General features: G+C 65.0%; 50 protein-coding genes and 2 tRNA genes (1 of these 52 running past the window's edge). 19 read left to right on the top strand and 33 right to left on the bottom strand.

All coding sequences use genetic code 11. The features are described 5' to 3' along the window. A protein-coding gene (locus HMPREF3088_RS07430) for a restriction endonuclease subunit S (protein ID WP_070759135.1) crosses the window boundary here: on the top strand, positions 1-430 show its end. The gene continues 740 nt to the left of window position 1, outside the view; only the last 430 of its 1,170 coding nucleotides appear in the window; its start codon lies off the left edge, out of view; its stop codon occupies positions 428-430. Further along, positions 423-3,512: a type I restriction endonuclease subunit R gene (locus HMPREF3088_RS07425; protein WP_070759134.1), complete on the top strand. Its 3,090-nt coding sequence runs from the start codon at positions 423-425 to the stop codon at positions 3,510-3,512. The genes HMPREF3088_RS07430 and HMPREF3088_RS07425 overlap by 8 nt, the downstream gene beginning before the upstream one ends. Before the next feature lie 173 nt (positions 3,513-3,685). On the opposite strand, the gene HMPREF3088_RS07420 is transcribed toward HMPREF3088_RS07425, so the two are convergent. Continuing rightward, positions 3,686-3,762, bottom strand: a tRNA-Pro gene (locus HMPREF3088_RS07420). 62 nt (positions 3,763-3,824) lie between these two features. Beyond that, complete coding sequence (gene rraA / locus HMPREF3088_RS07415) at positions 3,825-4,322, bottom strand: ribonuclease E activity regulator RraA (protein ID WP_141759452.1); 498 nt, start codon at positions 4,320-4,322, stop codon at positions 3,825-3,827. Positions 4,323-4,456: 134 nt separating this feature from the next. On the opposite strand from rraA, the gene secA2 reads away from it, so the two are divergent. From secA2 to HMPREF3088_RS07395, 4 genes are all read left to right on the top strand, one after another. Then, complete coding sequence (gene secA2, locus HMPREF3088_RS07410) at positions 4,457-6,778, top strand: accessory Sec system translocase SecA2 (protein WP_070759132.1); 2,322 nt, start codon at positions 4,457-4,459, stop codon at positions 6,776-6,778. A 96-nt stretch (positions 6,779-6,874) separates the two neighbouring features. Beyond that, complete coding sequence (gene odhI / locus HMPREF3088_RS07405; protein WP_070759131.1) at positions 6,875-7,309, top strand: oxoglutarate dehydrogenase inhibitor Odhl; 435 nt, start codon at positions 6,875-6,877, stop codon at positions 7,307-7,309. A 5-nt stretch (positions 7,310-7,314) separates the two neighbouring features. Further along, entirely contained in the window at positions 7,315-8,058 is a 744-nt protein-coding gene (locus HMPREF3088_RS07400; protein WP_070759130.1) for a transcriptional regulator FtsR, read from the top strand. A 261-nt stretch (positions 8,059-8,319) separates the two neighbouring features. Beyond that, entirely contained in the window at positions 8,320-8,853 is a 534-nt protein-coding gene (locus HMPREF3088_RS07395) for a MerR family transcriptional regulator (protein WP_070759129.1), read from the top strand. Positions 8,854-8,910: 57 nt separating this feature from the next. Here HMPREF3088_RS07395 and HMPREF3088_RS07390 read toward each other — a convergent pair whose 3' ends face one another. The 6 genes from HMPREF3088_RS07390 to gndA all read right to left on the bottom strand — a co-directional run bounded on the left by HMPREF3088_RS07390 (position 8,911) and on the right by gndA (position 16,516). Continuing rightward, positions 8,911-10,170 (bottom strand): vWA domain-containing protein, encoded by a 1,260-nt coding sequence (locus HMPREF3088_RS07390; protein ID WP_246818111.1) that lies wholly within the window; start codon positions 10,168-10,170, stop codon positions 8,911-8,913. A gap of 40 nt (positions 10,171-10,210) precedes the next feature. After that, a complete protein-coding gene (locus HMPREF3088_RS07385) occupies positions 10,211-11,158 on the bottom strand; it encodes a 3-methyladenine DNA glycosylase (protein WP_070759127.1) in 948 nt (315 codons plus the stop codon). Positions 11,159-11,204: 46 nt separating this feature from the next. After that, a complete protein-coding gene (locus HMPREF3088_RS07380) occupies positions 11,205-12,239 on the bottom strand; it encodes a hemolysin family protein (RefSeq protein ID WP_070759126.1) in 1,035 nt (344 codons plus the stop codon). Beyond that, positions 12,239-13,636, bottom strand: a complete 1,398-nt coding sequence (locus HMPREF3088_RS07375) for a hemolysin family protein (RefSeq protein ID WP_070759125.1) — start codon at positions 13,634-13,636, stop codon at positions 12,239-12,241. Before HMPREF3088_RS07375 ends, HMPREF3088_RS07380 begins: the two co-directional genes overlap by 1 nt. Before the next feature lie 78 nt (positions 13,637-13,714). Continuing rightward, positions 13,715-15,016: a DEAD/DEAH box helicase gene (locus tag HMPREF3088_RS07370; protein ID WP_070759124.1), complete on the bottom strand. Its 1,302-nt coding sequence runs from the start codon at positions 15,014-15,016 to the stop codon at positions 13,715-13,717. Next, positions 15,017-16,516 carry an NADP-dependent phosphogluconate dehydrogenase gene (gene gndA / locus HMPREF3088_RS07365; protein ID WP_070759123.1) on the bottom strand — a complete coding sequence of 500 codons (1,500 nt, stop codon included), beginning with the start codon at positions 16,514-16,516 and terminating at the stop codon, positions 15,017-15,019. It lies immediately after the preceding gene. A gap of 43 nt (positions 16,517-16,559) precedes the next feature. On the opposite strand from gndA, the gene HMPREF3088_RS07360 reads away from it, so the two are divergent. Next, positions 16,560-17,036: a PaaI family thioesterase gene (locus HMPREF3088_RS07360; protein ID WP_070759122.1), complete on the top strand. Its 477-nt coding sequence runs from the start codon at positions 16,560-16,562 to the stop codon at positions 17,034-17,036. 91 nt (positions 17,037-17,127) lie between these two features. Here HMPREF3088_RS07360 and HMPREF3088_RS07355 read toward each other — a convergent pair whose 3' ends face one another. Further along, positions 17,128-18,558: an NAD(P)/FAD-dependent oxidoreductase gene (locus tag HMPREF3088_RS07355; RefSeq protein WP_012360311.1), complete on the bottom strand. Its 1,431-nt coding sequence runs from the start codon at positions 18,556-18,558 to the stop codon at positions 17,128-17,130. Between the two features lie 146 nt (positions 18,559-18,704). Here HMPREF3088_RS07355 and HMPREF3088_RS07350 point away from each other — a divergent pair, with 146 nt between their 5' ends. The 6 genes from HMPREF3088_RS07350 (at position 18,705) to HMPREF3088_RS07330 (ending at position 27,367) form a co-directional block, all read left to right on the top strand. Further along, on the top strand, positions 18,705-20,207 hold the full coding sequence (locus tag HMPREF3088_RS07350; protein WP_070759121.1) for a class I SAM-dependent methyltransferase: 1,503 nt from the start codon (positions 18,705-18,707) through the stop codon (positions 20,205-20,207). Positions 20,208-20,356: 149 nt separating this feature from the next. Next, positions 20,357-22,063 carry an FAD-binding dehydrogenase gene (locus tag HMPREF3088_RS07345; RefSeq protein WP_070759120.1) on the top strand — a complete coding sequence of 569 codons (1,707 nt, stop codon included), beginning with the start codon at positions 20,357-20,359 and terminating at the stop codon, positions 22,061-22,063. A gap of 110 nt (positions 22,064-22,173) precedes the next feature. Further along, positions 22,174-23,556 carry an amidase family protein gene (locus tag HMPREF3088_RS07340; RefSeq protein WP_246818110.1) on the top strand — a complete coding sequence of 461 codons (1,383 nt, stop codon included), beginning with the start codon at positions 22,174-22,176 and terminating at the stop codon, positions 23,554-23,556. 122 nt (positions 23,557-23,678) lie between these two features. Continuing rightward, a complete protein-coding gene (locus HMPREF3088_RS07335) occupies positions 23,679-25,097 on the top strand; it encodes a YkvI family membrane protein (RefSeq protein WP_070759119.1) in 1,419 nt (472 codons plus the stop codon). Positions 25,098-25,323: 226 nt separating this feature from the next. Beyond that, positions 25,324-26,685 carry a TrkH family potassium uptake protein gene (locus HMPREF3088_RS10725; RefSeq protein ID WP_083317358.1) on the top strand — a complete coding sequence of 454 codons (1,362 nt, stop codon included), beginning with the start codon at positions 25,324-25,326 and terminating at the stop codon, positions 26,683-26,685. Further along, positions 26,678-27,367, top strand: coding sequence for a potassium channel family protein (locus tag HMPREF3088_RS07330; protein ID WP_246818109.1), 690 nt, complete (start codon positions 26,678-26,680; stop codon positions 27,365-27,367). Before HMPREF3088_RS10725 ends, HMPREF3088_RS07330 begins: the two co-directional genes overlap by 8 nt. Positions 27,368-27,400: 33 nt before the next feature. Here HMPREF3088_RS07330 and mgtE read toward each other — a convergent pair whose 3' ends face one another. The 4 genes from mgtE to HMPREF3088_RS07310 are packed head-to-tail and all read right to left on the bottom strand — an operon-like array spanning position 27,401 to position 30,145. Then, a complete protein-coding gene (gene mgtE, locus HMPREF3088_RS07325) occupies positions 27,401-28,783 on the bottom strand; it encodes a magnesium transporter (RefSeq protein ID WP_070759117.1) in 1,383 nt (460 codons plus the stop codon). Position 28,784: 1 nt separating this feature from the next. Beyond that, positions 28,785-28,964 (bottom strand): hypothetical protein, encoded by a 180-nt coding sequence (locus HMPREF3088_RS07320; protein ID WP_070759116.1) that lies wholly within the window; start codon positions 28,962-28,964, stop codon positions 28,785-28,787. Between the two features lie 54 nt (positions 28,965-29,018). Then, entirely contained in the window at positions 29,019-29,714 is a 696-nt protein-coding gene (locus tag HMPREF3088_RS07315) for a YceI family protein (protein ID WP_070759115.1), read from the bottom strand. 47 nt (positions 29,715-29,761) lie between these two features. Beyond that, positions 29,762-30,145: a hypothetical protein gene (locus tag HMPREF3088_RS07310; RefSeq protein WP_070759114.1), complete on the bottom strand. Its 384-nt coding sequence runs from the start codon at positions 30,143-30,145 to the stop codon at positions 29,762-29,764. A 115-nt stretch (positions 30,146-30,260) separates the two neighbouring features. Between HMPREF3088_RS07310 and HMPREF3088_RS07305 the strand changes: the two genes are divergently transcribed. Next, on the top strand, positions 30,261-30,629 hold the full coding sequence (locus tag HMPREF3088_RS07305) for an RNA polymerase-binding protein RbpA (protein ID WP_168167047.1): 369 nt from the start codon (positions 30,261-30,263) through the stop codon (positions 30,627-30,629). A 79-nt stretch (positions 30,630-30,708) separates the two neighbouring features. On the opposite strand, the gene HMPREF3088_RS07300 is transcribed toward HMPREF3088_RS07305, so the two are convergent. The 13 genes from HMPREF3088_RS07300 to HMPREF3088_RS07240 all read right to left on the bottom strand — a co-directional run bounded on the left by HMPREF3088_RS07300 (position 30,709) and on the right by HMPREF3088_RS07240 (position 46,919). Further along, complete coding sequence (locus HMPREF3088_RS07300; RefSeq protein WP_070759112.1) at positions 30,709-31,506, bottom strand: polyprenol monophosphomannose synthase; 798 nt, start codon at positions 31,504-31,506, stop codon at positions 30,709-30,711. Between the two features lie 12 nt (positions 31,507-31,518). Then, positions 31,519-33,081 carry an apolipoprotein N-acyltransferase gene (gene lnt, locus HMPREF3088_RS07295; RefSeq protein ID WP_371441315.1) on the bottom strand — a complete coding sequence of 521 codons (1,563 nt, stop codon included), beginning with the start codon at positions 33,079-33,081 and terminating at the stop codon, positions 31,519-31,521. Then, complete coding sequence (locus HMPREF3088_RS07290) at positions 33,078-33,563, bottom strand: FxsA family protein (protein ID WP_070759111.1); 486 nt, start codon at positions 33,561-33,563, stop codon at positions 33,078-33,080. Before HMPREF3088_RS07290 ends, lnt begins: the two co-directional genes overlap by 4 nt. A gap of 118 nt (positions 33,564-33,681) precedes the next feature. Beyond that, the gene (locus tag HMPREF3088_RS07285) at positions 33,682-34,416 is read right to left on the bottom strand and encodes an SDR family NAD(P)-dependent oxidoreductase (protein WP_070759110.1); all 735 of its coding nucleotides are present in this window, start codon (positions 34,414-34,416) and stop codon (positions 33,682-33,684) included. Next, complete coding sequence (locus HMPREF3088_RS07280) at positions 34,409-37,144, bottom strand: DEAD/DEAH box helicase (RefSeq protein WP_070759109.1); 2,736 nt, start codon at positions 37,142-37,144, stop codon at positions 34,409-34,411. Before HMPREF3088_RS07280 ends, HMPREF3088_RS07285 begins: the two co-directional genes overlap by 8 nt. Before the next feature lie 104 nt (positions 37,145-37,248). Further along, positions 37,249-38,280, bottom strand: coding sequence for a twin-arginine translocase subunit TatC (gene tatC, locus HMPREF3088_RS07275; RefSeq protein ID WP_070759108.1), 1,032 nt, complete (start codon positions 38,278-38,280; stop codon positions 37,249-37,251). A 43-nt stretch (positions 38,281-38,323) separates the two neighbouring features. Further along, on the bottom strand, positions 38,324-38,572 hold the full coding sequence (tatA, locus tag HMPREF3088_RS07270) for a Sec-independent protein translocase subunit TatA (RefSeq protein WP_070759107.1): 249 nt from the start codon (positions 38,570-38,572) through the stop codon (positions 38,324-38,326). A 43-nt stretch (positions 38,573-38,615) separates the two neighbouring features. Next, positions 38,616-40,922, bottom strand: coding sequence for a WYL domain-containing transcriptional regulator (locus HMPREF3088_RS07265; RefSeq protein ID WP_070759106.1), 2,307 nt, complete (start codon positions 40,920-40,922; stop codon positions 38,616-38,618). Between the two features lie 6 nt (positions 40,923-40,928). Continuing rightward, positions 40,929-42,440 (bottom strand): Pup--protein ligase, encoded by a 1,512-nt coding sequence (gene pafA / locus HMPREF3088_RS07260; protein WP_070759105.1) that lies wholly within the window; start codon positions 42,438-42,440, stop codon positions 40,929-40,931. Further along, positions 42,437-42,634, bottom strand: a complete 198-nt coding sequence (locus tag HMPREF3088_RS07255; RefSeq protein ID WP_012360290.1) for a ubiquitin-like protein Pup — start codon at positions 42,632-42,634, stop codon at positions 42,437-42,439. The genes pafA and HMPREF3088_RS07255 overlap by 4 nt, the downstream gene beginning before the upstream one ends. A gap of 65 nt (positions 42,635-42,699) precedes the next feature. Beyond that, a complete protein-coding gene (gene dop, locus HMPREF3088_RS07250; protein WP_070759104.1) occupies positions 42,700-44,289 on the bottom strand; it encodes a depupylase/deamidase Dop in 1,590 nt (529 codons plus the stop codon). 79 nt (positions 44,290-44,368) lie between these two features. Further along, complete coding sequence (gene arc / locus HMPREF3088_RS07245; protein WP_070759103.1) at positions 44,369-45,985, bottom strand: proteasome ATPase; 1,617 nt, start codon at positions 45,983-45,985, stop codon at positions 44,369-44,371. Between the two features lie 100 nt (positions 45,986-46,085). Beyond that, on the bottom strand, positions 46,086-46,919 hold the full coding sequence (locus tag HMPREF3088_RS07240) for a tRNA (adenine-N1)-methyltransferase (protein ID WP_070759102.1): 834 nt from the start codon (positions 46,917-46,919) through the stop codon (positions 46,086-46,088). A gap of 35 nt (positions 46,920-46,954) precedes the next feature. Here HMPREF3088_RS07240 and HMPREF3088_RS07235 point away from each other — a divergent pair, with 35 nt between their 5' ends. Next, complete coding sequence (locus tag HMPREF3088_RS07235) at positions 46,955-47,632, top strand: YoaK family protein (protein WP_070759101.1); 678 nt, start codon at positions 46,955-46,957, stop codon at positions 47,630-47,632. A 70-nt stretch (positions 47,633-47,702) separates the two neighbouring features. Further along, on the top strand, positions 47,703-48,530 hold the full coding sequence (locus tag HMPREF3088_RS07230) for a RecB family exonuclease (RefSeq protein ID WP_070759100.1): 828 nt from the start codon (positions 47,703-47,705) through the stop codon (positions 48,528-48,530). Between the two features lie 3 nt (positions 48,531-48,533). On the opposite strand, the gene aspA is transcribed toward HMPREF3088_RS07230, so the two are convergent. The 6 genes from aspA to HMPREF3088_RS07200 form a co-directional block, all read right to left on the bottom strand. After that, positions 48,534-50,066: an aspartate ammonia-lyase gene (aspA, locus tag HMPREF3088_RS07225; RefSeq protein WP_083317356.1), complete on the bottom strand. Its 1,533-nt coding sequence runs from the start codon at positions 50,064-50,066 to the stop codon at positions 48,534-48,536. A gap of 246 nt (positions 50,067-50,312) precedes the next feature. Then, positions 50,313-51,227, bottom strand: a complete 915-nt coding sequence (gene hisG / locus HMPREF3088_RS07220) for an ATP phosphoribosyltransferase (protein WP_246818107.1) — start codon at positions 51,225-51,227, stop codon at positions 50,313-50,315. A gap of 96 nt (positions 51,228-51,323) precedes the next feature. Then, positions 51,324-51,596 (bottom strand): phosphoribosyl-ATP diphosphatase, encoded by a 273-nt coding sequence (locus HMPREF3088_RS07215; RefSeq protein WP_012360282.1) that lies wholly within the window; start codon positions 51,594-51,596, stop codon positions 51,324-51,326. A 109-nt stretch (positions 51,597-51,705) separates the two neighbouring features. Next, complete coding sequence (locus HMPREF3088_RS07210; RefSeq protein WP_070759099.1) at positions 51,706-52,116, bottom strand: hypothetical protein; 411 nt, start codon at positions 52,114-52,116, stop codon at positions 51,706-51,708. 17 nt (positions 52,117-52,133) lie between these two features. Further along, positions 52,134-53,453, bottom strand: coding sequence for a cysteine--1-D-myo-inosityl 2-amino-2-deoxy-alpha-D-glucopyranoside ligase (gene mshC, locus HMPREF3088_RS07205; protein WP_070759098.1), 1,320 nt, complete (start codon positions 53,451-53,453; stop codon positions 52,134-52,136). 9 nt (positions 53,454-53,462) lie between these two features. Beyond that, positions 53,463-54,302 carry an undecaprenyl-diphosphate phosphatase gene (locus HMPREF3088_RS07200; protein WP_070759097.1) on the bottom strand — a complete coding sequence of 280 codons (840 nt, stop codon included), beginning with the start codon at positions 54,300-54,302 and terminating at the stop codon, positions 53,463-53,465. A gap of 97 nt (positions 54,303-54,399) precedes the next feature. Here HMPREF3088_RS07200 and HMPREF3088_RS07195 point away from each other — a divergent pair, with 97 nt between their 5' ends. Further along, the gene (locus HMPREF3088_RS07195; RefSeq protein WP_070759096.1) at positions 54,400-55,551 is read left to right on the top strand and encodes a YncE family protein; all 1,152 of its coding nucleotides are present in this window, start codon (positions 54,400-54,402) and stop codon (positions 55,549-55,551) included. 55 nt (positions 55,552-55,606) lie between these two features. Next, complete coding sequence (locus HMPREF3088_RS07190; RefSeq protein WP_070759095.1) at positions 55,607-56,734, top strand: quinone-dependent dihydroorotate dehydrogenase; 1,128 nt, start codon at positions 55,607-55,609, stop codon at positions 56,732-56,734. Between the two features lie 32 nt (positions 56,735-56,766). Here the strand turns inward: HMPREF3088_RS07190 and HMPREF3088_RS07185 are convergent, their stop codons facing one another. Then, a complete protein-coding gene (locus tag HMPREF3088_RS07185; RefSeq protein WP_070759094.1) occupies positions 56,767-57,330 on the bottom strand; it encodes a YbhB/YbcL family Raf kinase inhibitor-like protein in 564 nt (187 codons plus the stop codon). A 161-nt stretch (positions 57,331-57,491) separates the two neighbouring features. Here HMPREF3088_RS07185 and HMPREF3088_RS07180 point away from each other — a divergent pair. Beyond that, a tRNA-Leu gene (locus HMPREF3088_RS07180) sits at positions 57,492-57,580 on the top strand. Positions 57,581-57,671 lie beyond the last annotated feature (91 nt).

Genomic DNA, 57,671 nt, shown 5'->3' with positions numbered 1-57,671 from the left:
GCTCCCAAAGGTCACCCCGACAGTCACCCACGGCCGCGCGATGGTGGCAAACGTTACTACTGAGCTGGGTGTGGCAACCTCTGAGATATACACCCTGCGACCTAGTGAAAGAACGAACCCCGATTGGTTAGCGTTCTTCCTGACGTCGCAAACGTTCCTAGATGAGGCGGGCGTTTCCGTTTTAGGAACAGGGGGCTTAAAGCGAATAAGTACCCAGTTTGTCCAGTCCTTCCCTGTACCTGACATGAGTCGTTCGGAGCAAGACGGTCTGGTCAAGGACATTGACCGCGAAACCACCGAAATCGATGCCATGCTCGCCGACATCACTGAGCTGCGCGACCTACTCGCCGAGCGTCGCGCTGCCGTCATCGCCGCGGCCGTGACCGGACAAATCGATATCCCCACCGCCGAGGAGCCCACCCATGCCTAGCTCAGACATCACCCGCGAATACGCGCACGAGTCCGCCATCTGCAAGGCCCTCGCCGAGCGCGGCTGGACTTACGAGGAAGGCAAGAACGACCAGGGGTGGGATCGGCGCCTCGCGCTCTACCCCGCCGACGTGCTGGCGTGGCTCTCCACCCAGTACCCAGATGAGTACGCCAAGGCGGTGCCCGCGGACGCCCCGGAAGCCACCCGCGAGGTCGCACAGCGCAAACTGCTTGAATATGTCGCCGACCGGCTGGAAACCAAAACCCGGAAGGACCCACAATCCGGGCGTACCCTCGGCGGGCTGCTCGGCACACTGCGGGAGGGCTTCAAATACGCCCAGGTCGGGGCTCGTTCCGCCGCCTTCGGCCCGATGGTCGCCTTCCCGCCCGCGAACCCGTTGCTGGAGAAGGTCGCCGAACGCGCAGAAGAAAACATCCTGCGCGTCATCCGCCAAGTCCACTTCGACCCCAAAACTAACGAGACCATCGACCTCGTGCTCACTGTCAACGGCATCCCCGTCGTGACGATGGAGCTGAAGACCGACAACACCCAGTCGGTGGCGCACGCCCGCAAGCAATACCGCAAAGACCGCGTGCCCAGCTCCAGCCGGCGCCTCCTGCAGCCGGGGCGCGCGCTGGTCCACTTCGCCGTCTCCAATGCCGAGGTCTACATGACCACCGCACTGAAGGGCTCCGACACCTTCTTCCTGCCCTTCAACCGAGGTTTCAACGGCGGGGCTGGCAACCCGCCTATCCCCGGCAAGTCCGAGACCTCCTACCTGTGGGAGGACGTGCTGGAGCGTGACATGTTCCTCCGCATCCTCAGGGACTTCGCTGTTTGGGAACCGGACGCCACACCGAAGCGCGGCACTCCGGGAGGAAAACTGATCTTCCCGCGTTACCACCAGCTGCGCGCGGTGGAGCGGGTCACCCGGGATGTCACCCGGCGCGGGGCCGGTGGCCGTTACCTGATCGAGCACTCCGCAGGTTCCGGCAAGACCAAGACCATCGCGTGGCTAGCCCACCGTCTGATCCGGCATGTGGCGGAGGATGGGCAGAAGACCTTCGATTCGGTCATCGTCGTCACCGACCGCACTGCGCTGGACACCAACGTGCGCCAGGACATGCAGATGATGGAAGCATCCTTGGGTCTGGTGGTTTCCGTCGGCGAGAATGCTGGGGCGAAGTCCCCGCAGTTGCGCCAGGCGATCGAAGAGGGCGACCACATCATCACCTGTACCCTCCAGACCTTCCCGCACGTGCTCAAACTCCTCGAGGACGAGCAGAATCTCGCGGGCAGGCGCTGGTGCGTGATCGCGGACGAGGCGCACTCCTCCCAGACTGGCTCCAGCGCTTCAGCGCTGCGCGAGCTGCTCACGGACGTCGAGCTCGATGAGGGGGAGGAGTACACCGCCGACGATCTGCTGGAACTGCGGCAGGAAGCCATCGCCGTCGCCGAGAACATGACCTTCGTGGCGCTCACCGCCACACCCAAGGGCAAGACCCTGCGCCTGTTCGGAACCAAAACCCCGGACGGGCACTTCGTCGCCTTCGATACCTACCCGATGGGGCAGGCAATCGAGGAGGGCTTCATCCTTGATGTGCTCGGCAACTACTCGACCTACCAAATGTGGGCCGAGGTCCGGGACGAACTGGGCCGGACCGAGGAAGTCGATGAATCCGCGGCCGTGACCGACATGGTGCGTTTCGTCCGCCTCCACCCAACCTCCATCGCGCAGAAGGTGGAGGTCGTTATCGAACACTTCCGCCGCAACGTCGCCCACCACCTGGGCGGGGAGGCTCGCGCGATGGTTGTGACCTCCTCCCGCAAGGCCGCGGTCCGCTGGTCGGAGGAGATGAACCGCTACATCCAGTCCAAGGGCTACGACTTCCGCTCCCTGGTCGCCTTCTCCGACGCGGTGCGTGTGGATGAGGACTCCGAACCGGTGACGGAGGTGCAGCTCAACGGCGTGCCGGATGTCGAGCGTGCTTTCAAGGATGACGAGCAGGACTACCGCGTCATTATCGTCGCGAATAAGTTCCAGACCGGCTTCAACGAGCCCCGGTTGTGCGCGATGTACGTCGATAAGCAGCTATCCGGTGTCACCACCGTTCAGACACTCTCGCGGCTTAACCGCATCCACGCGAACAAGCCCACCCCGATGGTGGTGGACTTCGTCAACGACCCGGAGATGATCGTCAAGGACTTCCAGCGCTACTACGCCGGAGCCTCCATCAACACAGACATTGACCCGAACGCGCTGCACACCCTCGGCGAGGAGCTCGACACCTCTGGGTTCTACACTCCCGAGGAGATGGAGCAGGTCGCGCAGGCCTATATGGCTGGCTCCGACTCGGAGGCGCTCCGTGGCGCGGCCGCACCGATCATCCGGCGCTGGCAGGTGCGACGCGATTCCGGCAAGGACGGGCGCGACGCGGCACGCGACTTCAAATCCAACGCAGAGAAATACCGCCACGCATATGAGTTCCTCTCCCAGATCGTCGCCTACGCCGACGCGGAGGTCTCCAAGCGGGCGATGCTCGCCGCTGTGCTGGAGCGCAACCTCCACCTCTCCGAATACGACGACGAGGACGAGGACTTCATCACCGGGCTCTCACTGGCCGGAGTGGCGATCACCCAGAGCGACATCGAGGTCGACCGCTCGCTGAGCGATGGCGGGACCGAAGCGCTGAAAGTGCCTACCTTCGACGTCACCGTGGGTGGGGAAGGCACCCCTATGCGCGCCGCATTCTACGACGCGGTGGACAAGGTTAACGACATCTTCTCGATGGCCGGTGTAGACGTGAACTCCGATGAAACCTCGCAGATGATCGTCGCCGCCTGGGGCACACTCTCCGAGCAGCCCGAGGCGGTGAAACTGGGTCGGACGAACTCCAAGGAACAGCTCAAACGCTCCAAGAAGTTCCAGGGCGCGGCGACGCAGGCGATCTTCGACGGCATCGCGGAGCGTAAGAAGCGCGACACCTTGCTCTCCAGTGACCGGGACGTGCTCAACGGTGTGATCAACGCCCTGGCCGACATCATGGCCGCGGCTAAGGAGATGGGTGAGCTGGACAAGTAGGGAAGTGGCCCCTGAGCTCAATGTCCGTGCCAGATTTGTGCCAAATCAGTGGCTGCATCCGTGACCATGTGAGCTTTGCCATGGGGCTTAGGGGGGCGCTGGTTGATCTACCCGTTGCTTCGACCTGCGGAAACGACTGAAGCCCTGGCCTTGCGGCCAGGGCTTCTTTCACGTGGTCGGACTGACAGGATTTGAACCTGCGACCCCTACACCCCCAGTGTAGTGCGCTACCAAACTGCGCCACAGCCCGTTACGCCCTGTAACAGTACAGCATGGCTCAGGGCGCGTACTAATCAGCCCCGCCAGTGGGCATTACTGCGGGTCAACCGGGGATTCCGTGACGATGATGCCGTCCGAGTCCGCATAGACGTACTCGCCCGGGTTGAACTCCACGCCACCGAAGCGCAGCACAACATCCTTCTCGCCCGCACCGGTCTTCGTGGACTTGCGCGGGTTGGTGCCCAGCGCCTTGCAACCGAAGTCCATCTCGCCGATGGCCTTGCTGTCGCGGATCGCGGCGTTGACGATCACCCCCGCCCAGCCGTTCTTCTGGCCCAGGCCGGCGATGATGTCGCCCACCAGTGCGGTGTGCAGGGACTCCTGGCCATCGATGACCAACACGCCGCCCGGGTTCGGCTCGCTGAGGATGGACTTCAGCAGCGCATTGTCCTGGAAGCAGGACACCGTGGTGATGCGGCCGCAGAACTCGACCTTGCCGCCGAGGTCCTGGAACTGCGTGTCGCAGGACCGGGACTCCGTTCCGATGATGTCAACCAAATCTGCCGTGGGGATAAAAGTGATCTCGCTCATAGCCTCTAAGCATAGGTGCTGGACCACCCCTGAACAGCAAGGTGCCCCACTTTGGGCGGGCATGTCCGGGCTGCCCGGTAAAGTGGACGGCGCATAAGCAAGCGTCGATCCGACACGAGGTTATAGAAGAGCACATGGCTGCATTTGACTGGTTCTGGCGTGCGATGGGCACGTCGCCGAAGAAGAATCAGAAGAAGTCCCGGGCGGTCGTCGCGCAGGCCAACCCCGAGCGCTACACCGGCGCTACTGATGACGAGCTCCGCGCCGCCGCAGCAGACGCGGTCGTCAAGGCAGGGGAGGGGGCGGAGGGGCGCATCAAGGACGTCCCGCAGCTGCTCGCCGTCCTCCGGGAGGTCACCCGCCGCACCCTCGGTGTGGCCCCCTTCGACGTCCAGCTCCAGGGCACCCTCGCCCTGCTCAACGGGGACGTCGCCGAAATGGCCACCGGTGAGGGTAAAACCCTGACCGGCGCGATGGCGACCATCGGCTACGCACTGCAGGGCAAGCGCGTCCACGTCATCACCGTCAATGGCTTCCTCGCCGCCCGCGACGACGAATGGATGGGCCCGATGTTCGACTTCTTCGGGCTCACCCACGGCGCCATCCAGGAGGAGTTGACCTCCGAGCAGCGCCGCGAGGTCTACCAGCGGGACATCGTTTTCGGCGCGATCAACGAACTCGGCTTCGACGTTCTCCGCGACCACCTGGCCACCGAACGCGCCGAAGTCGTCCGCACCCCCGCGGACGTCGCCGTCATCGACGAGGCGGACTCCGTGCTCGTCGACGAAGCCCTCGTTCCACTCGTCCTCGCGGGTAGCGAGCCGGGCACCGCGCCAGCCGGGCAAATCACCCAGCTGGTCCAGCGGATGGAGGAAAACGAGCACTTCACCATCTCCCCGGACCGCCGCAACGTGTTCCTCACAGATAAGGGCTCCGCGTTCGTTGAAAAGGCCCTCGGCATCGACTCCCTGTACTCGGAAGGCAAGGATGGCGAGGACGCCGGCCAGACTCTCGTCCAGGTCAACGTCGCCCTGCACGCCGAGCACCTGCTCATCCGGGATGTCCACTACATCGTCAAGGACGGCTCCGTCGCCCTCATCGACGGCTCGCGGGGCCGTATTGCCGACCTGCAGCGTTGGCCCGATGGCCTGCAGGCCGCGGTGGAGGCCAAGGAGGGGCTGCGCGTCACCGATGGTGGGCGCATCCTCGACCAAATCACCATCCAGGCCCTGATCGGCATGTACCCGACCGTCTGCGGCATGACCGGCACGGCCCTGGCGGCCGGGGACCAGCTGCGCCAGTTCTACGGTCTGCAGGTCTCGGTCATCGACCCGAACGTGCCGACCAAACGCTTCGACGAGGCCGACCGCATCTACGCCACCGACGAGGAACGCGACGCCGCCGTCATCGAACACATCCTCGCAGTTCAGGAGACCGGACAGCCGCAGCTCATCGGCACCCAGGACGTCGCCGCCTCCGAGCGCATCGCCGAGGCGCTTGCGGCTCGTGGCGTGCAGAGCTCGATCCTGAACGCGAAGAACCACGAGGCCGAGGCCGCCGTCATCGCCGAAGCAGGACGCCCCGGCCACGTCACCGTCTCCACTCAGATGGCAGGCCGTGGTACGGATATCAAGCTCGGCGGTAAGGACGAGTCCGCCCGCGATGCCGCCGTCGAGGCCGGGGGACTTCACGTGGTCGGCGTGGGCAGGTTCCGCTCCCAGCGCCTGGATAACCAGCTGCGCGGGCGCGCGGGCCGGCAGGGCGACCCTGGTAGCTCGGTCTTCTTCGTCTCCCTGCAGGATGATGTCGTGGAAACCGGCGGTGCCGGGGAGAGCCTGGAGGCCCAGCCGGACGCGAGCGGTCGCCTGAATCAGAAGAAGGTCGCGAACTTCGTCGACCACTGCCAGCGCGTCACCGAAGGCCAGATGCTGGACATTCACGCCACGACCTGGAAGTACAACAAGCTCATCAAGGACCAGCGGGACATCATCGACGCCCGTCGTCAGAAGCTGCTGGACACCGATGCCGCCTGGCAGGAGCTCGCCGAAGCACAGCCACAGAAGGCCGCCAGCCTGCAGGGGCAGGGCATCGAGCAGCCCGTGCTGGAACAATCGGCCCGCGCGATCATGCTCTTCCACCTGGACCTGGAGTGGAGCGAGCACCTGGCCTATCTGGACGACATCCGGGAGTCCATCCACCTGCGCGCCATCGCCCGGGAATCGCCCATCGACGAGTTCCACCGCATGTCCATCGCCGCTTTCGGTGACTTGGCAGCCCGTGCGGTGAACAAGGCGGAGGACACCTTTGCTGAGGCGGAGTTCACCAGCGAAGGCGTGGACCTGGATGGCCTCGGCCTCCACAAGCCGTCTGCGACCTGGACTTATATGGTCAACGACAATCCGCTCTCCAGCGGTGGCGGCTCGTTGATCGGCTCTGTGGCGCAGATGTTCAGATAGTTATGAACTTGTGAAAACAACCGCGGTGACTCTCCATCGCTTGCGGGGTAGTATTGTGTTGTCGTTAGCCAAATACGTTCCAGAGAGGATCTCACTATGAGCCAGAACACCGGTAAGCCGGAGGCATCTGTCGAGACCACATCGGTGTTTCGCGCGGACCTCCTGAAGGAGATGGAGTCCGGCGCCCAGGCCGACGCATCTCCTTCCGGTGTCGAGGGGTTGCCGGAGGGCTCCGCCCTTCTCGTGGTGAAGCGCGGCCCGAACGCCGGTTCCCGCTTCCTCCTCGATCAGGAGACCACCGCCGCTGGCCGTCACCCGGACAGCGACATCTTCTTGGACGACGTCACCGTCTCCCGCCGCCACGCCGAGTTCCGTCGCAACGGTGCGGACTACGAGGTCGTGGACGTCGGCTCCCTGAACGGCACCTACGTCAACCGCGAGCCGAAGAACTCCGCGGTCCTGTCCAACGGTGACGAGATCCAGATCGGCAAGTTCCGCCTCGTGTTCCTGAACGGCGCGAAGGAAAGCTAAAAACCGTGGCGGCACAAGAAGGTAACGCAGCGAAGAAGCTGCTCGAGCAGAACCCGGCGCAGACCGGAGAGAAGGTGCTTCCCACCGCCTCCATCGGCGATGTGCTGAAGCAGCTGAAGCCGGATTTCCCGGACGTGACGGTCTCCAAGATCCGCTTCCTGGAATCCGAGGGGCTCATCACCCCGCGCCGTAGCCAGTCCGGCTACCGCCGCTTCTCCCCGGAGGACATTCAGCGCCTGCGCTACATCCTGACCCACCAGCGCGATAACTACCTGCCGCTGAAGGTCATCAAGGAGCAGCTTGATGCGATGGACGCCGGGAAGGTCACCCCGGTGTACGCCAAGCGTCAGATCGCCGGTGCGATGTCCGCGGAGCAGTTCCGTTCCTCGGAGCCACGCCGACTGACCCGCGCGGACCTGACGGCGCGTGCTGGCGTGGAGGATTCCTTCACCGGCAGCCTGATCCGCCTGGGGCTCGTCATGGCCGACCAGTCCGGTTTCTTCAGCGTGGACGACATCACGATCGTGCAGCTGGCGGACCGGCTCAGCGAGTTCGGCCTCGACGGCCGCCACCTCAAGGCCATGATGACCATCGCGCACCGCCAGCTCGACCTGGTCTCCCGCGTCTCCGATCCGCTGAAGCACGCTCGTGACGAAAACGCGCGCCAGCGTTCCGCGGAAACAGCTCGCGAGGTCTCTGCGCTGTTGCTCTCCCTCAACGCCGCCATCGTGAAGGGCAACCTCGACTAGATTCTCTAGAGCTTTTTGGGCCCGCGCCTACTTCCCGCACAGGGGAGGGGCGCGGGCCTTAGTTTTTGGTCGAAGGCGAAGCCGGAGGCGTCCGCAAAAGTTATCTGACACGCGTGTTGTTACACATGTGTCGTTTGTTGTGGATGTTAATGTTAACCTTGAACTTGAACTTAAGGGTTTGCGGTTGACGTGTCCGCCGACCCGGCTATTCTTTAACTAACAAGAGGGGACCGCGTAAGCGGCCACGGTCAGGAGAAGCGAATGGGTACGAACGAAGGCCAGCAGGATGCACTCTTCGATGTGCACGGGCCAGACTATGAGGTGGGCTACCGCGTGCCCATCGCATGCCAGGTCGCAGGTATTACTTACCGCCAGCTCGACTACTGGGCTCGCACCGACCTGGTAAAGCCCTCCATCCGTAACGCCTCCGGCTCCGGTTCCCAGCGCCTGTACTCCTTCCGCGACATCCTCGTGCTGAAGATCGTCAAGGGCCTGCTGGATACCGGCATCTCCCTGCAGAACATCCGCAAGGCAGTCAGCAAGTTGGAGAACCTCGGCGTGGATGACCTCGCCGGCCTGACCCTCGTCTCCGACGGCACGACCGTCTACGAGTGCCGTTCCTCCGAGGAGGTCATCGACCTGCTCAACGGTGGCCAGGGCGTGTTCGGCATCGCCGTTCCAGGCCTGATGAAGGAGCTCAGCGGCGATATCACGAGCTTCCCATCGGAGAAGATTTCCCAGGACCCGGCGATCGACGAGCTCGCAGAGCGTCGTCGGCGCCGTCGCTTGGCCTAGGCCGCAGCCTTTCGAGAAACTTTAAGCCTCGCTGCCCCCCCCTGACCGCAGCGGGGCTTAAAGAATATCCTTCAGTACCCCGTCCACGGCCTTCGCGTCGCGGGCGGGGTAGAACTTTCCACCCGTAGCCTCCGCGATCTGCGTGAGCTCGTCTGCGGAAACATCGCCACCGATACCCACGATGTCCACCCGCACCTGCGGGTTGGCCGCCGCCAGCTGGGCCTTCAGCTGCTCGACGGAGAGCTCGTCCTGGTTCTTACCTGCTAGCACCACGACCATGCGGCCCGCTGGCTTCTCCGCGCCCGCTGCCGCAGCGGAATCCACCGCCGCCTTGTGAGCGGCCGAGATGGAAACGTTCGCGTGGTTGCCACCGCCCACATTCAGCTGATCCAGCACCGCACCGGCGGCCGCCCCACCATCGCGGGCCGAAAGGTCAACGTTCACGCGGTAGGGGGTACGTGCCCCGGGGGAGAGCTGCGAAGAATAGTTCCACAGGCTCACCGCACCCTCGTTCTCGCCAACCCGCTGGAAGGCAGAGTGCAGTGCACCTCGCACCACGTCGAGGCGGCGCGCATCGCCCTCGACGACACCCATCGCGTCGGAGGTATCCAGCAGGAAGGTGACGTCCGTGCCACGAGCCAGCGCCGGCTTCTTCGCCTTATCCTTGTCCTTCTTGGAGCCCTTAGCCTTCTCGTCCTCGCCGCTTTTCGCGTCCTTAGTGCCCTCGCCCTTGCCACCGGTCAGCGCGGCAACCTCGGTGGTCCGCAGCTTCTGCTCCTCAACCGCGAAGCTGGTGAAGTCTGAAGCCGCACGCTGGCCAAGCTCCGGCACCCGGTCGCCGGCCTCAAGGCGGAGCACCGGTCGGGCTGGATCGCCGACCGTCGGGGCCGTGCTACCAGCCGCTCGCACGCCGTGATCCTTCGCGGCCGGAAGGACTGCCGCGGCGTCCTCCGGAACCCACGCTGCAGGGACCTCAGAGTCCAGCTTGGACAGGCCGTCGCGGTCCGCGACCTCGGAGACAGCGGCGGTGACGCAGTGATCGGCGACGACCCGGTCGGCGTCGTTATACGCGTTTGCGAGGTCCTCTGCCGCCGACTTGGCCTTGGGGGCGGCCCAGACGCTCAGTTCGTAGTCGCCCTCCGCGCACTCCTCGGCGGCCACCGTCTCCTGGTTATTCTTCGACACCGCTGACCAGCCGATGATCAGTGCGGTGACCAGCACGACCGCGATCAGCACGGCCCAGACCCACCCGGCGACCTTGAAGTTATTCTCACCACTCGCGTGACGCGCCATCGACCCTCCAAAAATCGTGTTCAAACCTTCAGTTTAGTGCAGCCCGGTGCACCCCAGCCGTCGATCACATGTCCGGCGCGTCCTGCGTCGGCTGCCGGGGTTGGTCCTCGTGGCTGAGCAGCAGATCCAGAAGCTCCAGCAGCTCGCCGCGCAGCTCCTGGGCCCTGGTCGTCAGTTCTCGCTGGCGGCGGACGTACTCCGCCTTTCCCTCGGCCATCTCGATGCGCACCGGCTCGAAACCCCATTCCCGCAGGTCATAGGGGCTGGCCTCCATGTCCAGCTGCCGGAAATCCCGCGCTAGCTCGAAGCAATCCACCCACAGCTCGCCCGGCACCACCGGACCCAGCTTGGTCGCCCACTTGTACAAGTCCATGCCCGCGTGCAGGCAGCCCGGCTGTTCAAAGAGCTCCTGGCTTTCCCTGGTGAGCTGATTCGCATTCATCGGTGCGGAAGAAGAAGTGAAGAACCGGAAGGCGTCGAAGTGCGTGCACTTCAGCTCGTGGCATTCCACGACCTCGTTGGTGCCAGCCGCACCCAGCCGAAGCGGCTCCGGGTGCCGCGGGGCATCCCGGTAGACCATGGCCCACTCGTGCAGCCCGAAGCAGCTTAAGACCGCGGGCCGGGCAGCCGTCGAGGCGAGCAGCCGCCGGATGAACCGGGCGGTTCCGCCCCGGCGCGCCAGAAACGCCGCTGGATCCAGCACCCAGGTATTCCCAACGCGGTGGTAGAAATCCTTTACCTGCGGCAACCCCTCCACCGGTTCGTCCGGGTGGATCTCGAGTGCTGTGCCCAGCCCCGGGTGCCACTTCTTCAGCTTCCCAGGGGTCACGGGGTAGTAGCTGAAGAGGAAGTCCCACACCGGGTGGCGTTCACCCTGCTGGCGGCGCGCCTGGTGTGCCGCGGTCAGCGATTCCACCCGCTGCTGGTGGGCAGCCTCGCGGGCCTGCCAATCATCCCAGCCCAGCACACGCTCGGCTGGGCGGGTGGGGGATAGCTGAGTATCAATAGCCATGCAGGCCTCTGCTGCCTCCTTTTCTCTTCGGGGGGACCTAGTGCTTCTAGTCGTGGGTCCAGTCGCGAACGGTGCCCACGAGCTCCTCGATGATGTCCTCCAGCATCACCAGCCCGATGGTGCGCCCGTTCTCCACGACCGCTGCCACGTGCGAGGAGTTCACGCGCATCGCGCGCATCGCCAGGTCGAAGTTCTGCGTGCTCGTCACGGTGATCAGCGGGCGGATAGGGACGGCGACGTCGCGGTCTGCAAGGAAGTCGTCCAGCGCGTCCTTGACGTGCACGTAGCCCAACCAGGTGCCGTTCGAATCGGCGACAGGGAAGCGGGAGAAACCCGTCTCCACCACCGCGTGGTGCACCTCCATGACCGTCGGGCCGGACGTCCCGAACGGCAGGGCGTAGACGTCCTCACGGGGGATGAGAACTTCGCCCATCGCGCGGCGGGAACTAGCCAGGGCGTTGGAGATGCGGTCCGCCTCGTCGGCGGCGATCAGGCCCTCGGAACGGGACTCCGCGATCATGTTCGCCAACTCATGCGGCGAGACGGTGGAATCCAGCTCGTCCTTCTGTTCAACACCGAGTGCATGGAGCACGGTTCGTGCGATCCAGTTCAGCACGACCATGATCGGGTGCGTCACCTTAACGAACGCCAGGTGCGGCAGAACCAGGTACGTGCCGACAGTCTCAGGGCCGGCGAGCGCGATATTCTTCGGCACCATCTCGCCCAGCACGATGTGCAGCATCGTGATCAACAGCAGCGCAATGGTAAAGCCAATCGGGTGGACGAAACTCTCCGGCAGCCCCAGGGCCGCCAGCGGGGCCTCGATGAGGTGGGCGATCGCCGGCTCGCCGATCATGCCCAGCAGGACGGAGGCGATGGTGATACCGAACTGCGCGCCCGCCAGCATGATAGTCAGGTGTTCAACGGCGTAACGGACCTTCTTCGCCCGCTGGTTGCCCGAGGCGATCATCGAGTCCAGGCGGTCCTTACGGGAGGAGATCAGCGCGAACTCCACCGCCACGAAGAAGGCGTTGACCAGGATCAGAAAAGCGGCAAGAAGAATGCCCCACAGATCACCCATTAGTTTTCACCCTCCTCATCGATGTACTCGGCGGCCTGTTCCTCGGTGATCGGGCTCAGGATCACCCGATCGACGCGGTGCTTATCCATCGACACCACGCGCGCCAACCAGCGGTTGTTCAGCCCGCTTTCAAACGAGTCCCGGAGTTCCCGCTCGGAGCGGGGGAGGACCACCTGGTCGCCCTCCAGCGGTACCCTGCCCAGGGCGGACATCACGAGCCCACCGAGGGTCTCGTAGGGGCCGTCTGGGGCGGTGTAGCCGACCTCTTCGAAAATCTCGTCGGTACGGACCAGGCCGGACATCTCCCACATCTGCCCGGTGCGGCGGACCTCGGCGTCCTCGTCCTTATCGTCGTACTCATCCCAGACCTCGCCGACGATTTCCTCGACGACGTCCTCGATGGTGATGATGCCGGAGGTGCCGCCGTACTCGTCCGCGACGAGGATGAGCTGCGAACCGGCGGATCGCACGCTCTGCAGGACGGCCTCCCCGCCCAGGCTTTCCGGAACGGTGGGGACGGGGCGGGCGAGGCGTTTGACGGTGGTCGTCGCCAGCCGCTCCGGCTGCAGCGCGACCGCGTCCTTGACGTGGACGACGCCGATCGTGTCGTCCAAATCGCCACGGGTAACGGGGAAACGGGAGTGGCCGGTCTCCATGGCGAGCAGGATCAGCTTGTCCGCGGTGTCCTCCTCATCCAGCGACTCGACGGTGGAACGCGGCGTCATGATGTCGTCGGCGGAAATGTCCCGGAATCGCAGGGAACGGTCCAGGATCTGTGCTTTGGCCTGCGTGAACTCGCCGGTGCCGGCGGAGGACTTCACGATGGCGGCCAGCTCCTTCGGGCTACGGGCGCTCGCGAGCTCATCGGCCGGCTCGATACCGAAGCGGTGCAGCACAAAGTTCGCGAGGTTGTTCAGCCAAGAGATGAAACCACGGAAGAACTGGTTGAAAGCCCACACCGGGCGGATCGTGAAGCGCGCAACCTTGATCGGGTCGGTGATCGCCAAGTTCTTCGGCACCAGCTCGCCGAAGATCATGGAGAGGGCCGTGGCCAGGATGACGGCGAGGGCCAGCGCGATCGCCATCGAGGCGGAGTGCGGGATGCCGAATAGATCCAGCATCGGGGTGAAGAACTTCGCCAGGATCGGCTCGGCGAGGAAGCCGGTAGCCAGGGTCGTGATCGTGATGCCCAGCTGCGCGCCGGAGAGCATCAGGGAGAGCTCGCCGTGAGCCTTTTGGATCAGGCGTGCCGGGCCGTCGTTCTTGTCCTTGACGTGTTGGTCGATGGTCGATCTTTCGAGACCGGTGATGGCGAACTCGATCCCGACGAACAGCCCGGTACCCGCGGTCAGCGCAATGAAGCCCGCGAGGCCGAGGATGCTCAGCAGTATGTCCATATTCTTGAGAAGTTGTCCTTGGCGAGGAGTGAGTGGGTGGTGGGTTGTGCGTGCTCCGGCGGACCGGGACGGTGGTGGCTATTCACGGAGAATCCGGCGGACGAGCCTGGTGGACTCGACCTTCTCGTAGCCCAGGTTAGCGGCCCGCATCATGGTCGAAACTTCGCGAACCTGGTCGGGGAAGGCAAGCAGGGCGACCGTGCCGGACGCACCCGCGCGGCCCGTACGGCCCGAGCGGTGTACGAGCGCCTTGGGATCGCGCGGCGGGTCGATGTGTACGACGGCGCGCACTCCCGGCACATCGATTCCCCGGGCGGCGATGTCGGTGGCGACAAGCACGCGCACCTTACCCTCGCGGAAGTCCGCGAGCGCGCGCTGGCGGGATTGATGGCCGCGATTGCCGTGCAGGGCGGAGACCTTGACCCCGCCCGCGGAGAGGTACTTCGCCCAGCGCGTCACCGCGTGGGTGGTGCGCACGAAGAAAATCACGCGAGGCACCTTGCGTGCGATCGCGCGGACCGCCGCCTGGCGCTGTCCGTTATCAGCGACCTCGCTGAGGAGGAACTCCACCGGGGCGTCCGCGCCCTTGGTGGGGCGTGGGGTTGGTCGAGCCGCCGTGGCTCGTGCGCCTGCCGCGTCCCGGTCATGTGCGCCTCCGGCGTCGGTTGCGGCGTGGTCCGGAGCAACTGGCGAGGCGGAGCGTGCGCCTGCGGCGTCGATGCGGACTGGGTTGCGAGTCCAGCCCTCGGCCAGTGCTGCGACCTCGCCGTCTAAGGTCGCGGAGAAGAGCAGCCGCTGGCTGCCTTGCGGAGTGCGTTCGAGAATTGCCTGCACCTGGGGAAGGAATCCGAGGTCTGCCATGTGGTCGGCCTCGTCCACGACCGTGACGGCGCAGTGCTCTAGGGAGATCGCACGGCGTTTAATGAGGTCGTTCAACCGACCCGGGGTGGCCACGACAAGATCCACCGTGCGGGCCAGGGAGGTGAGATTGGCTCGCACCTTCACCCCGCCCACCAGGACCAGCGCACGCAGGCCCAGAGCTGCGGCATGCGGGTCCAGGTTCTCGAAGACCTGCTCAGCGAGCTCGCGGGTGGGGCAGAGCACCACACCCCGAGGATTGCCCGGCCGGGTCGCGCGCGGCAGATCCCCGGAACTCAACCGGGCCAGCATGGGAAGCCCGAAGGCGAGCGTTTTTCCCGAACCAGTCGGAGCGCTGGCCAGCACGTCCTTGCCCTCAACGGCGGAGGGGATCACGCTGGCCTGGATGGGGAAGGCCTCACGCAGCCCCGCGCGCTGCAGGGACTGTGCGAGCGCTACTGGTAGCCCGAGCGATCGAAACTCGGGCTGGGAAGACGGCGGCTCGGGGTCAGGCGACGGCACTTAAGCCTCGACCTCGCTGCGATCGCCGGACCAGAGGGTGTGGAAGGCGCCAGGCTTGTCCACGCGGCCGTAGGTGTGGGCGCCGAAGAAGTCGCGCTGGCCCTGAATCAGCGCGGCCGGCAGGCGCTGGGCACGCAGGGAGTCGTAGTAGGAAAGCGAGGAGGCAAACACTGGAACCGGGTGCCCCTGCGCGGTCGCGGTCCCGACGACGCGGCGCCACGAATCCACCAGGCCAGACATCTGCTCCAGGAAGTACTCGTCCAGCAGCAGGGACGGCAGCTGCGGGTCAGCCTCGTAGGCATCGACAATGCGGTTGAGGAAGCGGGCGCGGATGATGCAGCCACCGCGCCAGATGCGAGCCAGGTCCCGGGGGTCGACGTCCCAACCGTATTCCTGTGAACCGGCGAGGATCTGGTCGAAGCCCTGGGCGTAGGCGACCATCTTCGACGCGTACAGTGCGCGGCGGACGTCCTCGATGAAGTCCTCCCGCTGGGCAGCGTCCACCGGGGCAGCCAGCTCACCGGAAGCGAGCTTGCCCTGGGCGGCCTGGCGGGCAGGGCCATCAGAGGAGAGCGCGCGGGCAAAGACTGCCTCGCCGATACCGGTGACCGGGATGCCCAGGTCGCAGGCGGACTTCACGGTCCAGCGCCCCGTGCCCTTCTGGCCGGCTGCGTCCACGATGATGTCCACAAGCGGCTTGCCGGTTTCGACATCGACCTGCGCCAGGACCTCCGCGGTGATCTCCACGAGGTAGGACTCCAGCTCGCCGGTGTTCCACTCGCGGAAGACCTCGGAGATCTCCTTCGGGCTCAGCCCCGCCCCGTAGCGCAGCAGGTGATAAGCCTCACCGATGACCTGCATGTCCGCGTACTCGATACCGTTGTGGACCATCTTGACGAAGTGGCCGGCGCCGTCCGGGCCGATGTGGGCGCAGCATGGCTCGCCATCAACCTTCGCGGAAATGGACTCCAGCAGCGGGCCCAGGGACTCGTAGGCCTCGGCGGTTCCGCCCGGCATGATCGCAGGCCCGTTCAGGGCGCCCTCCTCGCCACCGGAGATACCGGTGCCGACGAAGTGCAGGCCGCGCGCGGAGATCTCCTTCTCGCGGCGGATCGTGTCCGTGTACAGGGCGTTGCCGCCATCGATGATGATGTCGCCCGGGTCCATGAGCTCGGCGAGCTGCTCGATCATGGCATCGGTGGCGGGGCCGGCCTGCACCATAATCAGCGCGCGGCGCGGCTTTTCGAGGGAGGCGACGAAGGCCTCCAAGGTCTCGGCTGGGATGAAAGAACCCTGCTCGCCGAAGTTATCCATGAAGCCCTCGGTGCGGGCGAAAGTGCGGTTGAAAACCGCCACGGTGTGGCCGTGATTCGCGAAGTTGCGGGCGATATTGGACCCCATCACCGCCAGGCCGATCACGCCGATCTGGGCGAGCTCGCCATCTGGTGCGCCTGCGGGTGCCTGATTCGAGGAAAGATTCGGTGCCGAAGGTTTACTCATGATTTCCCAGTTTACCCCGACACTTCGTGGTTAATCTATTGACATGAACGAACACGTGAAGACCATGTTGCAGCTCAGTAGCACGGCTAGTCAGCGTAAGCTCACCGGCGAAGAGCTCGACACCCTCAATGGAATTTCGACCGCAACCAACGGGCTGGAAGACGCGCTGGGTGTTCACTACACCGAGGTAGCACCTCATTCCCTCACCCTGCGCCTCGAGGTGAAACCGATGCACCTGCAGCCTTGGGGGATCACCAACGGAGGCATCTACGCCACGCTGGGGGAGACCGCAGCCAGCATGGCCAGCTTCGTCGCCGCGGGCGCGGGCCCGATCGTCGTCGGAACGAACAATAACACCGACTTCCTGCGGCCATCGAAGGCCGGCGACGTCATCGTCTCCACCGCGACCGCTGAGCACCTGGGGTCGACCTCCCACCTGTGGCGCGTCGAGCACCGCAATGAGGAGACCGGCAAGCTGCTGGCACTGACCATGCTGAAGACCGCCGTGATGAATAAGTGAGTTAGCGCCAAGCAAAAATCCCCGGCCGCCCACCACGAAGGTGGGGCCGGGGGATCGTGGCATCTAGCGCCCTCGGGCGCCAGCGCGGGAACTAGTCGGCGTCAGCCGGGGTGTCGCGACCCTCGCCGAACTTGAGGTTATCGCGCACCTCGAGGGAACGGATGCCCTTCTCGTCCTCCAGCTTGCGCAGCTTGTTCAGCGCGTTACGGGCGTGCAGCTGCTGACGGGTAGCAACCAGCTGCCAGCGGCGACGGGACACGGAGTTCAGGCCCCAGCTGAACGCGGCGATCGCGCGGTTGCGGAAGCCGACCAGGTACAGCAGGTGCAGGGCCAGCCACATCAGCCAACCGATGAAGCCGGAGACCTCGGCCTTGTTGATCTTCACCACAGCGTTGAAGCGGGAGACGATCGCCATGGAGCCCTTGTCGAAGTAGTCGAACGGAGCGCGAGCCTCCGGGCTGGTGCCATTCTCGATCTCGTCGATGATGGTCTTCGCAGCGTACTGACCACCCTGCATAGCGACCTGGGCGACGCCCGGCAGGCCATTGAGATTGATCATGTCGCCGATGAGGAAGACGTTCTTGTGCTCACCCAGGGTCAGGTCCTCGTTGACCATGACGCGACCCGCGCGGTCGGACTCCACACCAGCCTGGTCGGCGACGTGCTTGCCCAGCGGGGAAGCGGCCACACCGGCGGACCAGATCTTGGCGTAGCTCGGGATCGAGGACTCCTCGCCCGTCTTCATGTTCTTGTAGGTCACGCCCTCACGGTCCACGTTGGTGACCAGAGAGTTCAGGACGACCTCGACGCCAAGATCCTCAAGCTTGCGGCGAGCCTTGCGGCCCAGGCGCTTGCCGAACGGAGGCAGAACCTGCGGGCCACCGTCGATGAGGATGATGCGGGCGTCGTTGGTGTCGACCTCGCGGAACTCCTTGGCGAGGGTGCGGTGCGCCATCTCAGCCAGCTGACCAGCCAGCTCCACGCCGGTCGGGCCAGCGCCGACGACCACGAAGTTCAGCAGGCGGCGGCGTTCCTCCGGGTCAGTGGTGATCTCGGCGCGCTCGAAGGCGCCGGTGACGCGGGCACGGATCTCCAGCGCGTCGTCGACGGACTTCATGCCCGGCGCGAACTCGGCGAAGTGGTCATTACCGAAGTAGGACTGTGCAGCGCCCGCAGCGAGGATCAGGGAGTCGTACTCGATGACAGCTTCCTTGCCACCCAGGTCCGCGGTGACGTTCTGGCCGTCGATGTCGATGTTGCGGACCTCGCCCTTGATCACGCGGATGTTCTCGTCGTCAGCCATCAGCTGGCGGATGGAAGGTGCGATCTCACCTTCAGACAGGATACCGGTCGCGACCTGGTACAGCAGTGGCTGGAACAGGTGGTGGTTGGTGCGGTCGATGATGGTGACCGCGATGTCCTTGCCCTTGAACTTCTTTGCCGCGAACAGACCGCCGAAACCGCCGCCGATGATGACGACGTGGTGGCGCTTACCTGCTGGACCAAGGGAGTTGGTGGTCATAAGAAACTAATGCTCCTCAGCACAATATTTTTGGTTTTTGTATTCAAGTTCTCGCTGATATACGGACCCTGTGAGATCCTCACGAAGCGTGCTTCAACAATCCTAATGCTTAAGGCCTTCTAAAGCACTTCCGGGATCCACCTGATGTGGGTTGCTTCCTGAGTGTTAATACCCCGTTTGGGGCGCAATATCGGCTAACTTTAGGGATAACTTCACCGCGAATGGCCGAGTCGGCCCCGCGAGCACCGGGAGAGGAGTGTCTGATAGTTCCCGTGGAACGTTTCTCTCTCGACCCCTATATCGACCCCGAGCGGTGGCCGCACCTCGCTGAGCTGCCCCGCGGCCGGTTCCTCGGCAAGCGATCCGAGGCCTTTCGCGAGCGGTTGGAAGAGCTATTGGACGATGAGGGGGTCTCCTTCGAATCCAAGGACGAGACCTACCTCGAGGTGCGCGACGGGCTCATGCTCGACCGGGTGGTTGCCCAAGGCTGGCTGGGGCTTGCGGAAAGCTACCTGATCGGGGAGTGGCGGGCTGAGCCTCTGGTCAAGGTGCTGGAAGTTCTCCTTCGCCAGCCCCTCGAAGCGCCGATGAATACCTTGCTGGCTGGGATCAGCCCACGAAAGCCGCGCCACGATTTTGGTTCGGTGCGCGCCGGCGAGCTGCCCGATGGTCTCGTGGAGCTGTACGCGGGAGCCACCCGTGCCACCGCCACCGCGCTGTTTGCCTCGGCCGCCCGCACCACGGAAACCGTTCAGGTCGACCGCAGGACCGGAGAGATCCTGGTGGACGATGAGGAGAAACCCGCCCCCCGCGGTGTGGCGGGCGTGACCAGCGGCGTGCGCCGCCGCCTCAGCAGGCCGGAGGAGCCCGTCAGCCTCGATGAAACCTGGTACCTCGAGCCCGCCGACGTGCAGCGCCAGGACCTCAACTCCGGGCAGCTGCGCCGCATCAACCTCATGCTGGACGAGGCGAATGTTGGCCCGGGTGACCGCGTCCTCGAGCTTTCGAGTTCCGGCGGTCAGCTAGCGATCCTCGCGGCCCAGCGTGGCGCCTCGGTGAGCGTGCTGACCTCCGATGAGGAGCACGCCGAGGTGGTCCGCTCCCGCGTGCGTCAAGCCGGCGTGGCCGGTGGCGTGCGGGTGGAGCTGATCAGCGGTCCAGTGCCCTCGCCACGGCAGTGGGCCGGCGAATATGACGCCATCTTCTCCACCGAGCGGCTGGAAACCCTGGGGCGAGGTGGCCTTGGACACTTCTTCCGGGCGGTGGACCGGCTCCTCGCGGACGGGGGCGTGGCCGTGGTGCAGACCCTGGTCGCCACCCCGCAGATGCGCGATACCGCGCGGGAATCCCTCGACGTGGTGCGCGGCTACATCTGGCCTGCGCTGGAATACTCGCCGGCGGCACTGATCCGCCAGCACATCTTCGCCGCCGGTCTGGACGTCGTCGCCGAAAATCACCTGGGGCCGCACCTCGCGGCGACCCTGCCGATGTGGCGTGCCCACTTCGCTTCCCGCGAGCGACAGGCTGCTGCCGCGGGCTTCGACGCGATCTATCGTCGACTCTGGGACTTCCAGCTCGCGCTGCACCAGGCTCTCGTGGACGCCGGCGACATCGACTGCATGCAGTTCGTTATTCGCCACCGCCATTAGCGCGAGGCGGGGTCGGTCGCGCGAGGGGTTGATGGAAATTTCGCAATTCACGCACACAGCAATGTCCTTTGCCTAAACTAACCATCTATATTCGCGCCCCACGATCCCGTGGAGCCGAGGCAGATGCCCGTAGACAAGGGGAGGACAGTTTGAGCACGCAGTGGAATCCGGACGTCATCGTCGTCGGCGCAGGCCTGGCAGGCCTCGTTACCGCATACGAGGCCGCAACGAGCGGGTTGAACGTCCTCATTCTGGACCAGGAAAACCGTAATAACCTCGGCGGACAGGCGTTCTGGTCCCTCGGTGGCCTGTTCTACGTCGACAGCCCGGAGCAGCGGCTCATGGGGGTCAAGGACAGCGAAGACCTCGCCTGGCGGGACTGGGAGAACTCCGCGCAATTCGAAGACACCCCGAACGACCGCTGGCCGAAGGCCTGGGGCCGGGAGTACGTCCGCTTCGCCGCCAATGAGAAGCGCAGCTACCTGAAGAACCTGGGGCTCAACGTCCTGCCCACCGTCGGCTGGGCCGAGCGCGGCTCCGGCGACGCCTCCGGGCACGGCAACAGCGTGCCGCGTTTCCACCTGACCTGGGGAACGGGCCCGGAGGTCGTCCGCGTCTTCCGCGAGCAGGTCGAGAAGCTGGAACAGGAGGGCCGCATCCGCTTCGAGTTCCGCCACCGCGTCGACGAGCTGATCACGGGAGCCGGGGCCGACGGGCGCACCCGGATCGAGGGCGTGCGAGGCACGGTCCTGGAAGCCACGGATCTCCCGCGCGGCGAGGCATCCTCCCGAACGGCGGTGGGTGAGTTCGAGTTCCGGGCGGCGGGCACCGTCGTCGCCTCGGGCGGAATTGGCGGAAACCTCGACCTGGTGCGCAAGCGCTGGCCGACGGACCGCTGGGGACCCGCCCCGGAGGACATGGTCACCGGCGTGCCGGCCCACGTCGACGGCCGCATGATCGGCATCTCCGAAACTGCGGGCGCGAACCTCGTGAACACCGACCGGACCTGGCACTACCCGGAGGGCATGCACAACTGGAACTCCATCTGGCCGGGCCACGGCATCCGAATCATCCCAGGTCCCAGCGCGATGTGGCTGGACGCTGCGGGGCAGCGGCTGCCCAGCACCCTCATCCCGGGCGGCGATAACCTCGCGGCACTGAGCCATATTGGGCGCACCGGGATGGGGTACAGCTGGTTCATCCTGAACAAGACCATCGCCGCCAAGGAGTTCATCTTCTCCGGCTCCGAGCAGAACCCGGACCTCACGGACAAGAGCGTAAAGAAGCTGCTCTCCAAGCTCGGCTCCGGCATGCAGGTCGCCGTGCAGGCCTTCATGGATCACGGCGAGGACTGGGTGATCGCGGACGACCTCAGCAGCCTGGTCAAGAAGATGAACGAGCTGGTCGGCCCGGATAAGCCGCAGGTCGACGAGGCCGAGCTGCGCCGCCAGATCGAAGATCGGGACAGTCAGATCGAGAATAAGTTCTCCAAGGACTATCAGATCAACTACATCCGCACCGCACGCCAGTATCTGGGCGACAAGGTGGTGCGCTGTGCTTCGCCACATGAGCTGATGGACCCGAAGCACGGGCCGTTGATTGCCGTGCGTCTGAGTGTGCTGACCCGAAAGACCCTGGGCGGGATCGAGACCGACCTGGCGGGGCGTTGCCTCCGCAACGACGGGGAGGTCCTGCCGGGCCTCTACGCGGTGGGCGAGGTTGCTGGCTTTGGTGGTGGCGGTATGCACGGCCAGAATGCGCTGGAGGGAACCTTCCTCGGTGGCTGCATCCACTCGGGGAAGCGGGTCGGCGAGCAGTTGAGGTACACGCTGCCTAAGTCGGGCGCCGGGGCGTAGCGCGGCCCTGCAGGGGCAGCGGGATGCGGCTTGCCGGGGCGCCCGGGTGAGTCCGACGCTCCGCCGTGGCGGGGTACAGGAGCTGGAGATAGATCGGAAGAAAGCGGTTGATGAAGATGTCACCTCAGAGCCCCAGCGCCAGCATCCGGCGCGACAACGCCGAGGGCGCCCCATGGCACGAGCTCGACGTGCGCCAGTGGCGTACCCGGGTAGCGGAGCGTTCGGCGGTTGAGGGGGTGCGCGCCGCCCTCGACCGCATCGAGGAGCGGGACGGCTTCATCAACGCCTTCAGCCAGGTCTTCGCGGAAGTTGCCCTGCAGGATGCGGCGTCGCTCGATCAGCTTGATCCCTCGGAGCGCGGCGCCCTCCACGGCGTTCCCGTTGCTATTAAGGAGGAACTCGATGTCGCGGGTGCGGTGACGAGCTTCGGCACCCGCGCGAACCACACGCCAAAGACCGAAGACTCCGCGGTCGTCGCCCGCCTACGTGCAGCTGGGGCGATCATCATCGGCAAGACTCACATGCCGGAGTTCGGCGCCTACCCGCTGACCTCCTCGCAGGGTTACGGGGTGACCCGCAATCCCATCGACCTGTCCCGAACCCCGGGAGGGTCCTCCGGCGGCTCCGCGGCAGCGGTGGCTGCGGGAATGGTGCCGATGGCGATGGGCGGCGACGGCGGTGGCTCAGTTCGGATCCCGGCTGCGATGTGCGGGCTCGTGGGGCTCAAGCCGGGTCGGGGAGTGCTGCCCACCGCCCCCTATACCGACCTGTGGAAGTCACTGGGGACGTCCGGCCCGATGGCGCGCACGGTGGAGGACATCGAGCTGATGATGTCCGTCTTGCAGGACGACGACCCTGCCCCACTCGGATCGGCTGGGCGCGCAGGGGAGAGGCCCTGGCGGGTTGCGTGGCTGGACCGCTCGAGCACACCGTTCATTCCGGTGGCCGCGGCCAACCGTGAGGCGCGAAAGCGTGCCGCTGCGCAGCTCGAGGCGCAGGGGGTGGAGGTTCGGCCGCTGTCTGCTCGGCTGCCGGATCCCACGCTGCCGTTCCTGATCCTTATGTTCGCCGGAATCCGGAGCGAAATCGGACTGCTGGAAAAGCCCGATCGCATCGAAAAGCGCCACCGACTGACGAAGCTGGTGGGCGCGCTCATGAGTCCGAAGATGGTCTCCTGGGCGGAGAGGAGGGCAGCCACCATTGGGCGCAAGGTCTCGGACATCATGGCCCGCGAGGGTATTGATGCGATCCTCACGCCGACCGTGGCCGACCGGCCACGCCGCGCTGACCTGCTGGTGGGGAAGGGGGCTATTCGCGCCTCGCTGCTGAGCATGCCTTCGATCGCCTACACCGCCATGTGGAATGTCGCGGGCCAGCCGGCGTTAGCCGTGCCAATGGGGCAGGGTAGCGACGGGCTTCCGACCAGCGTGCAAATGGTGGGAGATGTCGGCGCCGAGAAAAAGCTCCTGGACCTTGCCCGCGAACTGGCGTGACCCAGGGACTGCGGGGGAGATTTGTGTCTGCGAACACAGTTTCGCAGTATGAGAATAAGGGAATATTAAGTAATACTGGAGAGCGTTCGTATTTGTGATATTTACGAAAGAGGCTCTCGTTAGTGTCTTTAAAAAACACTTTTAAAATTGCATTATCCTTTGTGGGCCTCCTGGTCGGCGCGGGTTTCGCGACTGGTCAAGAGGTCATTCAATATTTCGGCTCCTTTGGGCTCTCCGCGCTGTGGGGCGCGCTGCTCGCCGGAGTCCTGATGACCATCGCCGGGGCAGTGATCCTGCAGCTCGGCAGCTACTTCCTGGCGCAGGAGCACCGCATGGTGTTCCGGAACATGTCCCACCCGGTCGTCTCGAGGTTCCTGGACTTCGGCGTGACCTTCACGCTGTTTGCCGTGGGCTTCGTGATGCTCGCGGGGGCGGGATCTAACCTGGAGCAGCAGTTCGGCTGGCCCGCGTGGGTCGGCTCGCTGATCATGCTGATTTTGGTGATGATCACCGGGCTGATGGACGTCGACCGGGTGTCCAGCATCATTTCGACGGTGACGCCGCTGATTATCGTCGCGGTGGTTTTCGCATTCGGTTACACGCTGTTCAACCTGCCGGATGACATGGCGGCGATGGGGCAGCTGGCCCAGGGCGCCGAATCGCCAATCAGCCCATGGTGGCTTTCGGCCCTGAACTACACGGGGCTCGCGCTGCTGCTGGGGCTGTCCATGGCCCTGGTGATCGGTGGTGCGAACACCAAGCCGCGCGAGGCTGGAGTCGGCGGTCTCGTGGGTGGTTTCATCTACCTGACGATGCTGATGATGGCGACCTTCGTCCTGCTCGCTAACTTCGACGTGGTCGGGGATTCGAGCGTGCCGATGCTGAGCATGATCGACCACATCAACCACCCGCTGTCCTATGTCATGGTCGTGATCATCTTCATCATGATCTACAACACCTGCATCGGCATGTTTTACGCGCTGGGGCGCCGCCTGACGGCCAACCACCGCGATAAGTACCGCCCGGTGTTTCTGGGCGTCTGCCTGGTGGGCTTCGGCGTCAGTTTCTTCGGCTTCGAAGCCTTGATGGCCAATGTCTATCCGATCATCGGCTGGGTGGGGCTACTGACGATCGCAGTGCTCGTCGCCTGGTGGATCAAGTCTCGCGTGCGCATCCAGCGCGAGGCTAAGTACCGCGAGCGCGCCACCGAACTGGTGAATAAGTTCCACGAGGGGGAGGAAGAGCTGAGCGACTCGGAGAGCCGCGAGCTCAAGAAGATCGTGGAGAAGTCCAACGTGGGCAACTACGAGCTCGCCGAGGCGTTGACCCGCGAGTCCCAGCCAGACGTTGAGGAGGATGATTCCGAGGACTCGGCTGACGACGATGCCGCCGAGGCGTCAGTGGCTTCCGAGAGTTCCGCCGACGATAAGAAGGGCTCGACGACGGAGGTCGAAAACTCAACCCAGGAGCTCATGGATGAGCTTGAGGTTGATTGGGAGCCCGGCGAGGATTCCGACTTGAAGGAGTCCAAGGACTCTTAGAGTTCCTAGGGGGGGGGACTGACGGCGCCCGCTGCATTAGCGCGGGGCCGGAGGGGCTTGGCGCAGGCCAGTGCCCCATAAATGCAAAGTGTCATAATGTATATTATCGGACAATAACGGCCAGGCTGTTTGCTAGTGGAGCTGGCGATGATCCCCGTAGCTCCGCGCCTCTGGATCGATCAGAAAACTCTTGTGTGCGCGTCACTACAGGTCTAGGATTATTCTGGTGAATCGCTTATTCGCGTCCCTGACGCAGAATCCGGCGCGCCTCGTGTCCGTCGGGTTCTTGGGGCTCATTGCGCTTGGCACGTTATTGCTTCTCATGCCGTTCTCCGCGCCCGACGGCGACTCAGTCTCGCCGCTCGAGGCCTTCTTCACAGCGACGTCCGCGGTGACGCTGACCGGGCTGGGTGTTCGCGACACCGGCACGGGTTTTACTGCCGCCGGGCAGGTCGTCATTCTGGCCCTCATTCAAATCGGTGGCTTCGGGATTATGTCCTTGACGTCTCTAGCTGGGCTCATCCTCAGTGGCAGGCTAGGACTGAAAACTAAGCTTTATACCGTCGCGGAGCGGCGCACGCTCACCGTTGGCAGCGTGAAATCCACCATTATCGGCGCCATCCTTCTCACAGTGATCTGCGAACTGCTTGTTGCGGGCGTCCTCACGATACGAATGTTTATGGGCGGCTATGTCGATAGCCTCGGCTCCGCTGCATGGATCGGTATTTTCCACTCCATCTCTGCCTTCAATAACGCCGGTTTCGGGCTGAACGCCGGTAGCCTCATTCCCTACGTCGGCGATGCATGGATCGTCCTGCCGATCGGCCTGGCGATTGTCTTCGGCGGGCTCGGCTTTCCTGTGCTCGACGAGCTCATCGCGAGGGTGCGCCTGCGCAGGCAGCGGAGGAAACCACCGCGGCTGTCTATGACCGCTCGGATCACTCTCAACGGCACCGCGGTGCTCCTCATCGGTGGCTTCGCGATGTTCTGGGCGCTCGAGCGTAATCATGCATTCGCCGCGCTGAGCAGCGGGGATGCTGCCCTGGCGGCAGTGTTTCAGTCCATTACGACCCGTACCGCTGGTTTCCAGTCCGTGGACTTTGGCGAGATGTCGCCCAATGCCCTGATGGGTACCGACATTCTGATGTTCATTGGAGGCGGATCCGGCGGTACCGCAGGTGGCTTGAAGATCACCACGCTCTTCGTGGTGCTCGCGGCGATCGTGGCAGAAATTAGGGGTGAAAAAGACACTGTCATCGGCGGTCGTCGCGTTGATCACACCGTGATCCGCCAGGCTCTCACTGTCGGCGCTGTGGCAGCAGGTGTCATAACATTCGTTATCGCGTGCCTCCGTACCTTCAACCCTCAGTTCAGCGCCGACCAAATCCATTTCGAGGTCATCTCCGCCTTCGCCACCGTCGGCCTCTCCACCGGCATCACCGCTGACCTCAGCGGTGCCTCGCAGATCCTCCTCTGCGTCCTCATGTTCATGGGCCGCGTCGGACCCATCACCCTCGTCGCAGCGCTCGCCACCACTACCCCGAGCAAGCACTACTCCTATCCTGCAGAAAGGCCCTACATTGGTTAACCCACTCGACAAGCTCCTCCCCAGCGCCCGCCCCATCGATTTGCCACCGGTCGCGATCATCGGGCTCGGCCGGTTCGGTTCCGCCATGGCCGAGGAGCTCCACAGCCACGGCGTCGACGTCCTCGGCATCGACGTCGAGGAGAAGCTACTGCACGACAATGACCCCCACCTCACCGACTCATTTATCGCTGACGCCACCGACCCCGAGGCGCTCAAGCAGCTCGGAGTGAAGGATTTCCAGCAGGTCGTCATCGGCATCGGCAGTGGCCTCGAAGCCTCGATCCTGACCGCATCCAACCTCGTGGAACTTGGGGTCAAGGACATTTGGGCCAAGGCAGACTCCGATGCCCACGCCCGCATCCTCACCCGCGTTGGTGTGCACCACGTCGTCCGTCCCGAACGGGACACCGGACGCCGCGTTGCACACCTGCTCAGCGGCCGTTTCCAGGACTACACCGTCTTCGATCAGGGCTACGCGATGATCACCCTAAGAGCTCCCAAGGAGCTGGTGAACCACTCCCTCAACCGGCACAGCCTGTGGGCGAAGCACCGCGTCCAGCTGGTGGCCGTGCACAGCGGCAACCAGTGGGCACCACCCTTTGCTGACCACCAGCTCTCCCCCGACGACGACGTCATCCTCGCCGGCGCGCCCGCCGACCTGGAGAAGTTCGGCCGGCGTTAGTTCCTAGTCCCGGTGCTAGCCCCAACTTCGGTGCTAGCCACCCGTCGCCTGGCGGATCTGATCAGCCATGATCACACCGGCGATGCTGAAGTAAATGATCAGGCCGGTGGCGTCCACCAACGTGGACACCACGGGCGTCGAGAAGACTGCCGGGTCCACGCCCAACTTCTTCGCGACCAGCGGCAGCACGCCACCCACGATGCAGGCCCAGGTACAGATCGCCACGATCGTCAACGAAATAGTGAACGCGACCTGCGGGTAGTACAGGAAGGCCAGAATCGGGAAGATCACCGTACCGAGGAAGACACCCAGCAGGAAGCCCACCCGAACCTCACGGCCGATGACCCGCAACACGTCCCGGGGTCTCACCTCGTTGACCGCGAGCGCACGCACCACGGAGGACGCTGCCTGCGAGCCCGCGTTACCGCCCGTACCGATCAACATCGGCACGAAGATGCTGAGCACCACCACGGCCTCGAGCACATCCTCGAAGTACTGCATCACGTTGATCGTGAGGAAGGCCGCCAGGATCAGGACGATCAGCCAGACGCCGCGCTTCTTAGCCAGCGTCATCACCGTCGCCGTCAGATAAGGCTCGTTCAGCGGTTCGGCACCACCGGCGCGGTAGGCATCCTCCGTCACCTCGGCCTCGAGGACCTCCATGGCGTCATCGACCGTGATGACGCCCAGAATGCGATCCTCGTCGTCGACGACGGGCAACGCCAGAAGGTCAGCCTCCTGGATCAGGCGAGCGGCGTGCTCCTGGTCGTCGTAGGCGGAGACACTGTGCTGCTCCTCCTCCAGCAACTCCCCGACCAGCGTGCCCTCGGGCGCGGTGACCAGGTCCGCGAGTTCCAGCATGCCGAGCAGCTTGCGCGACTCATCGGTCACCGCCACCGTGGCCAATGCGATCGAGTGATGCGGGCCGGCGGCGTAGCGCTTAGCGCGCGACTGCAGCTTCTCGAGGGATTCCTCCCGGGTCGCGTCCGGGGTCAACACCGTGGGCGTGGGCACCATCAGACGACCCGCGGACTCCGCCGGGTAGCCAAGCAGTCCGCTGGTCACACGTCGTTGGGAATACGGCAGGCCCTGCAGCAGGCGCGAGGCGACCTTCGCCGGCATCTCATCCAGCAGGGACGCCTGGTCGTCCGGGGCCAGACTCGCGAAGATCTCCGTGACGTGGTCGTCTCGCAGCGCCTCCAGAAGCTCGGCCTGGTGCACCGGATCCAGGTACTCGAAGACATCCAGGGCGCGGTCCTTGGGCAGCAACCGGAAGGCCACTGCCTGCTCCGCCCCGGAGAGTCGGCCAAGCTCCTCGGCCACCACAACGGACGAGCGGTCGGCGAGCCACCGGCTTACCGCGTCGAGGTCCTTATCGTCCAGCAGGTCTTCGAGAAAACGTGCGTTTGATGCCATATCAGTGGCTTCCCTTCTGGATGCTCGACCACAGTTGATAACAGGTCAGTGCGATCAGCGCGGCGCAGATCGCGGCAAAGAAGTAGTCAAGGCCAGTGCCATTACTCACGAGCCACCCGCCGAGCGCGAGCAGCACCACAAGCCGGATAACCCGGGACCACAGGAGAAATTGGGTATTCAATGGTGCTCCTAAAATTGACCGCGATCATTCTCGCGTACGTCGGGCGCGTAGACCTTAAGGCTTCTCGAACACGAGAAGCAGGTCGATCGTTCCTTCGTCAGCGATCTTGGCCGCGACGAACTCTGGGGTCTTGATGTTGAAATCCGAACGTTTGAACGGCACCTTGCCCTGGACGACAACCTTGTCCCCCGTGCGCAGCACCTTCAGCGGCGCACTGACCTTATTCGACTCGCCGCGGAGGGTGAGCTCTCCCGTGACGTCGACCTCACCGACGGAGCCGTCCTCCGGAATACCACTCAGATCCACCGGCTCGGTGATGCTGAACTTCGCCTTCGGGTAGTCCTCCGTGTGCAGGATCGAGCGGCGGACGTTGATGTCGCGCTTCTCCACATCCGAGGAGATCCCCGCGACGCGGACCTCGACCAGGCCCTCCGTGAGGGTGCCGTCCGAGACCTGCAGGTCGCCCTTGATGTTCTCCTCCGTGCTGTTATCCGCACGTCCGGAGGTGGTCTTCTCCTGCCCTGGCAGGATCTCACGGAAGGTATAACCAGCCTGGGTGTGGTTGGCACCGGCACCAGGGACGATCACCCAGTGGCCGTCCGCTGACGTTGTTGGCTCGGGTCCGCCCTCGACGAGATCGGCGGTCTGCAAACCCCGATCAGTGAGCAGCTGATACGCGATCGGCCCAACGCCGAACAGGAATGCCGCGATAATACCGATAACACCCAGAGTGATAATTCCCTTGCGCATGGCACCCAGCCTAGTGCTAAGCAGGGAAGATTAGGAAAAGGTGCGGCTTAAGCGCGTCCCGGGGGTTGGGGGTGGTTCAGCTGCTCCGCGCGGTGCGCCAGCCGCACCAGGTCCGTAGCCATGCCGCGCAGTTCGGCGGGTTCTGCGCGCTCGTCCATCGCGGTGACGAGATCCTCCGCTGCGCAGCGGAGTTCGAAGAGCTGATCCCCCAACTCATCCCCGGTGTCCCCTGGAGTCCCCGGCCGGGTGCCCGTGGGCGCGGGTGCGTCCGCCGCCGGTTGGCTCGCGCGCTGCTCGTAGGCCCGTTGGCGGCAGGACCGGCTGCAGAATTTCCGTGGCCTCCCCCGCTGCTGGCCGGGCATTTCCTCCCCGCACCATGCGCAGAACCCCGGCGTGTGGGGGAAGTCTTCGCGCGAGGTGGGGGTGCTCATGGCTAAAGATCCTAACCCTTTCGGGGAATCTGGGAACAAAACTCGCACCCGGTGCGTTATCTACATTGATGGCGCCCCGGAGGCGCCGCTAGCGAACTTCGGAAGTGAGGAACTAATGGCAGACCGCGTACTGCGAGGCAGTCGCATGGGTGCCGTGTCGTATGAAACCGACCGGGACCACGATCTCGCGCCACGTCAGATGGTGAAGTACCAGACTGAGGACGGCGAAATTTTTGAGGTCCCGTTCGCTGACGACGCCGAGATCCCGCAGGACTGGCTGTGCAAGAACGGCCAGATGGGCACCCTCGTGGAGGGCGAGGGCATCGAATCCAAGCCTGCGAAGCCACCACGTACGCACTGGGACATGCTTCTCGAGCGCCGCTCCCTGGAGGAGCTCGACGAGCTGCTGGAGGAGCGTATCGAGATGCTGCGTAAGCGCCGCCGCGAGGCGATGAAGCTGCTCAAGGAGCAGGAGAAGGCTTAAGCCCTCCCCTCGCCTCCGCACGAACAAAGGCCTGGCCACGCAATCAACGTGACCAGGCCTTTAGCGTTGCGCTTTTCGGTTAGCTCTGCAGCGCGCGCTCCACGGTGCCGGCGCCGATGCGCGCCCCCTCGCGCATGAGCTGGCGGACCTGGTACATGCGGTGGCGGAAGCCCCAACGGGTCACCTGAGCCATCGCCTCGCCAATGATGCGGCTGCTCATCTTGGACTCGCCGATCTCGCGCTCGGTGAAGGTGATCGGAACCTCACGAACGTCGGCGCCCTCGTTGACAGCACGCCACGCCATGTCCACCTGGAAGACATACCCCGCGGAGTCCACGGCGTCGAGGTCCATGCGCTCCAGCAGGTCGCGCTGGAAGGCGCGGTAACCGCCGGTGATATCGGACAGGCCAGCGCCCAGCGCCATGGAGGCGTAGATGTTGCCGCCACGGGAGAGGAACTTGCGGTCGGCGGGCCAGTTCACGGTCTTGCCACCCTTGACGTAGCGCGAACCCAGGACGAGCTCGGCTCCATCGTCGATCTTGTCCAGCAGCAGGTGCAGCTGCTCCGGGGCGTGGGACCCGTCGGCGTCCATCTCGCAGAGAACTTCATAGCCGTTCTCGATGCCCCACTTGAAACCGGCCAGGTAAGCCCCGCCGAGGCCGCCCTTTCCTTCGCGGTGCAGTACGTGGATGCGGGAATCGTCCTTGGACATCTGATCCGCCAGGTCCCCGGTGCCGTCCGGCGAGTTGTCGTCGACGACGAGAACGTTCACGCGCTCCGGCTCGGCCTCCAACAGGCGGCGCGTGATGATCGGGAGGTTATCGCGCTCGTTGAAAGTCGGGATGATGACGAGAGTCTTATCGCTGAGCTTCTTCATAATGTGATTAGTTTATCTGCTTTTCTTGCGCCGTGTGGGTCGAGACGCGAGGAAGGCCCCGATTATCCCCAAAACACCCGCCGCAGCCAGCCCCCATTCCACCCAGGGACCCGCAGCCACGGACGGCGTGATGCCATCGCGCAGCGGAATGTCAGCCTGTAGGATGTCCGGGCGGAACAGGCGGCTTTGGTCCACCACTTCCCCATCCGGCATGACGATCGCCGAGACCCCGGAAGTGGCCGCCACCACGACCGCCCGGTCCGTCTCGATCGCCCGCATCCGGCTCATCGCGAGCTGCTGGTAGCTCATGTCCGTGAAGCCGAAGGTGGCGTTATTCGTTGGGCTAGCCAGGAACTGCGCACCATGACGCACCGCGTCGCGGGCGCTGGCGTCGAAAGAGATCTCGTAGCAGGTGGACACCCCCACCTCGACGTCCCCGCGTGCAGCGGACATCCGCACCACGCCGGGCCCGTCGCCAGGGACGAAGTTGCCCGCCCGCTCGACGTTCTCGTTGACGTGCTTGAGGATTTCCCGGAAGGGCATGTACTCGCCGAAGGGCTGGAGGAACTTCTTTACGTGCTTCTCCCCCGGCCCCGGCTCGCTGCTGGTGGCCGGGCCCCAGGTGAGCATCGTGTTTTCATTTCCGATGACGGTGCCCACCATCACCGGAGCGTTGACTGCCGTGACCGCCGAATCGATGGCGGCGTGGGCATCCGGGTCCTTAAACGGGTTCACATCGGAGGAGTTCTCCGGCCAGATCACCACGTCAGGCTGCGGTGCCTCGCCGGTCGCGACCGAGTCCGCGAGCTCGTGGGTGCGCTGCACGTGGTTGTTCAGCACGGCGCGGCGCTGGGCCGCGAAGTCCAAGCCAGCTCGGGGGACGTTGCCCTGGATTGCGGCGACGTTGACCTGGCCCGCGGTGGGCTCCTGGCTAAAACTCGAGCCGTAGATCACGGAGGCCAGCAGCACGACAGCCACCACTCCCGCGTACTGCAGGCGGACCTTCGGGGCGACCGCAGCCCGGCTCTTATACGGCGGACGGGCTGCCAAGTAGATCAATCCGCCGAGCAAGACGACCAGGAAACTCACGAACGCGGAGCCACCAAGCCGGATATCGGCGGCCAGCGGCCCGGAAACCTGGCCCCACGCCAGCCGACCCCAACCGAAGCCCCCGAACGGCCAGTGGGAACGGAAACCCTCGACGGCGACGAAGAACGCCGCCGCGCCCACGATGCTGCGCCAGTTCCAGGTTCCGTTGCCCCAGCGCAGCAACCAGCGGGCACCGAGGCCAAAGAGCAAGGCATAGAGCGCCTGAACGATGGCGAGCGCGATCCATGCCGAGGCGCCGACGAACTCCCCGATCCAGGGCAGCAGAAAACCATACGTAGCCAGCGAGTTGAGGAAGGCTAGCGATACAGCATGCCGCTGCGTCAAAACGGCGAAGAAGAGTGCATAGCCCAAGGGGGCTGCCCACCACAGCCCGGTGGGCTCGTAGGAGGCGAAGACCATGAAGCCCGCAAAAAGGGCTCCCACCACCCGCCACGGTGAGGGAAGGTTAGCGAGCCACTGCTTCATCGGGCGCTATCGGTCCCGGCAGGGCCCTCGTCGCCGAATTCCTCGCTGCGGTGGTCAATGACCTCTCCCCAACCTGGGATGTTGCGCACCTGTGGGTCGCTGGCGCGGGAGGACATGATGAAGGACGCTCCTCCCAGGCGGGTGACCTTCGCGCGCAAGGCGGTGCCCATGGAACGCCGCGCCACAGAGCGGGTGGGCGGCAGCATGAACAGAATGCCCACAACCCCCGTCACCACGCCCGGCAGGGCTACCAGTAGGGCGCCGAATGCAGACAGCGCTGCATCACCGGTCAGCTTCCCCGGCGACCTGCGGTCCCGCAGCACGCGCACCGTCAGCGCGCGCATCTGCCAGGCGGCGATTGCGACACCGAGGATGAACAGCCCCAGGTACAGCAGGATCGTCCAGCCGAAGCCGAGCCACTTGCCCAGCAGAATAAAGGCCAACAGCTCCACGACCACGTAGAGGAAGAAGCTCCTGCGCATAAGTTTTTCGTGTCCTCCTAAAGACAATCAGCGCACCAGCGGCATGCGGTACCTGATAGCACTAACGCTGCAGCGGTGTTAGAGATTCCATCGTAGTCCCGGCGGTGGCAAAAGTGCTCTAACGCGGCGCGAGCCGCCACAGCCAACGCGGCACCAGCTGCATCACCGCAGCCAGCACGCGGAGCTTGCCCGGAATCCACACGTCGTCGCGGTTGCCTTCCAGGGCCTCCACGGTGGCCTTCGCAACCACGTCAGGGGTGGAGGACATCGGTGCAGGATCCATCCCCTCGGTCATCCGTCCGATGACGAAGCCGGGGCGCACGACCATCAGCCGCACCCCGCTGCCCCGCAGGGCGTCCTGCATCCCCTGGGTGAAGCCATCCAGGCCGGCCTTCGCGGAACCGTAGACGTAGTTCGGGCGGCGCACCCGGGCACCGGCGATCGAGGAATACGCCACCAGCGTGCCCGTGCCGCGGCGCTTCATCCGCTGGGATAGTTCCGTGAGCAGCACGGCCTGCGCGGTGAAGTCGGTGTGCAGCACCCGGTAGACCTCAGCACCGTCCTCCTCCGCGAGCTGCTGGTCTCCCAGCACCCCGAACATGGCGAAGGCAGTGTCGATTGGCCCGCAGTCCGCCTCCATCTCATCGATGACGCCGCTGTGGCTCGCGGTATCTGCCGCGTCGAAGAAGTAGGTCTCCACCCGCCGTGCGCCCAAGCCTCGTAGCTCCTCGGCCAGGGTATCCAGCGCTTCAGGCCGGCGTCCTGCCAAAAGGAAGGACTGCCCCGGTGCCAGCAGGCGCGCGATGTGCTCGCCGATCTCGCTGGTGGCGCCGAAAATGGCGATATTAGACATCGATAGCCACAACCCCTCGTTGCATCGCGTCCACGGCCTTACGCGCGGACTTCCTCACGTCGTTGGAATAACCGGTCATCTTGATCTGATCCAGCAGGTCCTTCACCCGACCACAGGCGCGGACGAAATCGCCCGGGGTCAGCACCGCCCCCGAGGCCTCCGCGGCCTGCAGGCAGTACTCCAGCGGTGCCCCGGCCACCCACTGGTGCACCGCCGTGGCGAAGCCCAGCTGGGGCTCCCGGGTGGCGGTCAGGCGGTGGCGTTCCTCGTCGCTGACCAGCTCCTTGTACACGCGCAGCGTGTGAGCCACCGCCTCCTCCAGCGCATCGGTCGGCAGCTGGGTGCGCACGGTGGATTCCCGACGGTTCTCAAACACGCAGGCACTCACCGCAGCGGCCAGCTCGGCCGGGTCGAGGTCATCCCACAGCCCGCGGCGGAGGCACTGGGCCACCAGCAGATCGGATTCGTGGTGAATCCGAGCCAGCTTCTCACCTTCTTCGGTGACCTTCGCCGCCGGGGTACCACCCTCAGCCGTCCAGGTTTCCACGTAGCCCAGCTCCTCGAGCAGCGCGATGATCCGGTCGAAGGTGGCGGTCAGCGAGTCCCCTGGCTGTTCGGACTCTTGCGTCTGGTATTCCCAGCGTCGGCCGGCCTTCAGCACCGACTGCGCCTTCTTCGCCAGCTCCTCGCGCTCCGCCCAGGAATGCACCGGGTGGACATGCAGCTGATTGCGCAGCTCCGCGGCCTTCTTCGAACCCCCGCGGGCGTGCGGGCGGATCTTCTTCGGCTTATCCAGGTGCATGCGCCGGAGCTGGGAGGCCACAGCCCGAGCGTGGCGCTTCGGCGCGCGCTCCACGCCTCGGTGAATCCTCATGTGACCGATGATCACCGGGGTGTTACGGAACATGTCGGCGGCGACGCGCTCTACCCAGCCGTCGTCGAGAACCAAGGTGGGGCGCGGATTGCGACCCGAATCAGAACGGACGACCACCGCGGTCACCGGGTTCTTGCCCGTCGGCAGGGCGAGCACATCACCCACGTTGATCGAGCGCAGCAAGTGTTCGACCTCTTGCTGGCGCTCGAGGGCGGCATCCCGCTTGGCTTGCCGCTCCTCGTGGGAGAGCGTGCGCCGCAGCTCGGCGTAATCCAAGACCTGCTCGGTGAGCTCGGCGGCGTCGGCCCGCTGTGCGGCCTCGGTGCGCCCCACCAGGGCCTCCAGTTCTGCGCGCTCCCGGTCGAAGTCCTGCCGCCGCAGCTCGACGGCGTGCGCGCGCTCCACGATCGTGTCATTGGCCTGGTACTGGGCGAAGGAACGCTCCAGGATCCGGTGGGCCTCGGCCCAACCCTTGGTGGCGATGAGGTTGACCGCCATGTTGTAGCCCGGCCGGAACGTCGAATCCAGCGGGTACGTCCGGGCCGAGGCCAGCGCTGCCACCGCATAGGGGTCGACCTGGGGGCTCCACAGCACCACGGCGTTGCCCACCGTGTCGATGCCGCGGCGCCCCGCGCGCCCCGTTAGCTGCGTGTACTGGCCCGGGGTCAGCTCCGCGTGAGCCTCCCCGTTGAACTTCGTCATCTTCTCCAGCACCACCGTGCGCGCGGGCATGTTGATGCCCAGCGCCAGGGTTTCGGTGGCGAAGCAGACCTTCAGCAGCCCACGGCTAAACAGCTTCTCCACGATGTGCCGGAAGGCCGGCAGCATCCCGGCGTGGTGCGCCCCGAAGCCCCGCATCAAGGCCCGGCGCCACTGGCGGAAGCCCAGCATGTGCAGATCCGCGGCCTCCAGCCCCGCAACGCCCTCGTCGATAATGTCGCCGATCTCCCGGGCCTCATCGGGGGTGGTGAGCTCCACCTTCCGGATCAGCAGCTGCTGCACCGCCTTATCGCAGCCGATGCGGGAGAAGATGAAGTAGATCGCCGGCAGCATCTTCGCCTGCTCCAGGTGGCGCACCACGTTCTCGCGCCGGGGGGCACGTTGATTGCCATAGGCCTCGGCCTTCCCCACGGCAGAAAGCAGGGAGCGGTTGATCGCGCCGGGGTGGTCCTCCCCCGCCAGGTGTTCGGCATTCTTGCTGAACAGCCGCATGATCTTGGAGCCGACCATCATGTACTGGGTCAGCGGGACGGGGCGCTTATCGGTGACGATGATGTCCGTCTCGCCCCGCAGGGTGCGCAGCCAGCCGCCGAACTCCTCCACGTTGGAGACTGTCGCCGAGAGCGACACCAGGGTTACGCTGTGGTCCAGGTTGAGGATCGTCTCTTCCCACACCGGCCCGCGCCACCGGTCGGCTAGGAAGTGGACCTCGTCCATCACCACGTGGGTGAGGCTGGCCAGCCGATCCGAGTCCGCGTAGATCATGTTGCGCAGGACCTCGGTGGTCATGACGACGATCGGCGCCTCCGGGTTGAGGGTGACGTCGCCGGTGAGCAGCCCGACATTCTCCTCGCCGTAGCTGGCGCACAGGTCGTGGTATTTCTGGTTGCTCAGTGCCTTGATCGGCGTGGTGTAGAAGCAGGCCCCGCCACCGTGGAAGGCCATGTAGACCGCGAATTCGCCGACGATCGTCTTTCCGGCACCGGTCGGTGCTCCCACGAGCACTCCCCTGCCCTCGGCGATCGCAGCGGCTGCGTCGAGCTGGAATTCATCGAGTTCGAAGTCGTATTCCTTCCGGAACTCTTCGACCAGCGTGGGGTAGTTTTTTGCGTTGCACGTAGCGCTGTTAGCCATATGTGTACCGAGTCTATCCGCTCGCTGTTGCTCACGCGTTTCAGGACGTCGGTTCGGGCAGCCGCTCAAGCCTCGGCTCGCCACCCATTGGGGTGAGGTGGTGTTTAAACGTCCTCGTCGAAGATCTCGGCGTAGTTGAAGGAGTTCCGCCGTCCCATGCCAGGGTCCGCCGGTGCCTGACCCGCGATTCCTTGGGAGGCCCTGACCGGCTCGGCCCGTTCGACTGCCTCTGCGGGAGCGACCGCGCCGGAGGGGCGAATCTCGGAACCAGGGGCGTCTGCCGCCTGGGCCTGCCGCTTATCCCGGCGCTTATCGTTGAAACGGATGATCAGGTAGGCGATCTCCATCATCAGGGTCAGCGCGCAGCCAAGCGCCAGCATGGAGAACGGGTCAGCCGGGGTCACGAAGGCCGCGAAGACGAACAGACCGACGATGATGTAGCGGCGCTTCGTCTTGATGCTGTCGTAGCGCAGCAGCCCCGCGAAGCTCAGCAGCACCGTGAACAACGGCAGCTCGAAGCTCACACCAAAGACGAGCAAGAGGATGAGGACGAAGCTGAAATACTCGCTGCCCTTCAGCGCGGTGATCTGGGCCTCTTCGCCAACCGTGAGGAGGAAGTGCAGGCCGTGGTGCAGGACCAGGTAGGCCAGCGCGGCGCCGAAGAAGAAAAAGAGTGTCGCGATCAGCGAGACCGAGACCGCCCAGCGGCGCTCATTCTTCTTCAGCCCCGGGGTGATGAAGCCCCAGATCTGGCCGATCCACACCGGAGCGGAGAGCACGATGCCGGCGATGAAACCGACCTTCAAGCGCAGCAGGAACATCTCGAAGGGGCCGGTGGCCAGCAGGCGGCACTCCCCGGTCGCGGCACCGAAGCGCACCTCGGAAGGGAGTTTGCAATAGGGCTCGCGGAGGATTTCGCCCAGGCTACGCAGCGGACCCACGTTGGTGCCGTACCAGAGGTAGCCCAGGATCGTGCCGATCAGGATGGCGATGACCGCGATAATGAGGCGGCGGCGCAGCTCCTGAATATGCTCGACGATGCTCATCGCGCCGTCGCTTGGGCGCTGGTTGGCACGGCGAAAAGCCCGGCGGCGGGGCCGCTGGGCTGGGCGTGCTGCCTGAGGGGTGTTACTCATGCGGAAAAGCGAAAACGCGCCGAAGGTGGGCGCGAGTTTCTACCTAGTTGCTGTTCTGATTCTGCTGCTGCGCTGGATTGACCTCCTGCGCCGGATTAGGCTGCGGCGCACGCTGCTGCTCGATGGCCTCCTGCCCGTTCTGCTCTGGGTTATCGGTGCGCATCTCGTCCATCTCGGACTTGAAGATGCGCATCGAACGGCCGAGGGAACGGGCGGCGTTCGGCAGGCGGGATGCGCCGAACACGAGAAGGACAACCAGCAACAGGATGAGGATGTGGCTACCAGAGAGCATGAAGGTTTTTGCCTTTCAGGACCTGCGTTAAAAATCTCAGTCTTCAGCTTACATCGGGGAAACGGTCCCGATAAACCCCCAGCCCCGCTTCCGCGCGTCGCGCGACGCGTCCGGCGAGGCCCGGGGTCGAGAGTTCCGCGACCTGTCCGGCATGGGCGATCAGGAAGCGCTCCAGCCAGGCCCCGGTGTCCGGCATCGTCACCGCGGTGCTCCGGCTCTCAGGGCTGGTCGTAACGGAGGTGGCTTCGGTTCGGGCGTCTTCGCTCACGCCACCGTCTCCTGCGTCGGCGTCCTGCCACAGCGGGAAGTACTCCAGCATCCACAGCGAGGAATTCTTTAGGCGGAAGTGAGCCCAGTCGGAGGCCGTACCAAAGTCGAAGGGATCGGTGGCATCGACGTCGCTGGCCAATCGCGCCGGTGCGGAGCCCGTCTCCCCGAGCGTGACCTCGCTCATGCGGGAAACCCGGAAGTTCTTTGGGGTCTCGTCCACCACGCCTGCGTCATCGATGCTGCGCGCTAGGAGGTAGGCATTGCCCGCGATCATGCGGATCGCGTCCGGCACCAGGCGGCGGCTACTGCGCTGATCGCGGCTGAGAGTGAGGTACTCGCAGTCCACGACACACCTCTCCGCGAGTGCGGTGCGCAGCAGGTCCAAGGTGGACTCCACAGTGTTCTCCGGGGATTTGGTCCGGGGTTGCGCAGCCGTTTCCTGGTGCTCCGGGGTGATGGTGCCGACTTGAGAGGGCCCGGCATCGGTGCCCGTCGAAGGCTGGTTGGCCGCGCCTTGCTTTCCCTCCAGGAGGCCACGCAGCTTCTCGGTCACCGAGTCCACGGCTTCCCGTTGCTCGGCGGGGACGGCGTCCCGGACCGCTTCCAGGTTGAGCAGCAAGGCGCCGGCCTCCACGGTGCTCAGCCGCACCGGGCCGTCCAACCCGGCGGTGAACTGCGCCTCCGCGGTGGTGCGGTTCATCGCGATCTCAACCAGCGAGCCCGGGTAATAGCCCGGCAGCCCGCACATGCTCAGTTGCTTGAGCTCGTGCTGGATTTGGGCCACGCTGAGTCCCAGGTCGCGGGAGGCCCGCATGAAGGAGCCACGCGGGTGGGCCTGGAACCAGGCCAGCACCGAAAGCGTCTGGGCGAACTGCTGGGCCACAAGGTTGACCGGCGGCGCCTGGACGTCGGTCGGTTCGTCCTCGTCCACGGCCTGACCGGGGGCATCGGCTTCCGCGAAATCCGGCTCTTGCTCGTCCACCGCTGAACCGCCATCCAAGGTCTCGGCGTGAGCGGCCGTAGCCTGCGTGGCTGAGATCCGTTCCTGGGCGCCCAACTGCTGGGCGCGCTGCAGAAGGTCGAGGACCTCAACGACGAGCTGCGGGGGCTCCAGCAGCACCGCATCCGGGGCGTAGCTCGCCGCCGTCTGCACTAGCCAATCACGATCCACCGGCCCGACCGTCCCCACTCGTCCGTCGGGCGTATCGCGGAGCTCGTGGGCCATGTCCTGAATCTCGATGGCCCCCTCCCCCGTGAACAGCACGCTAGCGGTGACCTTCGTCTGGTGCCCTTCCAACCCGCGGCGAATCAACTCGCCGGCCGGCACCGGCTGACCGGTCGCGGGGTCGGTGGGCGCCGGGTGCTCGACGAACTGCGCCTCAGCCCGAACATCGGAGAGCCTGGCCAGGCGGAAGGTGCGCTGGGCACCCCGGTCAACGTCGAAGCCCGTGACATACAGACGGCCCTCGACACCGGCGACCGCCCACGGATCCAGCGTGCGCTGCTCCGGCTCGACCAAGTAGGCCGGGTAGTACCAGAAGGTCATCCGCAGCCCGCGCTGAGTGGCGCGGAAAATGGCGTCGACGCTGCGCGGGTCCAGCTCCACCATGTCAGGGACGGGCTGCACCACGGCGGCATCGTCGACCCTGCTGAGCCCCGCGCCGGCGAGCTTCAGCTGCGCCTGCGCCGTTGGACCAGCCATCGCGGAGTCCACCGGTTGGCGCGCCCACTGCGTGGCCGTCGCCAACACCTGCAGCTCGGTCTCCGAGAGGTCCAGATCCGGGAGGAAGACCTGCTCGGGGCGTAGCAGCCAGTAGTCCTGCCCTTCCCGGCTTTCGTGGCTCAGCTGGATCCCCAGCTGGCGCAGCGACTCCCGGTCCCGGTGGAACACGCGTTCCCGGGACTTGAGCTGCCCGGAATAGCCCTCGATATTCTCGACGACCCAGGCGGTCGGCCGCGGGCTTGGAGCGTTGAGCAGGCCGATGACCAGGTTGAATAGCCTGCTCGCGCCCTGCTGCCAGGTCACCTTCACTGGCCGGTTGCGGGACCCGGCACTGCCGGGCTTTCGTGGACCCACCATCAGTGCTTAACCCCGTGCGGGCGCGTCGGCACCGCCGAGATCGGCCATGCTGGCGATCATCTCGTCTACCTGCGGATCCGTGGCCGCGAACGGGTCCGGGAGCGCGACCTCGCTGCCGAATTCGCCGTTGATCTTCAGCCGCATCCAGTCCACGGTCGTGGCGCAGCCGTGCTCCCGCGCGGCGGCGAGGAAGCGTCCGCGCAGCGCCGCGCGCGTCGTCGTCGGAGCCTGGTCCATCGCCTCGCGGATCTGCTCCTCGCTCAGGATCGAGGCGGCCTGGCCGCGGCGCTTCAGCACGTTGAACAGCCCACGGGTGGGGTGAATATCGTGATAGCGCAGGTCAATCTGTGCCAGCCGCGGATCGGTCAACTCCAGCCCGTGGCGGGAGGCCATGCCATCCAGCAGCTTCTTCTTGATCACCCAGTCGATCTCGGTGTCCACCGGGGAGAAATCCCCGGTCTCGAAGCAGTCCAGGACACGACCCCACAGCTCCACCACCGGCTCGAGCTGCTCGCGCGGGGTGCCCAGCCAACGCCCGTCGACGCACTCTGGTTCTGGGCGGCGCTCCAGCCACTGCACCGCAGCGGCGTGGAAGGTGCGCTGGATCTCCAGGGGGGTGGCAGTCTCGCCGCTGCGCAGCTTGACCTCGGTGAGCCCCGTGAAGTCCCGGGCAATATCCCGAATGGCGCGGATCTCGTTGGCCAGCTCGTAGTTCGGCAGCTCCACGCCCGCCTCGATCATCTCGAGGACCAGCAGCGCGGAACCGATCTTCAGCGCGGTGGTGGTCTCGGACATGTTCGAGTCCCCCACGATCACGTGCAGGCGGCGGTACTTTGAGGAGTCCGCGTGCGGCTCATCACGGGTGTTGATGATCGGCCGGGAACGGGTGGTGGCACTCGAAATGCCCTCCCACATGTAGTCCGCCCGCTGGCTCATCATGAACCCGGCTTCGAAGTTCTCGTTCGGGGCGCCCGGGCTTGGGATCGTCAGCTTGCCCGCCCCGCAGATCAGCTGGCGGGTCACCAGGAAGGGCAGCAGCTGGGAGGACAGGTGCTTGAGCAGCACATTCCGGCTGATCAGGTAGTTCTCGTGGCAGCCGTAGGAGTTGCCCATCGAGTCGGTGTTGTTCTTCAGGAGGAAGACGTGCCCGCCGACACCGTTGCCGGCCAGCTCTTCTTCAGCGCGGCTCGCCAGTTGCTGGACGAGCTCGTCGCCCGCGCGATCGTAGGCGAGCAACTGGTGCAGGCTATCGCACTCCGCGGTCGCGATCTCCGGGTGCGCACCCACATCCAGGTACAGCCGGGAGGCGTTCTCGGTGAAGATATTGGAGCTGCGGTACTTCTCCACGATGGGAGAAAACAGCAGGCGGGAGACCTCATCGGGCCCCAGGCGGCGGGTGCCGTCGAGGACGTTCGTGATGCCGTACTCGGTCTCCAGCCCCATGATGCGGCGGACGTAGACGGGGTTCTCCGCGGTTGCCTGCTCCGTTGGTGTCGCTTCTCCGGTCACCGGGCTCACTGTCCGCCCTTCTGGACGTAGGAGCGGACGAATTCCTCGGCGTTGGTCTCCAGCAGTCCGTCGATTTCGTCCAGGAGGTCGTCCGTCCCGGTGACGTTGACCTGCTGGGTGCCCGAACCCTGCTGTGGGGCGTCGTTGTTTTCGGCGTCGTCGCCGCCCCCGCCGCCGAAGACCTGCTGCTGAGCGTTTGCCATGCCTATCTCCTCAAACGTTGATTAGTTGAACTTCACATTACCTGGGCTCCCAGGCGCGTTCGGCGCTAGCCCACGCCCATCACGCGCTCGGGCAGAGCGGCGATCAGCGCGGCGGCCACCTCCGAGAACTCCGGGGCCTGGCCCGGCTTGGCCTCCGCGAGATCCTCGAGCACGGTGCCCGCGAAGCTGTCGGCCGTGGCCTGCAGCGGCTCGGGCAGTCCCACGCGCAGCGCCGGGTGCCCTTCGTGCGGGTGATCGAGGACAACGCTGTCCCAGTTCGCGGCGAGGATCTTGGGCGCGTAGTGCTTCACCAGTGCCCCGCGCAGCCAGGCCCGCGTTCCTCGGGGCGGGGTGTCGACGGCCGCGGTGATCTCGGCGTCGTCGACCAGCGTGCGCATCTTCCCGCGCGCGACAAGCGCGTGGTACAGCCCGCGGGTCGGATCGATGTCGTGGTACTGGATATCGATCAGCGCCATCCGCGGATCCGACCACTCCAGCCCCCGGGCGCGGTAGCCGCGCAGCAGCGCGTACTTCGCCGTCCAGTCGAGCCGGTCGGCGGTGCGCAGTGGATCAGCTTCCAGGTCGTCCAGGATCTCCTCCCACAGCGCCAGCACTCGCTGCTCGTCGGTGGTGAGCTTTCCTGCCGGTTCGAGGGCGGCGATGACCTTCTCGCGGATACTGCGCTGCAGCTCGATCGCGGTGGCGGTGGTGTTTCCGTAGAGCCGCAGCGGGGTTGTCAACTCCAGATCGCGGGAGACCCGGCGGACATCCTCGACTGGATCGATGAGAACGATGTCGCTGAAATCGGCCCCCGCCTCGACGGCCTTGAGCACCAGCGCGGTGGTGCCGAAGCGCAGGTAGGTCGCGAACTGGCTCAAGTTCGCATCGCCGATGATCACGTGGAGGCGGCGCCAATCATCCGCGGTGGCGTGGGGCTCGTCTCGGGTATTGACGATGCCGCGGTTCAGGGTGGTCTCCAGGGACACTTCGGTCTCGATGTAGTCGGCGCGCTGGGAGATCTGGAAGCCCGCCTGCTCCCCTGCCTGCCCGAGCCCCACGCGGCCCGCGCCGGCGTAGATCTGGCGGGTCACGAAGTGCGGGATCAGCGCCTGGTGCACGTCCTCGATGTTGAGGCTGCGCGGGTAGAGATAATTTTCGTGGGCGCCATAGGACGCGCCCTTGCCGTCCACGTTGTTCTTGTAGATCTTCAGCTCCGGCTGGCCCTCGACCTGCCCCGCTGCCTGCGCAGCCGCGTGCATGACCCGGTCGCCGGCCTGATCCCAAACCACCAGGTCATAGGCGCAGGTGACCTCAGGCGAGGAGTACTCCGGGTGGGCGTGGTCCACGTAGAAACGCGCACCCGCCGGGGTGATGACGTTCGCGATGCCCACCGCGTTGGGGTCGTAGCTGGGGGCCGCGCCGGAACGGTAGCGGCGCAGGTCGAAGCCACGAGCGTCGCGCAGCGGGGACTCGGAGTCATAGTCCCAGCGGGTCCGGCGGTTCACGCCCTGCCCGGAGACCTCCGCGTAGGCGACGACCGCCTGCGTGCTCGTGTACACGGGGCTGGCTTCCGGGGCGTCGACGGCGACGATGCCGAACTCCGTCTCGGAGCCGAGCACGTAGCCGGTGGCCTCGTTATCCTTCTGCGCGTTCACCAGGGTTTTCCTTCCAGGAGTCGAAAAGTGTTCTCTCGTCGGACTTAGTTTCTAGTCCGGCTGAGCTTTTTAGTCGGGTTTAGTCCGCCAGGGTGATGTCCACGACCCGGCCGGTGGCGTGCCCGGAGATGCGTGCCCATTCCGTGGGGTTGGTTGTGTCCGGCAGGTTCTCGCTGTCGTTGATCTCCGCCGTGATGGCATCGAGGACGTCCGCGGTGCTCAGCCCGCCCTCGGTGGCAGCCTTGCTCGTGCTTGCGGTCTGCGACAGGGCGCGCTTGATTGCGAAGGTCTTCGCGCGATCGACGATATTGGCCAGCATCGCGCCGGAGACGAAGTCCGCCCAGTAGAGGTCCTTGGTCTGCCCATCCGCCAGGTGGAGGGTCACGTAACGGTGCGTGGCATCCCGGCGGAAGAGCTCCTCGGCGATGATGCGGCACAGCGCGGCCGCGGCCACCTCCTTACCCCCGTGTTCCGCCACCAGGTCCGCGGACAGCGGTAGGGAGGCGTCGATGTGCTTGGACAGGATGTCCAGGGCGGCCTCCTGGTCGGGGCGGTCCACCCGGATCTTCACGTCCAGGCGGCCCGGGCGCAGGATGGCGGGGTCGATGAGCTCCTCGCGGTTCGAGGCGCCGATGACGATGACGTTATCCAGTCCCTCCACGCCGTCCAGCTCGGAGAGCAGCTGCGGGACGACCGTGGACTCCATGTCCGAGGACACTCCGGTGCCACGGGTGCGGAAGATGGCCTCCATCTCGTCAAAGAAGACGATCACCGGCTTACCGGCGTGCGCGATCTTGCGGGCGCGCTCGAAGATCTGCCGGATCTGGCGTTCCGTCTCACCGACGAACTTATTCAGCAGCTCCGGGCCCTTGACGTTGAGGAAGTAGGAATCCGCAAAGCGGGACGCCTTGTCGCTGGAGCCCATGGACTTCGACAGCGAGTTGGCCACTGCCTTGGCGATGAGCGTCTTGCCGTTGCCGGGCGGGCCGTAGAGCAGCACGCCCTTCGGTGGGCGCAGCCCGTAGTGCCGGTAAATCTCCGGGTGCAGGAAGGGCAGCTCCACCGCGTCCCGGATCTGCTCGATCTGATTGCTCAACCCGCCGATGTTTTCGTAGCTGACGTCCGGGACCTCCTCCAGCACCAGGGAGGTGACCTCGGCCCGGGGGATCATGTCGAAGGCCCAGCCGCTGCGGCGGTCGACGACCACGCTATCGCCGGTGGTGAGCTCCCGGTTCGTGATCAGGGACTGCAGCGGGCGGGCAGCCTTGACGATCGACTCCTCCCCCAGCTTGTCCGCGATGATCAGGCGATCACCGACGACCTCGACGACCGCGGCAACGTCGCCAGAATCAGCGAAGCCGGTGACCTCCACGACCTGGAGATTCTCCCCCAGCCGCACCGTCGCCCCGGGCTGCAGATCCATCCGGTCCAGCAGCGGGGAGACAGCCAGGCGCATGTGGCGGTTCGAGGTGAAGACCTCCGCGGTCTTCCCAGTGCCGTTGAGCTGCAGCAGCGTGCCGTATGTACTCGGCGGCTCGGCCATATCCGCCAGGCGGGAATTGATCTCAGCCAGCTTCTCGCGGGAGGCCTTCAGCGCCTCGGTGAGCTTCTCGTTCTGGGCTCCCAACCGATGATTGGCCAGCCGCAATTCGCGGGCGGTGGGCGAAGGCTGATCGGAAGGATTCTGCGCAGTCATGCCATCAATCCTACTGAAGGCCCCGCAGCCCAAAACCTGCCGGTAGGCCTAGCGGCGAGGCTACCGGGACGGGCGCCCCGGCAGCCGTACTCGCATCGCTCTAGCGCCGTGCCCGCCGTTGTGGCCGCGGGGCGGTCACGCCATCCGCCAGGCGGCGGGCCCAAATGAGGAACGCGGTGTGCGCGTTCATGCGGTGCTCTGGGCGGGTGGCCAAGCCCTCCACCTTCCACTCGCGCACCAGCGACTCCCAAGCGCGCGGCTCAGTGAAGCACCCGAGCTCCCGGATGCCCTCCATCACCTTCATCAGCTGCGGGACGGTGGCCACGTAGGTCATGAACACCCCGCCCGGGACCAGGACGTCTCGCACCGTCTCCAGAACCTCCCACGGCTCCAGCATGTCCAGTAGGACGCGGTCGACCTCGCCCACGGACTCGCGGGTGGCTTCCTTGACGTCGCCCAGGCGCACATCCCAATTCTTCGGCGCCCCACCCATGATGTTGTGGACGTTGCTCACCGCGTAATCCAGGTGATCCTGGCGGACTTCATAGCTGATGACCTTCCCGTGCTCACCGACCGCGCGCAGCAGCCAGCTGGACATCGCGCCGGAACCAGCACCAGCCTCCAGCACCGTCGCGCCGGGGAAGATATCCCCCTCCACCAGGATCTGCGCGGCATCCTTCGGGTAGATCACCGCGGCACCTCGCGGCATGGAGAGCACCTGATCGACCAGCAGGTGACGGAAGCAGAGGTACTCCCCGCCCACGCTGGACTCCACGACGGTGCCCTCGTCCGCGCCGATGATGTCGTCGTGGCGAATCTCGCCTTTATGGGTGAAGAAGCTCTCCCCCGGGGTCAGGGTGATGCTGAAGTGTCGCCGCTTCGCGTCGGTCAGCTGGACGCGGTCTCCGGCGGTAAAAGGTCCGGTATAAGCCATAGGAAAACCCTAACCTACTAGACTCTCAAATCACTATGATGGAATCGCGTCCCGGGGAACGGGTGCTGGCAGGCGTATTCGCCTTCATCGCCGGCTTTATCGACTCGGTGGGTTTTCTCTACCTTGGCGGGGTGTTCCTCTCCTTCATGTCAGGCAACACCACCCGCTCCGCCACCGCCATCGTCGACGGCAACTGGGACATGGTGAAAGTGGCCGGCGGCTGCATCCTCTTCTTCCTGCTCGGCGTGATCAACGGGGCCTTCACGAAACGCATCGTGGTCCGCGCCTTGGACGAGACCCGGGGCCGCGAATTCGTCCTCGTCAACGTCAGCTTCTGGTTCGTCCTCTCCAGCGTCCTGATCGAGCTCGAGCACCACAGCGCGGCCATCATCGCCCTGTCCATCGGCGTGGGTACCATGAACAGCATCTTCGAACGCAACGGCGAGGTCGCTATCCCGCTGACGTATATGACGGGCACGTTGGTGCGCACCGGGCAGCGCTTCGTCGACGCGTTTTTCGACGGCCGTCACCTCGTCTGGATCCTCAACCTCTCGCTGTGGCTGAGCCTGTCCGTCGGGGCGATCGCCGGCGCCCTGGCCTACCAGATGCTGGGAATCCACGCCGTCGAGCTGATGACGCTGATCACCCTGGTGACCGTGGCGATCAACCAGTTGGTCCGCGACCATCGACGCCGCGCCGGCCTGCCGCTGTAGCCCACCGCAGCCACGCTTCGCAGAGCCCCCGCGGTGGGCCAAACCTAAGAACAAAGCCGAAGGAGAATTAGTGTCCACCCCGACCGAGAAACCGCAGCCGAAGGTCTCCCTCGACCGCTTGGCGCTCTCCCCCTCCCGCGCCGGGGATTATCAGCAGTGCCCGCTGCTCTACCGCTTCCGCAGCATCGACAAGCTGCCGGAACCCAAGACGATCGCGCAAGTGAAGGGAACCCTCGTCCACGCGGTTCTCGAGGAGCTCCATGCCCTGCCCCGCGAGCAGCGCACCTACCCGGCCGCGGTGAAAATGCTGAAGCCCGCGTGGGCAAAGATGGTGGACAAGGACACCGATCTGAACGAGCTCGTTCCGGAGGACCAACTCTACGACTTCCTCGTCGAAGCCCGCTCCCTGGTCAAGGGCTATTTCCAGATGGAAAACCCCCAGGGCTTCGACGCCCACGAGGTCGAGGAGTTCGTCGAGGCCACCCTGCCCAACGGGGTCCCCGTCCGCGGCTTCATCGACCGGGTGGACGTCGCCGCGAATGGTCAGGTACGCGTCGTCGACTACAAGACCGGAAAGAAGCCGCCACCGCGCTTCGCCGCCCAGGCGCTGTTCCAGATGAAGTTCTACGCCCTGGTCTACTGGCGACTGCACGACCTGATCCCGGCCCAGCTTCGGCTGATGTACTTGAAGGTGGCCGATGACCTGGTGTTGCAGCCCACCCCCGCTGAGCTGCAGTACTTCGAGCGCGACCTGCGCGAGCTCTGGGACAGCATCCTCGCTGATATCCATAGCGGGGACTTTCAGCCGAAGACCTCCAAGCTCTGCGACTGGTGCTCCTTCCAGGAGCTCTGCCCCGCATTCGGAGGCACTCCCCCGGAGTACCCGGGGGTCCGCTAGCGCCTACTCGTAGCGGCGACCCCGGTACATCGGGTTGAGCAGGTTCTCCGTGCTCAGCACCTCGTTGAGGGTGTCCTTGTCGAGCAGCTCCTTTTCCAGGACGAGTTCGCGCACCGACTTCCCGGTCGCCGCGGCCTCCTTGCCGATCAGGTCGCCATTGTGGTGGCCGATCAGGGGGTTGAGGTAGGTGATGATGCCGATCGAGTTCTCGACGTAGCTGCGGCAGACGTCCTCGTTGGCGGTGATGTCCACGACGCACAGCGTGCGCAGCGTGGTGCAGGCCCGCGCCATGAAGCGGATGGATTCGAAGGTGCACTGCGCGATGACCGGCTCCATGACGTTGAGCTGGAGCTGGCCGGCCTCGGCGGCCATGGAGACGGTGACGTCGTTGCCGAAGACCTTGAAGCAGATCTGGTTGACGACCTCCGGGATCACCGGGTTGACCTTCGCCGGCATGATCGAGGAACCCGCCTGGCGGGGTGGGATGTTGATCTCCCCCAGGCCAGCGCGCGGGCCGGAGGACAGCAGTCGCAAGTCGTTACAGATCTTCGAGAGCTTCATCGCGGTGCGCTTCACCGCCGCGTGGGTGTTGACGAACGCACCGGTGTCGCTGGTTGCCTCCACCAGGTCGTACGCGGAGGTGATGTCCAGGCCCGTGATCTCCCGCAGGGATTCGATTGCCGCCTGGCGGTAGCCCGGGGGCGTATTCACTCCGGTGCCGATCGCGGTGCCACCCAGGTTGACCTGGCGCAGCAGGGACTGCGCGTGCCTGAGCTGCGCGGACTCCTCGGCAATGTTGTTCGCGAAGGCGCGGAACTCCTGGCCCAGGGACATGGGGACGGCGTCCTGCAGCTGGGTTCGGCCCATCTTGATGATGTGGTCGAACTCCTGAGCCTTCGCGAACAGCGCGCGCTCCAGCGCAGCCAGGTGCTTGAGCAGTTCGTCGATGTCGAAGTGCAGGCCCAGACGCAGCCCGGTTGGGAAGGCGTCGTTGGTGGACTGGGACATGTTGACGTCATCGTTCGGGCTGATGATGTCGTAACGGCCCTTCGGGTACCCAAGATGTTCCAGTGCGAGGTTCGCGATGACCTCGTTGGTGTTCATGTTTTGGGACGTCCCGGCGCCGCCCTGGAAGACGTCGATGGGGAACTGATCCATCGCACGGTGTTCCTCGAGCACCGCATCGCAGGCCGCGACGATCGCCTCTCCCTTGTCGATGGGCAGCGCCTTGACACGCATGTTGGCCATCGCGGCGGCCTTCTTCACCATCACCATGCCGCGGATGAGCTCCGGGATGTGGTTGATATTCGTTCGGGAGATCTGGAAGTTATCCACGGCGCGGAGGGTGTGGATTCCGTAGTAGGCGTCTGCCGGAACCTTCATCGTGCCCAGCAGGTCTTCCTCCAGGCGGTAGTGTGCGCCGCTGCGGGCTTCCAGGGAGGAGGATTCGGCTGAGGTGATGATGTCCGTCGAACTCAGGACGTGCCCGTCGCTGGAGCTCTGGGAGTTCGGGGAGGGCTTGGGACGGTGTGCCATGTGAAACTGCCACCTAAACTTTCGCGTCAATCGCCACAGGCGTTAAGGGGGGTGTTGGGAGCCGTACTTGTGTCCCGGTGCGGCGGAGCATGGGATGCTCTCGCTGACCGGTGCAGGTACGGGTGTACTTAAAGAGTGTAGAAGAAACGGCGCGCGGCGGGCGCGGGGCTATCTCCCCTGGGGTAGCCGTGGAAGAAAAACGGGGCCGCCATGCCGGCGACCCCGTTGGAGGATAAGGAGAATCCGCTAGATACGAGCGATGCGGATATCCGTTGCGAGGATCGCCTCAGCCCCCAGGGCGGACAGCGAATCCATCAGCGCGTTGGCCTGCTTGCGTGGCACCATTGCGCGGACCGCGACCCAGCCCTCATTGGCCAGTGGGGAGACGGTCGGGGCGGAGAGCCCCGGGGTGATGGCGGCAGCTTCGTCCAGCACGTCGCGGGAGACGTTGTAGTCCAGCATGACGTAATTCTGGGCGTGCAGGATGCCCTCCATGCGCTTCAGCAGCACCTGCTTTGCTTCGTCCACCTCGGCCCCCTTGCGGCCGACCATGACGGCCTCGGAGACGCACAGCGGCTCGCCGAAAGGCTCCAGGCCCTGCGTTCGGAGGGTGCGGCCGGTGGAGACCACGTCGGCGATCGCATCGGCCACGCCCAGGCGGATGGAGATCTCCACCGCACCGTCCAGGCGGATCACCGTGGCGTCGATGCCCCGGTTCTTCAGGTCCTTGCGAACGAGGTTCGGGTAGGCGGTGGCGATGCGCTTGCCCGCCAGCTTCTCGACCGTCCAGCCCTCGCCCATCGGGGCGGCGTAACGGAAGGTGGAAGCCCCGAAGCCCAGCGGCAGCAGCTCGGCGGTTTCCTCGCGGGTATCAGCGGCAAGGTCGCGGCCCGTGATTCCGATGTCGAGGTGGCCGGAGGCGACGTAGATGGCGATGTCCTTCGGGCGCAGGAAGTAGAACTCGACCTGGTTCTCGTGATCGACCGCGGTCAGCGCCTTGGAATCAGCGCGGGTGGTGTATCCCGCCTCCTTGAGGATGTTCGTCGCGGCTTCCGAGAGAGAACCCTTGTTCGGGACGGCGACGCGCAGGTAGCGCTCGCCGGAATCAGCGGCGTTGTCTTCAGGAAGTGGGGCGTTCAGGTTGGGCGCGACCGGGGACATGTGGCTCCTTGCGTGGTGGATACTGTGCAGCGCCGCCGCGGTGATGGGTGCGGCGCAGTTGGGTTCCGTGCGTTTAGTTCGGGCTTCTAGCTGGGCCTAAAGATGCTTGTAGATGTCCTCGAGGCTGAGGCCCCGGCCGACTGCCACGACCTGTAGCCAGTACAACAGCTGGGAGATCTCCTCGGCCAGCTCCTCATCCGACTCGTACTCGGCGGCCAGCCACACTTCCCCAGCCTCTTCGACGATCTTCTTGCCCTGGAAATGGACACCGGCGTCGAGGGCTTTGACGGTGCCGGAGCCTTCTGGGCGGGTGCGCGCCTTCTCGGAAAGCTCCGCGAATAGGGAATCAAAATTCTTGGGATTGCTCACGCCCCTATTGTGGCACGCGTCTCCCCCGAAGGTTGCAAGGAGCCCCGATAGTGGGGTGAATACTCGCACCACTATCGGGGCGTGCACCCAGTCCCTGGGGCTTAAGGGGCTACTCCTCGACGAGCTCCCGCACGGTGTCGCAGACCACCGTGGCCTCCCCACCCACCGTGGCGGTGAGTCGACTGAGGAACACCAGCAGCTCGTCCAGCTCCTCACTATCCAGGAGCAGCCCGCCGTTGGCATCGGAGATTGCGATGATTCTGCGGACCCCGGCCAGGGAGGTCTCCTGAGGATCTGCCCCGCCCAGGATCGCCTCTCCGATGGTCACCAGCTCCGCCTGGGCCTCGTCTACCGCAGATTCCGGGTACGGCGGGTCCCAATGCTCCCGTTCTTCGGCGCGCAGGTAGCTGCCCGTAGCCATCATCCGGAGGTTTCCGATGAACTCCGTAGCGGCCTCAAAAACATCTGGTGGCCATTCGGAAAGCGAAGAATCGCCCGCCGAGTATGGGTGCTGTGTCACGACGCTCGTCCCCCGCCCTAGACCGCGATGCCGAGCAGCGCGTCGAGACCCGTGGCGAGAGCCTGGGAAGCCGAAGTGCGCTCGGCGGCAGGGGTGACCCGGTAGCCACTGGCTCCAATGCCCTTGTTGACCGCCGCTGCCCACTCGTCGAGCGTGCGCAGGACGGCTGGGGTGTCGAGATCGTTGGCCAGGTGCCCGGTGACGGCCGCCAGCACCTCCGCGACACGCTGCGGATTGTTCTCCTCGGCGGCAGCGGCACGCCACTTGGCGAGGCGATCCTCAGCCTCACTGAGGACCTCTGCGGACCAGTCGCGGTCCTCCCGGTAGTGCCCGGCGTAGAGCCCCACCCGGATAGCCGCGGGGTCGAAGCCCTGCGCAGTCAGTGCAGAGACGAACTCCAGGTTGCCCAGGGACTTGGACATCTTGGTTCCCTCGAGACCGATCATCCCGGTGTGCACATAGTGCCCCGCCATACGCTGGTTGCCGCAGGCAGCCTCCACATGAGCTGCCGAGTACTCATGGTGCGGGTAACGCAGATCAACGCCGCCACCCTGGATGGCGAACTGCTCCCCCAACCGATTCATTGCGATGGCCGCGCACTCCACGTGCCAGCCAGGGCGTCCCGAGCCAAAGGGAGCATCCCACTCCGGCTCACCCGTGCGGTGGGCCCGCCACAGCAGCGCGTCCAGCGGGTGGCGCTTCCCCTCCCGCTCCGGGTCACCACCGCGCTCGGCGAAGAGTTCCCGCATGGTGGCCTCGTTGTAGCGGGACTCGTAGCCGAACTGTTCAGTGTAGGTGTGGTCAGCGTAGATATCCGGGTACTCCCCCTCCACGACGTAGGCTGCGCCCTTGTCGAGCAGCGTGCTGACCATCGCGACGACCTCATCGATCGTCTCCATCGCCCCGACGAAGAACTCCGGCGGCAGAATCCGCAGCTGAGTCATGTCGGAACGGAACAGGTCGGTCTGCTCCTTGCCTAGCTCGCGCCAGTCCACGCCATCGCGCTCGGCGCGCTCGAACAGCGGATCGTCGACATCCGTGACATTCTGCACATAAGTAACGGCGTGCCCGGCGGCGCGCAAGTAGCGGTTCACCAGGTCGAAGGTGTTATAGGTCGCCGCGTGCCCCAGGTGGGTGGAGTCATACGGGGTGATCCCGCAGACGTACATGCCCACCGGGGCGCCGTCCTCTGGCAATGCGACGGGCTTGACCTGGTCATCTGCCGTGTCGTAGAGCTGCAACGCTGGCGGGGCCACCACCTCCGCTGCAGCGGAATCGGCCACCGCCGGAATGGCCGTCGGGAACTGTGGGACACGGGGAGCAGACCAGGAATGCATGGTTCCCCACTATAACGGCTGCAAAACTCCCGCGCCCAGCAGCACCATCACCAGCACACCGACCGGGATGCGCCATGCGGCGAACCAGGCGAAACTGTGGTTAGACACGAACTTCAGCAGCCAGGCGATGGAGGCGTATCCGACGAGGAAGGCGATCAGCGTGCCGACCGCCAACTGGCCCCCGCTTGCCGCCTGGCCTGTGGCTGGATCGAACACATCCCCCAGGGAAAAGATGCCGGACGCCAAGACGGCGGGAATCGCTAGCAGGAAGCTGAACCGGGTGGCCACCTCGCGGTCCAGGTTGAGGAACAGACCGGCGGAAATCGTACCGCCCGACCGGGACACGCCAGGGATCAAAGCGAGGCACTGGGCCAGACCCATGAGCACCGCATCCCGCATGGTCAGCTCGTCGAAGGAGCGGCGTCGACGTCCTAGCTTCTCCGCGAGAATGAAAACGAAGGAGAAGAGGATCAACATGGCAGCGGTGATCCACAGGTTGCGCAGCTGGTCGCGGATCAGATCCTTACCAAAGAAACCCAGCACAGCGATGGGAATGGTGCCGGCGATGACCATCCACCCCATCTGATAGTCGTGGTTCCGCCGGGACTTATCCACCACGCCGGCGAACCACGCGGTAAGGATCCGCCAGATGTCCTTAGCGAAGTACACGAGCACCGCCAGCTCCGTGCCGAGCTGGATCACAGCTGTGAAGGATGCGCCCGCGTCGGCTCCCCAGAACAGCTCGGAAACAATCCGCAGGTGCCCGGAGGAGGAAACGGGTAGAAACTCGGTGAGACCTTGCACGATCGAGAGCACGATCGTCTGCAGCCAAGACATTTCGGTAGGCATGCTTAAGGACGATACACCGACCCACCCAACTCGGCTGGTAGCGTACTACCTGATGAATGCAGGTAAGCGTGTTTGGCGTAAACGAGGCGATGACGCGATGGCTTGGAAGAAACCTCTGACGTGGGCGGCTGCGGTGACGGCCACCGTTGGGCTCGGGTTGGCAGGCTGTGCCACCGAAGACACGGCGGATAACGGCGCGCCGGAAGGAACCGCGGCCCCAGAGTCGGCACCGAAGGGCGGCACGCCCGCCACTCCGGCGGACTCCCCGGCAGCGAAGGACCCGCTCGGTGAGGTGCAGAAGGATAGCGAAGCCGGCGAGGTTATCGACGTCTCCCAGATTGGCCTGGACCCGAAGACTGAGCAGGTGGCGGCACTGAGCGCGTCCACGCTGCGCATCGGAACGCTGGCTGAGCTGTCTGATGAGGGCGAGGCGAAGAAGATCGACGTGCCGGAGGAGTGCACGAAGGTCACGCCGTCAGCCGACGGCGTCATGCTCGCCTGCGACGGCGCGCTGTACGAATACGACGCCGACGGTAAGCAGCTTAAGAAGTACAGCCTCGACGGCACTCCCACGGTGGCCACCGTCACGACGGATGGCCGGGTCTTCGTGGGCTTCAAGGATTCCAACCAGCTGCACTACTACTCCCCCTCCGGTGATCAGCTCGGTGAGGCGGAGACCATTGTCGTCAGCCGTAGCCTCGACGACCTCGTCCACGTCAACAACGAACACGGTGAGGAAAGGCTCGCGGTGATCGACCGCGACCAGACCAGCATCACCGACATCGACCTCGCCACCAACGGCCCGCGCGGTGCCCTGCGCATCGGCCAGGGCGTGGGTCTGAACAGCGTTGGTCGTGGGGATCAGGGGATCTTCATCGCGGCGGATACCGTGCAGGATCAGTTCCAGGTGTTCACCTTGAACGACGTGGTGCGCCAGGTTCAGGCCGCTCCCACGGGCAAGAGCCCGTGGGCGGTTCTGTGGGACGGCAAGCGCCAGATCGCCTGGGTCTCCACCACCGGCGATAATAAGGTCACCGCTTACCGCATCGACAGCGGTACTCCGATCCAGGTAGCCGCGTTCGATTCCATCGCGAACGTGCGCCACATCCTGGATTCCCCGGACGGCGACATGCTGCTCTTCGGGGCGGACGGCGCCACCCAGCGGGTGTCGGCCACGGATATCGACGCCGCCGTTGAGCGCGGGGTGCCGGAGGCCGAGGACTTCCCCGTGATTCACGAGGATCAGTAACCCGCTGGTCGCCATAGAGAACCACGTCCACCACAACACGATTCAGGAGACTGCCATGGCCCATACCCCGACTTCCCGCCGCTTCGATCACCTCTCGGACTCGGCCTACGAGAAGCTGTTGAAGCTGATGTTCCGTATCCCGCCGGAGCGGATCCACGGCATGCTCTCTGGCGTTTTCCGTCGGATCGCTGACTCGCAGGTCGCCTGCGCTGCGGTGCGTCGCGCGCTAGTCGTCGACGACCCGGTGCTCTCCCAGACGGTAGCCGGTATTCGCTTTGACCGGCCGCTCGGCCTGGCTGCGGGCTTCGATAAGAACGCCGAGGAGTTCCACATTTGGGGCCCGCTCGGCTTCGGCTACTCGGAGCTCGGCACGCTGACCAGCGTGGCCCAGCCGGGTAACCCGACCCCACGCCTGTTCCGGCTGCCTGAGGACCGCGCGATTCTCAACCGCATGGGATTCAACAACGACGGCGCGATTGCTGCTGCTCAGCGCCTGTCCCGCCGCCGCTGCCTCGAGCCCGTGGGTGTGAACCTGGGCAAGGCGAAGATCACCCCACCGGAGCTGGCCCCCAACGACTACCGCGAGTCCGCGCGTGCGGTGAAGGACGTCGCCGACTACCTGGTGATCAACGTGTCCTCCCCGAACACGCCGGGGCTGCGCGACCTGCAGGCCGTGGACTCGCTGCGTCCCATCGTCGCAGCAGTCCAGGAGGAAGCCGATCTCCCGCTGTTCGTCAAAATCGCGCCGGATCTTTCCGATGAGGACATCGACGCCGTGACCGATCTGGCCATCGAGCTTGGGGTTACCGGCCTGATCGCGACGAATACGACGATTAGCCGGGAAGGGCTGAAGTCCGACGCGCAGTGGGTTCAGTCCCTCGGCGCGGGTGGGGTCTCCGGGGCTCCCCTGGCAGAGCGCTCCCTCGAGGTGCTGCGTCGCATCGCGGCACGTGCGGAGGGCAAGTTGGTGCTCATCGGTGTGGGTGGCATCGAGACCCCGCAGCAGGCCTGGGAGCGCATCGCTGCAGGTGCCAGCCTTCTGCAGGGCTACACCGGCTTCATCTACGGCGGCCCGAACTGGATCTCGAAGATCCACCGGGGCCTGGCCGCACAGATTCGAGCCCACGGCCTGCGGAACATCTCCGAAGCGGTGGGCTCGGGTCTGGAATGGAAGGAGCTTTAAAGCAGCTCCCTTGCGTTGAGCGCTTAAGGGGCTTAGTTCTCTGCCCAGCCCCACAGGATGCCGCGCGCCAAAGCCTTAAACTGGAGGTTGAACCCCAGGACGGTTGGCGTTGCGGAGTCGCTGATATCCAGCTTCTCCCCGACAGCGTGCACCGCGAAGAGATAGCGGTGCGGGCCGTGGCCCTCTGGGGGCATGGCGCCGTAGTAGCCGCGGCTTCCGGAGTCCCCGCGCAGAGCTGTCGCTCCCTTTGGCAGGCCGACGAGCTCCTCGTCCCCCGCATCGAGCTGGAGGCTAGTCACGGACGCCGGGATATTGAACACGGCCCAGTGCCAGAAGCCGCTGGCGGTAGGCGCATCCGGGTCAAAGCACGTGACCGCGTAGCTTTCGGTCCCCTCCGGGCCGGGCTCCCAGCTCAGCTGCGGGGAGACATCGTTGCCACCGAGTTGCGCCTCCGGGAGGCGGTCTCCGTCGGCGAAGGTCTCGCTGCTGATCTTAAGCTTGGGCAGGTCGGCTAGTGGCGCATACGGGTCTGGTCCCGGGAAGCGCTCGTCGACATAGGAGGCTTGAGTTAAAGCATCTTCTGGGTTGAGAGTCATGCTGTTTAGTCTACCGAACAATCTTGCGCTCTAGCCACGGATTTCCGGAACTTTTATTGCCCTGACCTGCCAATTTGTTTTAATTTCATAAGCTGGATAGAGTGTTTCAAGCACGCACGGGCAAGGTGCTAAGGTATCTAATCGCAGTGCATGCTCACCCTGTCCGGGTGGCGGAATGGCAGACGCGCTAGCTTGAGGTGCTAGTGCCCTATTAACGGGCGTGGGGGTTCAAGTCCCCCTCCGGACACCATGATTCGCCCCGCTTGAGCCAAGCGGGGCGATTTTTTATTGGATCTCACGTGGCTGGAGGGTTAAGGGTCAAAAAGTGTGTCTGGCCCGGC

Source organism: Corynebacterium sp. HMSC22B11 (genome assembly GCF_001815965.1).
Lineage (GTDB): Bacteria > Actinomycetota > Actinomycetes > Mycobacteriales > Mycobacteriaceae > Corynebacterium.
The sequence above is the reverse complement of the archived record's forward strand: the minus strand, read 5'-3'. Positions and strand labels throughout refer to the sequence as shown.

Bases quoted from the DNA above. Each gene is read 5' to 3' on its own strand.
- HMPREF3088_RS07185 (WP_070759094.1), bottom strand. From the start codon at position 57,330: ATGACTCTCAACCCAGAAGATGCTTTAACTCAAGCCTCCTATGTCGAC.
- rraA (WP_141759452.1), bottom strand. From the start codon at position 4,322: ATGAGCGAGATCACTTTTATCCCCACGGCAGATTTGGTTGACATCATC.
- HMPREF3088_RS07290 (WP_070759111.1), bottom strand. From the start codon at position 33,563: ATGCGCAGGAGCTTCTTCCTCTACGTGGTCGTGGAGCTGTTGGCCTTT.
- HMPREF3088_RS07300 (WP_070759112.1), bottom strand. From the start codon at position 31,506: ATGAAGAAGCTCAGCGATAAGACTCTCGTCATCATCCCGACTTTCAAC.
- HMPREF3088_RS07355 (WP_012360311.1), bottom strand. From the start codon at position 18,558: ATGACCACCAACTCCCTTGGTCCAGCAGGTAAGCGCCACCACGTCGTC.
- tatA (WP_070759107.1), bottom strand. From the start codon at position 38,572: ATGCTCTCTGGTAGCCACATCCTCATCCTGTTGCTGGTTGTCCTTCTC.
- HMPREF3088_RS07195 (WP_070759096.1), top strand. From the start codon at position 54,400: ATGGCTTGGAAGAAACCTCTGACGTGGGCGGCTGCGGTGACGGCCACC.
- HMPREF3088_RS07395 (WP_070759129.1), top strand. From the start codon at position 8,320: ATGGGTACGAACGAAGGCCAGCAGGATGCACTCTTCGATGTGCACGGG.
- hisG (WP_246818107.1), bottom strand. From the start codon at position 51,227: ATGTCCCCGGTCGCGCCCAACCTGAACGCCCCACTTCCTGAAGACAAC.
- HMPREF3088_RS07360 (WP_070759122.1), top strand. From the start codon at position 16,560: ATGAACGAACACGTGAAGACCATGTTGCAGCTCAGTAGCACGGCTAGT.
- HMPREF3088_RS07280 (WP_070759109.1), bottom strand. From the start codon at position 37,144: ATGGCTAACAGCGCTACGTGCAACGCAAAAAACTACCCCACGCTGGTC.
- mgtE (WP_070759117.1), bottom strand. From the start codon at position 28,783: ATGGCATCAAACGCACGTTTTCTCGAAGACCTGCTGGACGATAAGGAC.
- HMPREF3088_RS07265 (WP_070759106.1), bottom strand. From the start codon at position 40,922: ATGGTGGGTCCACGAAAGCCCGGCAGTGCCGGGTCCCGCAACCGGCCA.
- HMPREF3088_RS07425 (WP_070759134.1), top strand. From the start codon at position 423: ATGCCTAGCTCAGACATCACCCGCGAATACGCGCACGAGTCCGCCATC.
- HMPREF3088_RS07315 (WP_070759115.1), bottom strand. From the start codon at position 29,714: ATGCGCAAGGGAATTATCACTCTGGGTGTTATCGGTATTATCGCGGCA.
- HMPREF3088_RS07285 (WP_070759110.1), bottom strand. From the start codon at position 34,416: ATGTCTAATATCGCCATTTTCGGCGCCACCAGCGAGATCGGCGAGCAC.
- lnt (WP_371441315.1), bottom strand. From the start codon at position 33,081: ATGAAGCAGTGGCTCGCTAACCTTCCCTCACCGTGGCGGGTGGTGGGA.
- mshC (WP_070759098.1), bottom strand. From the start codon at position 53,453: ATGCATTCCTGGTCTGCTCCCCGTGTCCCACAGTTCCCGACGGCCATT.
- HMPREF3088_RS07235 (WP_070759101.1), top strand. From the start codon at position 46,955: ATGATGGAATCGCGTCCCGGGGAACGGGTGCTGGCAGGCGTATTCGCC.
- HMPREF3088_RS07375 (WP_070759125.1), bottom strand. From the start codon at position 13,636: ATGGACATACTGCTGAGCATCCTCGGCCTCGCGGGCTTCATTGCGCTG.
- odhI (WP_070759131.1), top strand. From the start codon at position 6,875: ATGAGCCAGAACACCGGTAAGCCGGAGGCATCTGTCGAGACCACATCG.
- HMPREF3088_RS07380 (WP_070759126.1), bottom strand. From the start codon at position 12,239: ATGGGTGATCTGTGGGGCATTCTTCTTGCCGCTTTTCTGATCCTGGTC.
- gndA (WP_070759123.1), bottom strand. From the start codon at position 16,516: ATGAGTAAACCTTCGGCACCGAATCTTTCCTCGAATCAGGCACCCGCA.
- HMPREF3088_RS07310 (WP_070759114.1), bottom strand. From the start codon at position 30,145: ATGAGCACCCCCACCTCGCGCGAAGACTTCCCCCACACGCCGGGGTTC.
- HMPREF3088_RS07255 (WP_012360290.1), bottom strand. From the start codon at position 42,634: ATGGCAAACGCTCAGCAGCAGGTCTTCGGCGGCGGGGGCGGCGACGAC.
- HMPREF3088_RS07385 (WP_070759127.1), bottom strand. From the start codon at position 11,158: ATGGCTATTGATACTCAGCTATCCCCCACCCGCCCAGCCGAGCGTGTG.
- HMPREF3088_RS07240 (WP_070759102.1), bottom strand. From the start codon at position 46,919: ATGGCTTATACCGGACCTTTTACCGCCGGAGACCGCGTCCAGCTGACC.
- aspA (WP_083317356.1), bottom strand. From the start codon at position 50,066: ATGGCACACCGTCCCAAGCCCTCCCCGAACTCCCAGAGCTCCAGCGAC.
- HMPREF3088_RS07200 (WP_070759097.1), bottom strand. From the start codon at position 54,302: ATGCCTACCGAAATGTCTTGGCTGCAGACGATCGTGCTCTCGATCGTG.
- HMPREF3088_RS07305 (WP_168167047.1), top strand. From the start codon at position 30,261: ATGGCAGACCGCGTACTGCGAGGCAGTCGCATGGGTGCCGTGTCGTAT.
- tatC (WP_070759108.1), bottom strand. From the start codon at position 38,280: ATGAGTAACACCCCTCAGGCAGCACGCCCAGCCCAGCGGCCCCGCCGC.
- HMPREF3088_RS07190 (WP_070759095.1), top strand. From the start codon at position 55,607: ATGGCCCATACCCCGACTTCCCGCCGCTTCGATCACCTCTCGGACTCG.
- secA2 (WP_070759132.1), top strand. From the start codon at position 4,457: ATGGCTGCATTTGACTGGTTCTGGCGTGCGATGGGCACGTCGCCGAAG.
- HMPREF3088_RS07340 (WP_246818110.1), top strand. From the start codon at position 22,174: ATGAAGATGTCACCTCAGAGCCCCAGCGCCAGCATCCGGCGCGACAAC.
- arc (WP_070759103.1), bottom strand. From the start codon at position 45,985: ATGACTGCGCAGAATCCTTCCGATCAGCCTTCGCCCACCGCCCGCGAA.